The sequence below is a fragment of the Kineococcus lubricus genome, from assembly GCF_050871965.1.
Lineage (GTDB): Bacteria > Actinomycetota > Actinomycetes > Actinomycetales > Kineococcaceae > Kineococcus.
On sequence record NZ_JBJLSK010000005.1, the window covers coordinates 54,756 to 111,034 of the forward strand.

57 protein-coding genes and 2 pseudogenes (1 of these 59 only partly in view) are annotated in these 56,279 nt (G+C 73.5%); 29 read left to right on the top strand and 30 right to left on the bottom strand.

Annotated elements, in window-relative coordinates; genetic code table 11:
* Positions 1-181 precede the first annotated feature (181 nt).
* The 3 genes from ACRYRX_RS05060 (at position 182) to ACRYRX_RS05070 (ending at position 4,995) form a co-directional block, all read left to right on the top strand.
* Complete coding sequence (locus ACRYRX_RS05060; RefSeq protein ID WP_432510733.1) at positions 182-499, top strand: hypothetical protein; 318 nt, start codon at positions 182-184, stop codon at positions 497-499.
* 757 nt (positions 500-1,256) lie between these two features.
* Positions 1,257-2,360, top strand: coding sequence for a patatin-like phospholipase family protein (locus tag ACRYRX_RS05065; RefSeq protein ID WP_432510734.1), 1,104 nt, complete (start codon positions 1,257-1,259; stop codon positions 2,358-2,360).
* Positions 2,281-4,995: a protein kinase family protein gene (locus ACRYRX_RS05070; RefSeq protein ID WP_432510735.1), complete on the top strand. Its 2,715-nt coding sequence runs from the start codon at positions 2,281-2,283 to the stop codon at positions 4,993-4,995. Before ACRYRX_RS05065 ends, ACRYRX_RS05070 begins: the two co-directional genes overlap by 80 nt.
* Before the next feature lie 139 nt (positions 4,996-5,134).
* On the opposite strand, the gene ACRYRX_RS05075 is transcribed toward ACRYRX_RS05070, so the two are convergent.
* On the bottom strand, positions 5,135-5,428 hold the full coding sequence (locus tag ACRYRX_RS05075; RefSeq protein ID WP_432510736.1) for a hypothetical protein: 294 nt from the start codon (positions 5,426-5,428) through the stop codon (positions 5,135-5,137).
* An 83-nt stretch (positions 5,429-5,511) separates the two neighbouring features.
* Positions 5,512-6,336: an oxidoreductase gene (locus ACRYRX_RS05080; protein ID WP_432510737.1), complete on the bottom strand. Its 825-nt coding sequence runs from the start codon at positions 6,334-6,336 to the stop codon at positions 5,512-5,514.
* Between the two features lie 78 nt (positions 6,337-6,414).
* Here ACRYRX_RS05080 and ACRYRX_RS05085 point away from each other — a divergent pair, with 78 nt between their 5' ends.
* On the top strand, positions 6,415-7,662 hold the full coding sequence (locus ACRYRX_RS05085) for a VWA domain-containing protein (RefSeq protein WP_432510738.1): 1,248 nt from the start codon (positions 6,415-6,417) through the stop codon (positions 7,660-7,662).
* 12 nt (positions 7,663-7,674) lie between these two features.
* Here ACRYRX_RS05085 and ACRYRX_RS05090 read toward each other — a convergent pair whose 3' ends face one another.
* Positions 7,675-8,295 carry a TetR/AcrR family transcriptional regulator gene (locus ACRYRX_RS05090; protein ID WP_432510739.1) on the bottom strand — a complete coding sequence of 207 codons (621 nt, stop codon included), beginning with the start codon at positions 8,293-8,295 and terminating at the stop codon, positions 7,675-7,677.
* Positions 8,296-8,376: 81 nt separating this feature from the next.
* Here ACRYRX_RS05090 and ACRYRX_RS05095 point away from each other — a divergent pair, with 81 nt between their 5' ends.
* A complete protein-coding gene (locus ACRYRX_RS05095) occupies positions 8,377-9,888 on the top strand; it encodes an MDR family MFS transporter (RefSeq protein WP_432510740.1) in 1,512 nt (503 codons plus the stop codon).
* 85 nt (positions 9,889-9,973) lie between these two features.
* Here the strand turns inward: ACRYRX_RS05095 and ACRYRX_RS05100 are convergent, their stop codons facing one another.
* The 5 genes from ACRYRX_RS05100 to ACRYRX_RS05120 all read right to left on the bottom strand — a co-directional run bounded on the left by ACRYRX_RS05100 (position 9,974) and on the right by ACRYRX_RS05120 (position 15,099).
* Positions 9,974-11,389, bottom strand: a complete 1,416-nt coding sequence (locus ACRYRX_RS05100; RefSeq protein WP_432510741.1) for an FAD-binding oxidoreductase — start codon at positions 11,387-11,389, stop codon at positions 9,974-9,976.
* Between the two features lie 103 nt (positions 11,390-11,492).
* The gene (locus ACRYRX_RS05105) at positions 11,493-12,482 is read right to left on the bottom strand and encodes an NmrA/HSCARG family protein (protein ID WP_432510742.1); all 990 of its coding nucleotides are present in this window, start codon (positions 12,480-12,482) and stop codon (positions 11,493-11,495) included.
* Positions 12,483-12,593: 111 nt separating this feature from the next.
* Positions 12,594-13,526, bottom strand: a complete 933-nt coding sequence (locus tag ACRYRX_RS05110; RefSeq protein ID WP_432510744.1) for an NADP-dependent oxidoreductase — start codon at positions 13,524-13,526, stop codon at positions 12,594-12,596.
* Between the two features lie 67 nt (positions 13,527-13,593).
* Entirely contained in the window at positions 13,594-14,448 is an 855-nt protein-coding gene (locus ACRYRX_RS05115; RefSeq protein ID WP_432510745.1) for an MmyB family transcriptional regulator, read from the bottom strand.
* Positions 14,449-14,511: 63 nt separating this feature from the next.
* A complete protein-coding gene (locus tag ACRYRX_RS05120) occupies positions 14,512-15,099 on the bottom strand; it encodes a TetR/AcrR family transcriptional regulator (RefSeq protein ID WP_432510746.1) in 588 nt (195 codons plus the stop codon).
* 48 nt (positions 15,100-15,147) lie between these two features.
* Here ACRYRX_RS05120 and ACRYRX_RS05125 point away from each other — a divergent pair, with 48 nt between their 5' ends.
* Complete coding sequence (locus ACRYRX_RS05125) at positions 15,148-16,116, top strand: alpha/beta hydrolase family protein (protein ID WP_432510747.1); 969 nt, start codon at positions 15,148-15,150, stop codon at positions 16,114-16,116.
* Positions 16,117-17,120: 1,004 nt separating this feature from the next.
* Here the strand turns inward: ACRYRX_RS05125 and ACRYRX_RS05130 are convergent.
* Positions 17,121-17,378 (bottom strand): hypothetical protein, encoded by a 258-nt coding sequence (locus tag ACRYRX_RS05130; protein ID WP_432510748.1) that lies wholly within the window; start codon positions 17,376-17,378, stop codon positions 17,121-17,123.
* A gap of 271 nt (positions 17,379-17,649) precedes the next feature.
* Here ACRYRX_RS05130 and ACRYRX_RS05135 point away from each other — a divergent pair, with 271 nt between their 5' ends.
* Entirely contained in the window at positions 17,650-18,174 is a 525-nt protein-coding gene (locus ACRYRX_RS05135; RefSeq protein WP_432510749.1) for a DUF6584 family protein, read from the top strand.
* A gap of 131 nt (positions 18,175-18,305) precedes the next feature.
* Here the strand turns inward: ACRYRX_RS05135 and ACRYRX_RS05140 are convergent, their stop codons facing one another.
* From ACRYRX_RS05140 to ACRYRX_RS05170, 7 genes are all read right to left on the bottom strand, one after another.
* On the bottom strand, positions 18,306-19,559 hold the full coding sequence (locus ACRYRX_RS05140; RefSeq protein ID WP_432510750.1) for an SMI1/KNR4 family protein: 1,254 nt from the start codon (positions 19,557-19,559) through the stop codon (positions 18,306-18,308).
* A 100-nt stretch (positions 19,560-19,659) separates the two neighbouring features.
* Positions 19,660-20,019 (bottom strand): type II toxin-antitoxin system PemK/MazF family toxin, encoded by a 360-nt coding sequence (locus ACRYRX_RS05145; protein WP_432510873.1) that lies wholly within the window; start codon positions 20,017-20,019, stop codon positions 19,660-19,662.
* A complete protein-coding gene (locus tag ACRYRX_RS05150; RefSeq protein WP_432510751.1) occupies positions 20,016-20,234 on the bottom strand; it encodes a ribbon-helix-helix domain-containing protein in 219 nt (72 codons plus the stop codon). Before ACRYRX_RS05150 ends, ACRYRX_RS05145 begins: the two co-directional genes overlap by 4 nt.
* Positions 20,235-20,381: 147 nt before the next feature.
* Positions 20,382-20,768, bottom strand: coding sequence for an alpha/beta hydrolase (locus tag ACRYRX_RS05155; RefSeq protein ID WP_432510753.1), 387 nt, complete (start codon positions 20,766-20,768; stop codon positions 20,382-20,384).
* A 4-nt stretch (positions 20,769-20,772) separates the two neighbouring features.
* A complete protein-coding gene (locus tag ACRYRX_RS05160) occupies positions 20,773-21,162 on the bottom strand; it encodes an alpha/beta hydrolase (RefSeq protein WP_432510754.1) in 390 nt (129 codons plus the stop codon).
* Positions 21,163-21,326: 164 nt separating this feature from the next.
* A complete protein-coding gene (locus tag ACRYRX_RS05165; RefSeq protein WP_432510755.1) occupies positions 21,327-22,115 on the bottom strand; it encodes an SDR family oxidoreductase in 789 nt (262 codons plus the stop codon).
* Between the two features lie 42 nt (positions 22,116-22,157).
* Positions 22,158-22,529 (bottom strand): nuclear transport factor 2 family protein, encoded by a 372-nt coding sequence (locus ACRYRX_RS05170; protein ID WP_432510756.1) that lies wholly within the window; start codon positions 22,527-22,529, stop codon positions 22,158-22,160.
* A gap of 78 nt (positions 22,530-22,607) precedes the next feature.
* On the opposite strand from ACRYRX_RS05170, the gene ACRYRX_RS05175 reads away from it, so the two are divergent.
* On the top strand, positions 22,608-23,402 hold the full coding sequence (locus ACRYRX_RS05175) for a MerR family transcriptional regulator (RefSeq protein ID WP_432510757.1): 795 nt from the start codon (positions 22,608-22,610) through the stop codon (positions 23,400-23,402).
* 375 nt (positions 23,403-23,777) lie between these two features.
* On the opposite strand, the gene ACRYRX_RS05180 is transcribed toward ACRYRX_RS05175, so the two are convergent.
* The 3 genes and pseudogenes from ACRYRX_RS05180 to ACRYRX_RS05190 form a co-directional block, all read right to left on the bottom strand.
* Positions 23,778-24,419: a dihydrofolate reductase family protein gene (locus ACRYRX_RS05180; protein WP_432510758.1), complete on the bottom strand. Its 642-nt coding sequence runs from the start codon at positions 24,417-24,419 to the stop codon at positions 23,778-23,780.
* 31 nt (positions 24,420-24,450) lie between these two features.
* Positions 24,451-24,891 (bottom strand): annotated as a pseudogene (locus tag ACRYRX_RS05185) (SRPBCC domain-containing protein); the annotation flags it as partial.
* A 38-nt stretch (positions 24,892-24,929) separates the two neighbouring features.
* Positions 24,930-25,259 carry an ArsR/SmtB family transcription factor gene (locus ACRYRX_RS05190; RefSeq protein WP_432510759.1) on the bottom strand — a complete coding sequence of 110 codons (330 nt, stop codon included), beginning with the start codon at positions 25,257-25,259 and terminating at the stop codon, positions 24,930-24,932.
* A gap of 304 nt (positions 25,260-25,563) precedes the next feature.
* On the opposite strand from ACRYRX_RS05190, the gene ACRYRX_RS05195 reads away from it, so the two are divergent.
* Genes ACRYRX_RS05195 through ACRYRX_RS05205 form a run of 3 tightly spaced genes read left to right on the top strand, consistent with a single transcriptional unit; the run spans position 25,564 to position 28,143 of the window.
* Positions 25,564-25,899: a hypothetical protein gene (locus ACRYRX_RS05195; protein ID WP_432510760.1), complete on the top strand. Its 336-nt coding sequence runs from the start codon at positions 25,564-25,566 to the stop codon at positions 25,897-25,899.
* A 43-nt stretch (positions 25,900-25,942) separates the two neighbouring features.
* Positions 25,943-26,527, top strand: a complete 585-nt coding sequence (locus tag ACRYRX_RS05200) for a TetR/AcrR family transcriptional regulator (RefSeq protein WP_432510761.1) — start codon at positions 25,943-25,945, stop codon at positions 26,525-26,527.
* Positions 26,524-28,143 (top strand): MDR family MFS transporter, encoded by a 1,620-nt coding sequence (locus ACRYRX_RS05205; RefSeq protein WP_432510762.1) that lies wholly within the window; start codon positions 26,524-26,526, stop codon positions 28,141-28,143. Before ACRYRX_RS05200 ends, ACRYRX_RS05205 begins: the two co-directional genes overlap by 4 nt.
* Positions 28,144-28,524: 381 nt before the next feature.
* On the opposite strand, the gene ACRYRX_RS05210 is transcribed toward ACRYRX_RS05205, so the two are convergent.
* Positions 28,525-29,328, bottom strand: a complete 804-nt coding sequence (locus tag ACRYRX_RS05210) for a DeoR/GlpR family DNA-binding transcription regulator (protein WP_432510763.1) — start codon at positions 29,326-29,328, stop codon at positions 28,525-28,527.
* A 76-nt stretch (positions 29,329-29,404) separates the two neighbouring features.
* Here ACRYRX_RS05210 and melA point away from each other — a divergent pair, with 76 nt between their 5' ends.
* From melA to ACRYRX_RS05255, 9 genes are read left to right on the top strand one after another with little or no spacing between them, the layout of a single operon-like run.
* Complete coding sequence (melA, locus tag ACRYRX_RS05215; RefSeq protein WP_432510764.1) at positions 29,405-30,724, top strand: alpha-galactosidase; 1,320 nt, start codon at positions 29,405-29,407, stop codon at positions 30,722-30,724.
* Positions 30,725-30,749: 25 nt separating this feature from the next.
* Positions 30,750-32,051, top strand: coding sequence for an ABC transporter substrate-binding protein (locus tag ACRYRX_RS05220; RefSeq protein WP_432510765.1), 1,302 nt, complete (start codon positions 30,750-30,752; stop codon positions 32,049-32,051).
* An 8-nt stretch (positions 32,052-32,059) separates the two neighbouring features.
* Positions 32,060-32,995, top strand: coding sequence for a carbohydrate ABC transporter permease (locus tag ACRYRX_RS05225; RefSeq protein WP_432510766.1), 936 nt, complete (start codon positions 32,060-32,062; stop codon positions 32,993-32,995).
* Positions 32,992-33,837 carry a carbohydrate ABC transporter permease gene (locus ACRYRX_RS05230; RefSeq protein ID WP_432510767.1) on the top strand — a complete coding sequence of 282 codons (846 nt, stop codon included), beginning with the start codon at positions 32,992-32,994 and terminating at the stop codon, positions 33,835-33,837. The genes ACRYRX_RS05225 and ACRYRX_RS05230 overlap by 4 nt, the downstream gene beginning before the upstream one ends.
* 42 nt (positions 33,838-33,879) lie before the next feature.
* Positions 33,880-34,995: an SIS domain-containing protein gene (locus ACRYRX_RS05235; RefSeq protein ID WP_432510768.1), complete on the top strand. Its 1,116-nt coding sequence runs from the start codon at positions 33,880-33,882 to the stop codon at positions 34,993-34,995.
* Positions 34,992-35,915, top strand: a complete 924-nt coding sequence (locus ACRYRX_RS05240) for an N-acetylglucosamine kinase (protein WP_432510769.1) — start codon at positions 34,992-34,994, stop codon at positions 35,913-35,915. The genes ACRYRX_RS05235 and ACRYRX_RS05240 overlap by 4 nt, the downstream gene beginning before the upstream one ends.
* Positions 35,912-36,829 carry a 1-phosphofructokinase family hexose kinase gene (locus ACRYRX_RS05245; protein WP_432510770.1) on the top strand — a complete coding sequence of 306 codons (918 nt, stop codon included), beginning with the start codon at positions 35,912-35,914 and terminating at the stop codon, positions 36,827-36,829. Before ACRYRX_RS05240 ends, ACRYRX_RS05245 begins: the two co-directional genes overlap by 4 nt.
* The gene (locus ACRYRX_RS05250) at positions 36,826-37,665 is read left to right on the top strand and encodes a class II fructose-bisphosphate aldolase (protein ID WP_432510771.1); all 840 of its coding nucleotides are present in this window, start codon (positions 36,826-36,828) and stop codon (positions 37,663-37,665) included. Before ACRYRX_RS05245 ends, ACRYRX_RS05250 begins: the two co-directional genes overlap by 4 nt.
* Positions 37,662-38,831, top strand: a complete 1,170-nt coding sequence (locus ACRYRX_RS05255) for a Gfo/Idh/MocA family protein (protein ID WP_432510772.1) — start codon at positions 37,662-37,664, stop codon at positions 38,829-38,831. Before ACRYRX_RS05250 ends, ACRYRX_RS05255 begins: the two co-directional genes overlap by 4 nt.
* Before the next feature lie 18 nt (positions 38,832-38,849).
* Here the strand turns inward: ACRYRX_RS05255 and ACRYRX_RS05260 are convergent, their stop codons facing one another.
* From ACRYRX_RS05260 to ACRYRX_RS05270, 3 genes are all read right to left on the bottom strand, one after another.
* A complete protein-coding gene (locus tag ACRYRX_RS05260) occupies positions 38,850-39,866 on the bottom strand; it encodes a Gfo/Idh/MocA family oxidoreductase (protein ID WP_432510773.1) in 1,017 nt (338 codons plus the stop codon).
* 252 nt (positions 39,867-40,118) lie between these two features.
* Positions 40,119-40,805 carry a LuxR C-terminal-related transcriptional regulator gene (locus ACRYRX_RS05265; RefSeq protein WP_432510774.1) on the bottom strand — a complete coding sequence of 229 codons (687 nt, stop codon included), beginning with the start codon at positions 40,803-40,805 and terminating at the stop codon, positions 40,119-40,121.
* The gene (locus tag ACRYRX_RS05270) at positions 40,802-42,028 is read right to left on the bottom strand and encodes an ATP-binding protein (RefSeq protein ID WP_432510775.1); all 1,227 of its coding nucleotides are present in this window, start codon (positions 42,026-42,028) and stop codon (positions 40,802-40,804) included. The genes ACRYRX_RS05265 and ACRYRX_RS05270 overlap by 4 nt, the downstream gene beginning before the upstream one ends.
* Before the next feature lie 114 nt (positions 42,029-42,142).
* Between ACRYRX_RS05270 and ACRYRX_RS05275 the strand changes: the two genes are divergently transcribed.
* From ACRYRX_RS05275 to ACRYRX_RS05290, 4 genes are read left to right on the top strand one after another with little or no spacing between them, the layout of a single operon-like run.
* Positions 42,143-42,586, top strand: a complete 444-nt coding sequence (locus ACRYRX_RS05275; RefSeq protein WP_432510776.1) for a PspC domain-containing protein — start codon at positions 42,143-42,145, stop codon at positions 42,584-42,586.
* A 43-nt stretch (positions 42,587-42,629) separates the two neighbouring features.
* A complete protein-coding gene (locus tag ACRYRX_RS05280; RefSeq protein WP_432510777.1) occupies positions 42,630-44,060 on the top strand; it encodes a PspC domain-containing protein in 1,431 nt (476 codons plus the stop codon).
* Complete coding sequence (locus ACRYRX_RS05285; RefSeq protein ID WP_432510778.1) at positions 44,057-44,281, top strand: hypothetical protein; 225 nt, start codon at positions 44,057-44,059, stop codon at positions 44,279-44,281. Before ACRYRX_RS05280 ends, ACRYRX_RS05285 begins: the two co-directional genes overlap by 4 nt.
* A 10-nt stretch (positions 44,282-44,291) precedes the next feature.
* Positions 44,292-45,368 (top strand): aldose epimerase family protein, encoded by a 1,077-nt coding sequence (locus ACRYRX_RS05290; protein ID WP_432510779.1) that lies wholly within the window; start codon positions 44,292-44,294, stop codon positions 45,366-45,368.
* A 131-nt stretch (positions 45,369-45,499) separates the two neighbouring features.
* On the opposite strand, the gene ACRYRX_RS05295 is transcribed toward ACRYRX_RS05290, so the two are convergent.
* Positions 45,500-46,726, bottom strand: a complete 1,227-nt coding sequence (locus tag ACRYRX_RS05295) for a YibE/F family protein (RefSeq protein ID WP_432510780.1) — start codon at positions 46,724-46,726, stop codon at positions 45,500-45,502.
* 55 nt (positions 46,727-46,781) lie between these two features.
* Positions 46,782-48,050 carry a TolB family protein gene (locus tag ACRYRX_RS05300; protein ID WP_432510781.1) on the bottom strand — a complete coding sequence of 423 codons (1,269 nt, stop codon included), beginning with the start codon at positions 48,048-48,050 and terminating at the stop codon, positions 46,782-46,784.
* A 90-nt stretch (positions 48,051-48,140) separates the two neighbouring features.
* On the opposite strand from ACRYRX_RS05300, the gene ACRYRX_RS05305 reads away from it, so the two are divergent.
* The 5 genes from ACRYRX_RS05305 to ACRYRX_RS05325 all read left to right on the top strand — a co-directional run bounded on the left by ACRYRX_RS05305 (position 48,141) and on the right by ACRYRX_RS05325 (position 53,279).
* Positions 48,141-48,965, top strand: a complete 825-nt coding sequence (locus tag ACRYRX_RS05305) for a DNA-formamidopyrimidine glycosylase family protein (protein WP_432510782.1) — start codon at positions 48,141-48,143, stop codon at positions 48,963-48,965.
* 170 nt (positions 48,966-49,135) lie between these two features.
* The gene (locus tag ACRYRX_RS05310; RefSeq protein WP_432510783.1) at positions 49,136-50,056 is read left to right on the top strand and encodes a carbohydrate ABC transporter permease; all 921 of its coding nucleotides are present in this window, start codon (positions 49,136-49,138) and stop codon (positions 50,054-50,056) included.
* Positions 50,053-50,952: a carbohydrate ABC transporter permease gene (locus ACRYRX_RS05315; protein ID WP_432510784.1), complete on the top strand. Its 900-nt coding sequence runs from the start codon at positions 50,053-50,055 to the stop codon at positions 50,950-50,952. Before ACRYRX_RS05310 ends, ACRYRX_RS05315 begins: the two co-directional genes overlap by 4 nt.
* Positions 50,953-50,978: 26 nt before the next feature.
* Positions 50,979-52,334 (top strand): ABC transporter substrate-binding protein, encoded by a 1,356-nt coding sequence (locus tag ACRYRX_RS05320; RefSeq protein WP_432510785.1) that lies wholly within the window; start codon positions 50,979-50,981, stop codon positions 52,332-52,334.
* A gap of 18 nt (positions 52,335-52,352) precedes the next feature.
* The gene (locus ACRYRX_RS05325) at positions 52,353-53,279 is read left to right on the top strand and encodes a glycerophosphodiester phosphodiesterase (protein ID WP_432510786.1); all 927 of its coding nucleotides are present in this window, start codon (positions 52,353-52,355) and stop codon (positions 53,277-53,279) included.
* A 74-nt stretch (positions 53,280-53,353) separates the two neighbouring features.
* Here the strand turns inward: ACRYRX_RS05325 and ACRYRX_RS05330 are convergent, their stop codons facing one another.
* The 5 genes and pseudogenes from ACRYRX_RS05330 to hisS all read right to left on the bottom strand — a co-directional run.
* Positions 53,354-54,127 (bottom strand): ABC transporter permease, encoded by a 774-nt coding sequence (locus ACRYRX_RS05330; protein ID WP_432510787.1) that lies wholly within the window; start codon positions 54,125-54,127, stop codon positions 53,354-53,356.
* Positions 54,124-54,897 (bottom strand): ABC transporter ATP-binding protein, encoded by a 774-nt coding sequence (locus tag ACRYRX_RS05335; protein ID WP_432510788.1) that lies wholly within the window; start codon positions 54,895-54,897, stop codon positions 54,124-54,126. Before ACRYRX_RS05335 ends, ACRYRX_RS05330 begins: the two co-directional genes overlap by 4 nt.
* Complete coding sequence (locus ACRYRX_RS05340) at positions 54,894-55,265, bottom strand: DUF1048 domain-containing protein (protein WP_432510789.1); 372 nt, start codon at positions 55,263-55,265, stop codon at positions 54,894-54,896. Before ACRYRX_RS05340 ends, ACRYRX_RS05335 begins: the two co-directional genes overlap by 4 nt.
* An 8-nt stretch (positions 55,266-55,273) precedes the next feature.
* Positions 55,274-55,597: pseudogene (locus ACRYRX_RS05345) on the bottom strand (PadR family transcriptional regulator); the annotation flags it as partial.
* Between the two features lie 184 nt (positions 55,598-55,781).
* Positions 55,782-56,279: the final stretch of a histidine--tRNA ligase gene (hisS, locus tag ACRYRX_RS05350; RefSeq protein ID WP_432510790.1), read on the bottom strand. 771 nt of this gene lie beyond the right edge of the window; the window shows 498 of its 1,269 coding nt (coding positions 772-1,269); its start codon lies off the right edge, out of view — the gene reads right to left on this strand; it ends in the stop codon at positions 55,782-55,784.

Sequence of the window (56,279 nt, forward strand, 5' to 3'; positions counted from 1 at the left end):
GACGAGGTGCTCCACGAGTGTCGCGGTCGATCCAGTCGTACCAGTCGTGCCGCCGTGGCAGGAGGTGTGCGGTGGAGCTCGAAGACATACTCCCCAGCGTGATCCTGCAGCGCCCGGGCACTGGTACGACCTGAGGGAGCAGCTGGACGACTCCGGCCGGTCCTTCCGGTCGAACACCCAGGTGGGCGAGGCCCACCGCTCCCTGACCCACGGGATCAGCGATGAGGGCGCTCGATTTTTCGACCGACTTGAGGGCGACTGCCACTCGCCGTCGCGGCTCGAGGAGCTGAAGCTCCTCGCCCGGCTCGGTTTCTCCGGCTTCCTGGCGTCCACAGAGGCCCTAGCGCTGATGAAGACCGAACTACGGGTCCGCCGCGAGGAGGTCGGCTGCTACCGCTCCAGCGACCGCACGGCCCGAGGTCTTCCCGACGCGGTGCAGGACGGCTGCGGTCGCGGTGCTCAGCGGTTCGGGCGGGACGACCCGGAGCGCTCCTACTGAGGAGCTGCCGGTGAGTGCGGAGACGTGGCGGCTCCCTTCCGCGCCGACCTCGCGGTGGCTGAGCTCGTCGAGCCGGGACGCGAGAACGGCTGCCAGCTGAGCTGCGGGCCACCGAGGGCCCGCTCGCCGAGGACCTGGCCGTCGTGGCCCACCACTCTGTCCGCCCGCTCTGAGCATCCACTCCCAGAGGAGCGCACCCCCGCGACGAGAGCATCGAGTCTGCTCCAGCTGTCGAGTGCGACGGCCACACCGTCACTGACACCGGTGTGGACTGGTCGGTGACCGTCCTCGGTGACGGTGGTGGCTTCGGGGCGCGCGCCCGGCCGGAGCGTGGGTGTCGCCGATCCACCGATCGCGAGTCGGTGGTACTGCTCAGGCGTCGATCCCGCACGTCGGGCGACGTCGATCGTGCTGCTCTCACCGGACGCTCTCGTCGTCGCCCTGCGTCCGGCGCGCCGCGGCCCTGCCCAGGTGCCCACCCGACGGCAGCGTCCGTGGTCGCAGCGGTGGGTGGGGGAGCGGTCGAGGCCTCCGCTGGCCCTTGGCGACCACCGACTGCACTGCGATGACGTGGTGTCAGGCAAGTGCTACTCACCGCAAGGCACTGAGCGGTATCTTCCTGAAACATCGACAGTCAGGCGTTTGAAGGCGGGAGTCGGACGGAGCGTCAGAAGGTGGCAGGCGGTTCCACGACGCTGGCGTAGTCACAGCGACGTGGTGGCGCACTGCCGTGCGAGTCATCCACGGAGGGACTCCCTTGAGCGAAGACCGATCACGATGGCACCCGGTTCTGGATCTGATGCGTGCTCGGCGCGCCTCGGGCAGTAGACCCGGTGAGCGACGAGACGGTGTTCGACTGGCGCTGGCCGTCGAGGGCGGGGGCATGCGGGGGGCTGTCTCGGCGGCCATGCTCAATGCCTTGGACGATTACGGCTTCCGTGACGTGTTCGACGTCGTCTACGGTGTCTCTTCAGGTGCGGTGAACGCTGCGTACTTCATCGCGGGGAGCGTGTGGTACCCCCTGTCCATCTACTACGACGACCTGAGTTCACCGCGGTTCATCGACATCAGGAGAGCTTTGTCCAGGCGTTCCGTCCTGGATCTGGACTACGCGTTCAACACGGTCGTCGACATGGTCAAGCCTCTCGACTACTCAGCCGTCCTGAGATCACCCGTCCAACTCGTCGTCGGTATCTCGGACGTCGATCGACGATCGCCGCTCCTGGCCTGTGACTTCGCCTCTGAAGACGACCTGAGATCCGCTCTTCGAGCGAGTGCGTGGCTGCCGCTGGTCATTCGGGAGAGAGGCGAGTACCGCGGCCGGCGCGTCCTCGACGGCGGAGTCCTGGCGCCGCACCCGGGAAAGATGGCCCTAGACGCCGGAAACACTCACGTCCTGTCGCTCAGCACCAAACCCGCGAGTGCCGTCAGGGGTGGCGTGACGGCTCTGGACCGCCTGGCTGCCTGGCAGTTGGATCGGGAGGCGCCGGGGTTGGGTGAGAGCTTCTTGAGAACGGTAGCCGGAGCAGGTGAGGACCAGACGAGGATGCGTGGTCTGAGCACATCCCCCGCTGTCGACCCACCCCACCTGCTGAACATCGCACCCGCCGAGGGGAACAGCGAAGTCAAACGCCAAGAGATCCGCGCGACGGCCATTCTCAAGGCGTGCCGATCAGCCTACGCTGAGATGTTCTGCCATCTCGAGGGTCGGCCGGTGGCAGATGTTCGAGCAGGGCGGCTCGAGTGCATCCCGCGTCTGAGCCTCGTCGAAAAGGGAGCAGGTGGAAGAGTTGACCTTCACCTTCACAGCCGCGATGCAGGCGGTGTTGAAGTTCGCCCTTGGCGCTCCCGCCACCACTGATCCACGCAACCCTGTTCAGATCCTGCGGGCGAGGGCCGAGGGGCTGAGGGAGCTCAGTGCCTACTGTCGTCCAGCTTACGTCTCGAACGACTTCTCGGACTGGCGGCACATCTTCGCTCGGCTCCCGGTGTCGGCTGCGGACTACAAGGCCTCCTTCCCCTCCGCGCCGGATCCCAGGGCTGTTCGGACGAGTCTGAGGGCTTGGATGGAGCGGTACTCCTCGAGGCCCACTGGCTACCGGACGAAGTACGCCGACGTCCATGCCTTCATCGGTGTGTTGCTGATGACGTGGTACGGCCTCCGACATTCTGAACTCCTGCGTTCGGGCCTCGACGGCCGAGGGGTGTCCGATTCGTCCGTCACGCCCGAGGAGTGTGAGTCGGCCGCCGCCGAGCTTCTCGCTCGCCTCGGGGTTGCTGACGCGCTTCTGCAGGTGTACTCGGTTCGCGCGGACCGACCTCCTTCGCCCAGCAGTTCGCCCGGGGGCCAGTCGTGGGCCGACCTGGTGAGCGTCTGGAACTACAACGCGCGAGCCCGAGGGCTGTCGTTCCACAAGTACGGCACCACGTCGCTCATCGTGAAGAGGCAGGTGGGTGGCGAGTGGGTGGCCATCAAGCTCGTGCTGCTCCCGTACGCGGCCTTGCCGGCTGTCGCTCAGAGCACCCGGGACTACTTCGACGACTACACGTACCTGGCGGATGTGGCGTCTGGGCAGGGGAGTCGCGAGCACCTGGTCAAGGTCAAGGCCAGCTTCGACTGGTGGATCATCATGCGTTTCGTGAGGGGGCAGAACCTCAGTGAGCTGCTGGCCACACCTGAAGCGATCACGGCCAAGTTGCTGCACCCGGACCTCGGCTTCGTCAGCGCTCTCCGAGAGACGATCTTCCTGCACTCGCTCAAGCACTCCGGCCCCGGCCTCCTCCCGGTGCACCGTCACGTTCTGAGCGGCTGGACCTACGAGCAACTGGTCGCGGAGCTCCGGCGCCGGCTGGAGGTCTCCGGTGAGTCTGCCGCATCGTACTTGCGTGAAGCGGGAAGCGGTCACTCGTCCGACCTCGCGAGCTCCATCAGGCGGCTGCGCATCCTGGGGAAGCCCATCTTCTCGGCCCTCATGGAGTTGGAGAGCGCTGCGAGGGCTCGCGTGGGGAGCGTCGCGGCGAAGACAGCGCACGAGGACCTGACTCCCTCCAACATCATCGTCGACGTCGACAGCGACCAAGAGACTGTTGAAGTGACTTTGATCGACTTCGGCAAGAATCACCTGCACACCAGGCTCATCGCGGGCCGTCTGGGTCGTGACGCCTCTTACGTCGCTCCAGAGATCCTGGAGGATCGTCCCGTCCGCGGGCAGGGGTCCGCTGACCTGTACTCACTGGGGCAGTTGCTGATCTCCTGTGCCGGTCTGGAGGTGACCGAGGACGGGGCGGTTCCCGACCCCCTGTACTCCTCGACGCCTCTGATCGCCCGCTTCCTCGAAGACCTGGTGCAACGCAACCCGGTGGATCGGCTGAGGATATTCAGGCCGAGTCGGATGCCGGAGGCTGCGGGAGTCTACGACGGGCTGAAGAGGTACTTCGACAACGAGCTCGACGCCGTCGAGCGTGCACTCGGGAATGACGCGTTCTTCACCGCGGACCGGTTCCTCGAAGCAGTCAGCGACGACAAGACCCTGACTGCTGCGTCGAACGTCCTGCGACCTCTCAGCGGTGCGCCTCGGAGGCAGTGGCGACTGTGGAGGGAGACCGAGGCCCAGGTGCGGGCGCACCGCCGGCCGGGCGACGACGGGTCCCGCAAACTCGCTCTCTGGTCGGTCCTGAGCGCCGGCGCCAATGCCGTTGCGTTCTTCGTGCTCTCCGTCTATGTGCTGCGCGACGCGAACCAGGAGTGGGTCAGCCGCCCCCTGGGGTACCTCCAGCAGATCACGGGGTCCGACGAGGAGGAGCTGCCTCTCCTGGATTCCCTGAGGCAGCCGGGCTACCAGCTGGGTGATTGGCGCGCCAACGGACCCACGTGGTTGGTCTGCGCCAGCTACATCGTGCTCTGTGCTCGGTACTACCAGGCTCTGTACGCCGGCCTGACCCCAGCGCTGGGTGCTCGGGGGTGGAAGGATGTAGGCGCATGGGGGTGTGCCGCGGAGTTCTTCATGCGTGCTCACACGCTGATCGGACCTGTGCTCGCTCTGGTCATGGTCCTGGTCGATTCATCACTGTGGCCTGTCGCAACCTTCATCGGTCAAACCGCGGTGCTCTTCTGCAACGCATCGGTTGGTCACTTCATGAAGCACTCGTTCGAAGAAGCCCAGTACTACCGGAGAGCGAACGGTCACATGTCGACTGTTCCTCTGGATAAGACACGCATCACCGGGTACAGTCCCTACTTCGGTTGGTGGAAGTCCGGCATCTTCTACAGTGCGGTCATCCTCGCCATCACCTTCGGCTTGTCGGCCGGTTACCTGCACGACGAGTGGACCTACGCGCTCATGGTGGCCGGGATCAACGTGTTCTCCTTCTACCTGGTCAAGGTGGGCACCGACGCCCCAGAGGTGAGGATCGCCCTGGCCCGTGCCTGCCTCACCGCGGAGCGACTCCGGGTCATGCGCCGCGAGGGAGTCCTGCCGCTCAGGCGCGGACGGTGACGGCGTCAGTCACGTCCTGGGTGTGGCCGTCGGCACGACGGGGTCGCCCAGCGTCGCCCGGTCGGTGCCGCAGTGCCGGGAGGCGGCTACCGGTTCGATGGCGCACGGCTCGGCCGCACGTCTCAGCAGCGGGGCGCGGTCAGGCGGGGTGGAACTCGGCGCGCGGGGCCAGGGACGGGACCGGGGTCGGGGTGACGACGGACTCGGGCCCCAGCACCCCGGTGTCGCCCGCGGGCCCCGGGACGCCGGCCGGCGGCGCGGGCCGCAGCAGCGGGAGGACGAACTCCACCGACGGGTCCGCGCTCACCCGGGCCCCGGGCGCGACCGGGGTGGGTCCCGCCTCCGGGCCCGGGCCCGGGCCCGCGCACGCGGCGAGCGCGAGGAGGCAGGCCAGGGCGGTGACGGCGGCCGCGGCGTGGCGGGGGTTCGGCACGGTGCTCTCCTCTGCGCTGAACGGGTGGTGCCCCCATCGGCAGGTCCGCCCACCACCTTGAGCGGGCCGGGCCGCGGCCCGGCTCAGTAGTCGGTGCTGGTGCTCAGCTCCCGCCACACGTTGACCTCCGCGACGCGGGACTCCAGCACCCCCTCGATCGCGGCCAGCGCGTCCGAGCCCAGGAAGATCGACGACGGCGGGTTCTCCGCCTCGGCGAGGGCGATCATCGCCTCGGCCGCCTTCGCCGGGTCGCCGGGCTGGGTGCCGTGCGCGGTGTCGTTCTCGATGCGCCGCTTCCCGGCGGTGCCCGCGTAGTCGCCGATGGGTTCGGGCGACTGCGTCAGCGACCGGCCGGCGAAGTCGGTCCGGAAGCCGCCGGGGGCGACGATCGTCACGGAGATGCCCAGCGGGGCGAGCTCGGCGCGCAGCGACCGCGACAGCGCCTCCAGCGCGGCCTTCGCGGCCGCGTAGTAGCCCGACCCGGGCGGGCAGACGTGCGCGCCGATCGAGGACACGTTGAGGACGGTCCCGCTGCGCCGCGCCCGCATGCCGGGCAGCACGGCCTTCAGGACGGAGGCCGCGCCGAACACGTGGGTCGCGAACAGCCGTTCCACGTCCTCGTCGACGCCCTCCTCGACGGCCGCCCGGTACCCGTAGCCGGCGTTGTTCACGACGACGTCGATCCCCCCGAAGCGTTCCTCCGCGCGGCGCACGGCCTCGGTGACCTCGGCGGGGGAGGTGACGTCGAGGGACAGGGCGAGGGCGCGGTCGGGGTGGGCGGCCGCGATGTCCTCGACCCGCGCGGCGTCGCGGGCGGTCACGACGGCGCGGTGGCCGCGTTCGAGGACGGCGAGGGCGAGCGCACGGCCCAGGCCCGTCGAGCAACCGGTGATCAGCCAGGTGGACATGGCCCGACCCTGCCACCTGCCCGGGGCGGTCGCCAGGTACCGCTGCCGCGCGACCGCCCGCTGCGGTAGGACTGGGGGGTGACCACGCTCACCGAGGGCGGCAACGCGCCCCTGTCCGGGACGTCCCTGCGGGTGCGCGTCGAGGGGCCCGTCGACGTCACCGCGCTCGTCGTGAACCCCGACGGCAAGGTCGGCGGGGACGCCGACATGGTGTTCTTCAACCAGCCGTCCGCGCCGGGGGTCCGGCTGGAGGGCCGGGCGCTCGCCGTCGACCTCGCCGCGCTGCGGCCGGGGGCCGACAAGGTCGTGGTGGTGGCGAGCCCGGAGACCGAGGGCGCCACGTTCGCCGGGACGGGCGTGCGCCTGGCGCTGGACCACGGCGGGGAGGCCGTGGAGTTCTCCCCGGCGCGGCTGGGGTCGGAGACCGTCGTGGTGCTCGCCGAGATCTACCAGCGCGCCGGGGCGTGGAAGGTGCGGGCCGTCGGGCAGGGGTACGACAACGGCCTCGGCGGGCTCGCCACCGACTTCGGGGTCAGCGTCGACGAGGAACCCCCGTCGCCGTCGCCGTCGCCGTCGCCGGCGGCTCCGGCGACGCCCGCGGTGTCGTTCACCAAGGGCGAGGACAAGCTGCCCCCCGCCATGCGCGAGAAGCTGAACCTGCGCAAGCAGCAGGTCGCGCTGGTGCTGACCAAGCACGGGGCGCCGGGCCTGCGGTGCCGGGTGGTGCTGGTCCTCGACGTGTCCGGCAGCACCGGCGGGCTGTACCGCAAGGGGGTGTTCAGCCGCGCGGTCGAGCGGGTCGTCCCCGTCGCGGCGCAGGTCGACGACGGTGCCGAGATGCAGGCGTGGGCGATGGGGTCGCGGGCCGAGCGCCTGGACGACGTCACCGTCGGGGACCTGCCGCGGTGGCTGGAGCAGTACACGGCCCAGCGGTACTCCGGGGCCGGGGGCGCGAACAACGAGAAGGCCGTCATCGAGGACGTCGCCCGGTACGTCGAGCGCGAACCGCTGGACATCCCCACCCTCGTGCTGTTCTTCCACGACGGCGGGGTGACCGACAACCGGGGCACCGAGAAGGCGTTGCGCGCCGTGGAGGACCAGCCGGTGTTCTGGCAGTTCATCGGCATCGGCCGCAGCAACTACGGGATCCTGGAGAGGCTGGACACCCTCGACGGGCGCCGCTGCGACAACACGGGTTTCTTCGCGCTGGACGACCTGGACGCGGTCGGCGACGAGGACCTGTACGACCGGATCCTGCGGGAGTTCCCGCGCTGGATGCGGTCGTACTACCCGGCGGGGGCGCCCGCGCTGCGCGGTCTGGGCTGAGGTGCGGGCCGGTCAGCCCGCGGTGACGGCGCGCTGGATGGCGCACGTCTCGCGGTAGACCGCGACGACGTCGGCGTCCTGGCCGGCCTCGCGCCGCGCGGCCCAGTCGTCGAGGGCCGCGCGCAACCCCGCGCCGAGCGTCTCGGCGATGACGCGGGTCCGCAGGTCGACGTCGGCGGCGCCGGTGGCGGCGGCGATCCGGTGGAAGAACGCCCGGGACTGCTCGACGTCCAGGCGCAGCAGGGCGCTGCGCAGCCCGGCGTCCTCGATGACCAGGCACCGCACCCGCAGCATCCGGTCGATCGAGCCCAGTTCGGCGGCCATCTCGCCCAGGACGTCCGCGATGACGTCCTGGAGGTCGGCCAGGGAGGCGCCGCGGTCGACGAAGGACTCGAGGCGGGCGGCGACGGCGACGTCGAAGGCGCGGCAGGCACCGAGGGCGGCGTCCTCCTTCGTCGCGAAGTAGCGGAAGAACGTGCGGGGGGAGACCCCGGCGGCGGTGGCGATGTCGTCGACCGTGGTGCGCTCGGACCCGTTGCGCGCGAACAGTTCCAGCGCGACGTGCTCGATCTCGGCCTGCGTGGCGAGGCGGCGGCGCTCGCGCAGGTCCGGTCCGGGGGTCGCGGTGGTCACGGGAATGAGGATAACCAGTGTCGAGTTGGCAGTGACTGCCACTAGGGTCGTGACCGTCATCACCACGAGGAGTCCCCACGCATGTCAACGAACGAGGACGCGACCCTGGAACCCGTCGCGCCCGCCGCGTCCGTCGCCCCACCCACCACCCCGCCCGCCGACCGGGACCGGCTCGCGCCCGGTGACGCGACCGTCATCGGCCTGCTGCTCGTCTCCGCCTTCGTCGTCATCCTCAACGAGACGATCATGGGCGTGGCGCTGCCGCGCCTCATGGCCGACCTCGGCATCACGGCCGCCACCGGCCAGTGGCTGACGACGGGCTTCATGCTCACCATGGCCGTCGTCATCCCCGCCACCGGTTTCATCATGGAACGGTTCCGGTTGCGGCAGGTCTTCATCGCCGCGATGGGCCTGTTCAGCCTCGGCACCGCGATCGCCGCGGCCGCCCCCGGGTTCGAGCTGCTGCTCGTCGGCCGCGTCGTGCAGGCCAGCGGCACCGCCGTGATGATGCCGCTGCTCATGACGACGGCCCTGACCCTCGTCCCCGCCGCCAGCCGCGGCAAGACGATGGGCATGATCTCGGTCGTCATCTCCGTCGCCCCGGCCATCGGGCCGACGATCTCCGGGATCATCCTGAACTCGCTGTCCTGGCGGTGGATGTTCATCATCGTGCTGCCCATCGCGCTGATCGCCCTGGGCCTGGGGACGTGGAAGGTGCGCAACCTCACCACCCCCCGGAACGCGCGGCTCGACGTCTTCTCCCTGCTGCTGTCGGCCGTCGGTTTCGGCGGGCTGATCTACGGCCTGTCCAGCATCGGCGAGTCCGCCGGCGGGCACGCCCCCGTGGCGCCGTGGGTCCCGGTGACCGTCGGGGTGCTCTCGCTCGCCGCGTTCGTGCGGCGGCAGCTCCGGCTGACCGCGACGACCGGGCCGCTCATGGACCTGCGCGTCTTCGCGAACCGCTCCTTCACCGTGTCGACCATCGTCCTGGTGACGAGCTTCATGGGCCTGTTCGGCACCCTCATCACGCTGCCGATCTTCCTGCAGACGGTGCTGCAGCTCGGCTCGCTGGAGACCGGTCTGCTGCTGCTGCCCGGCGGTGCCGCGATGGGTGTGCTGTCGCCGGTCGTGGGCCGGTTGTTCGACCGGTTCGGTCCCCGGCCGCTGGTGATCCCCGGCGCGGTCGTCGTCAGCGGCGCGCTGTGGCTGCTGTCGACCCTGCACCCGGGCACCCCGACCGGGATGATCGTCCTGGTCCACACCCTGGTCAGCGTCGGCCTGGCGTTCATGTTCACGCCGCTGTTCACCTCCGCGCTCGGTTCGCTGCGCGCCGAGCTGTACCCGCACGGCTCGGCGACCGTCGGCACCGTGCAGCAGCTCGCCGGTGCGGCCGGCACCGCCCTGTTCGTCACGGTGCTGTCCACGACGTCGGCCGACCGGCTGGCCGAGGGGGCGTCCGCGCTGGACGCGGTCGCCGACGGCACGCAGCACGCGTTCGTGTGGGGCGGGATCATCTCCCTCGTCGCGCTGGCGCTGTCGCTGCTCGTGCGGCGCCCGCCGCTGGTCCCGGGGCCGCGCACCCCGGTGCACTGAGGTCCGCACCGACGTCACGGTCCTGGACGGCCGGTCCCCGCACGGGGGCCGGCCGTTCGGCGTTCCCGCCCTCCGCGGGCCGGGCTCAGCCGCGGACGGGCGCGACGTCCCCGGCGAAGAGGCCGTCCGGGTCGACCGCGAGCCGGACGCGCTCGACCCGGGCTCGGGTGGACGCGTCGTAGGTGCGTTGCGGCTGCCGGGAGGAGTCGACGAAGTTCGGCGACGTCCACCCGGTCAGGTGGGGCCGCAGGACCGAGCGGGCGGCCTGCAGGTCCGCGCTGGTCCGGGCCGCGGTGGCGGGGTCGCTCAGGCCGACGGCGTAGTAGTGCAGGGGGGCGCTGAAGTGGTCCAGCGCCCCGCCGCCGGGTGCGGGAGCGCCCAGGGCGCCCCCGAGCTGGCGCAGTTCGAGGGCCAGCAGGCTCGGCGCGGCAGCGGCCAGCGCGGCCCAGCCGGCCTCGTCCAGCTCGTGGACCAGTGCGCTGTCGGAGGAGAAGGCCACCGGCCGCGGCGGGTCCAGGTGCACGTGGGGCAGCGTCCCCGGTCCGGCCGGCGCCCAGGTGTCCAGGCGCGGTGCGGCGAGGGCGCGCAGCGGGGCGAGCAGTTCCCGGGCGGTGTCCCGGGCGGCGGGCACGTCGGCCTCGTCGGTGGCGGTGACCGCCCCGTCCAGGGCGAGCACCCGCCGGCCGGCCAGGGCCGGGGGCACGCCGGGCAGCGGGGGCAGGGACAGCAGGCGCAGGCTGGTGGTGATCTGCGGTGGGGCGGTGCGCGCCCAGGCCTGCCAGACGGGCGCCAGGCGTGCGGCGTCGGCGGCGTCCCAGACGGCCATGCCGGTGACGACGGCGTGCATGGGCACGAGGTCGATCTCGGCCTCGACGACGACGCCGAAACCGCCGCCGCCGCCGCGCAGGGCCCAGAACAGCTCGGGGCGCTCGGTGGCGCTGGCCACGACGACCTGCCCGTCGGCCAGGACGACGGTCAGCGAGCGCAGGGAGTTCGCGGCCAGGCCGAAGCGGCGGCCGTAGAAGCTGATGCCGCCGCCGAGCAGGTAGCCGATGACGCCGACGGTGGGGGAGGAGCCGTGCAGGGCGGTCAGCCCGTGGGGCAGCACCTCGGGCAGGACCTGGCCCCAGGTCGCGCCGGCCGGGACGCGGGCGGTGCGGTTCCGCGGGTCGACGCGCACGGGGGCGTCCAGGAGCGTGCGCAGCAGCAGTGAGCCGGCCAGCGGGCTGGTGGGCGGGCCGGTGCGTCCCACGGCGTGGCCGGTGGTGCTGACCCGCAGCGGCGTGCCGGCCCGGTGGGCCGCGGTGACGGCGCGGACGACGTCGTCGACCGTGCGGGCGGTGAACGCCCCGGCCGGCTCGACGGGTACGGCGAGCTGGTAGGTGGCGGTCGCCTCGGCGTACCCGGCGGTGCCCGGGGGGCCGAAGGGGGCGGGGGTCGCGACCGGGTCCGCGACCGGGTTGGTGGGAGGCGCGGGCGACGTGGTCGGGGTGCTCGTCATGGAAACTCCTGCGGAGGGGTTCGTGAGGTCCGCGCCGCGGGCCTCGCGGCGGCGGCGGCCGGGGAGCCGGCGCCGGACGCGCCGGTGGTCCGGGTGCGGCGTCTCAGGGTGCGAGCCGGTCGCGGTGGGCGGTGAGGAAACCGGTCAGGTCCGACCACCGGGGGTTCACCGCGTGCGCGAGTCCCAGGTCGCGGCGCCCGTTGTAGGAGTCGGGGAACTCGGCGTAGTACTGGAACATGTTGCCCAGCTCCTGCGCGCCGGGGAACCCGAACCCGCGGAACTGCTCGGGCGTCAGCGGCCGGTAGGCCACCGGCTCACCGAGCACGGCGGTGAACGCCGCGGCCATCTGCTCACCGGTCAGGACGTCGCTGACGACCGGGACGGTGGCGCCGATGGTCGTGCCGGGCTGCTGGAACACCCGCAGCGCCACCCGGCCGATGTCGTCGGAGGCGACGCCGGCGACGGGCGCCGTGCCCACGGGCAGGTGCAGGGCCAGGGTCCCGTCCTCGTCGCGCTGCGGTGCGAGGTCGCCGAGCAGCTGGTCCCAGTAGAAGGACATCAGCAGGTAGGTCACCGGCAGCCCGGAGGCGGCGAACAGGGCGTCGGCGGCGCCGCCCTTGACGTCGAAGTGGGGCACCCGGTACTCCTCGGCCCGACCACCGCCCTGCTCCCCGTCCGGTTCCCCGTCTGTCTCCTCGCGGAGGAACGGCATGCGCTCGTCGTCGGCGGGGATGACCTGGCGGGTGTCCTCCAGCGTGGACCACAGCACGTGCTGCAGCTGCGCGGACCGGGCGGCGCCGATGAGGTTCCGCACCTCGGCCAGTTCGCGGGCGGGGGAGCGGTGCTCCCAGAAGGGGGTGACCAGGAACGCGCCGTGCGCTCCGGCGAAGGCCGCGCGCAGGCTGTCCCGGTCGTCCAGGCGGGCCTCGACCACCTCGGCGCCGAGTTCGGTGAGGGCCTTCGCCCTGGGGGAGGTCGCGTCCCGGGTGACGGCGCGGACGGCGAACCCGCCGTCGGTCAGCAGGGCTCGGGTCACGGCGCCGCCCTGGGTGCCGGTGGCGCCGATGACGGTGACGAGTGGCTGGTCGGGCACGGGTGTTCTCCGTTCGGTGGGGCCGGCGCGGGGTTCCCGCGCCGGTGCGGCGGTGCGCTGGGCCGACGTGCCCGTCCGGTGCCGGGCACGTCGACGGAGGAGGTGCGGGTCTCACCCGACCAGGACGACGACCTTGCCCGGGATGCGTCCGGCGGCGGCTTCGGCGTGCAGGGCGGGGAGTTCGGTCAGCGGGATGCGGCGGGTCACCTCGACCCGCAGGTCGCCGTCGTCGACCAGGGACACCAGTTCGCCGAGGCGGTCGCGGTCGGGCCGGACGAACACGGTGGCGGCGGTGACGCCGCGGCTCTCGTCACTGGGGGTGGCCATGAACGCGGTGGTGCTGACGACCTTGCCGCCGTCGCGGACCAGGGCGACCAGGGCGGCGAACCGGTCGGGGTCGACGGGGGCGAGGTTGAGCAGCACGTCCACCGGTTCGTCGACGGCGGCGAGCAGGTCGGTGGCGGTGTGGTCGACGACCTCGTCGGCGCCGGCGGCGCGGACGTCGTCGATGCTGCGGGGGCTGGCGGTGGCCACGACGTGCACCCCGGCCCGGTGGGCCAGCGCGACGGCGTACTTGCCGACCACGCCCCCGGCGCCGTTGATCAGCACGCGCTGGTCCTTCTGCAGGTCGCCGTCGTCGAAGAGGGCCTGCCAGGCGGTCAGCGCCACCGACGGCAGGGCCGCGGCGTCGGGCAGGGGGATGCTCGTGGGGGCCGCGACCAGCGCTTCGGCCGGGGCGAGCACGAACTCGGCCGCACCGCCGTCGCGTTCCATCGGCAGGAACCCGATGACCGCGTCCCCGACCTGCAGACCGCTGACGCCGTCGCCGAGCGCGTCGACGGTGCCGGAGACGTCGTAGCCGGGGACGTGCGGCAGCACGACCGGGATGGGCAGGAACCCCGCGCGCATGCCGTTGTCGGCGGCGTTGAAGGCGGAGGCCGCCACCCGCACCCGCACCTGCCCGGCCGCCGGGGTGGGCACGTCGAGGTCCTCGTACCGCAGGACCTCGGGGCCGCCGACCTCGTGGAAACGCACTGCCTTCATGGCTGAACCTGCTCTCGTGGTGTGTCGTCGTCTGGGGACGTCACCAACGTCGCAGGTCCGGGCGCGTTCATCCTGGGCCGGATCGGCCCACCTTCACGACGGCCTGCTCGTCGGCGGCGCCGACCAGTTCCGCCAGCCGGTCCGCGTCGCGCGAGCCCGGCGCGGCGGTCATCATGACCGCGGCCAGGTCGTCACCGGGGATCGCGATGAGGTTGCCGACGAGGGTGACCGAGTCGCCGTCGGACTGGGTGATCGTCGCGCTGCTCTCGTAGGCCCCGACCGGCCGCGGCGCGCGCCACAGCGCGTCGAACCGGCCGCTGCGGCTGCGCAGGTCGTCCACCATCGCGGCCAGGGCGGAGTCGGCGGGGTAGCGCAGCAGGGAGCTCCGCAGCTGGGTCACGAGCACCGCCTCGTGGTCGTCGGCGTCGCCCGCGGACTGCTTGAAGGCCTCGAACGGGTCGCAGAAGGTGCGCCAGGCGACGTTCCACTCCCAGCGCCCCCCGGTGAGGGTCCAGTGCTCCAGGGCCGTGAACGCGCTGTTGACCGCGACGACGTTCATCGCCGCGTCGGTGACGATCATCGGGGTGTCGGAGAACCGTTCCAGCAGTCGCGTCGCGCCCGGGCCGAGGTCGGTGGGGACGTGTCCCTCCGCGGCCGCGTACCCGGCCAGCGCGCAGAGCCGCTCGTAGTCGGCCCGCTCGACCCGCAGGGCCCGGGCGATGGCGTTGACCACCGCGGCCGAGGGGTGGCTGCGGCCCTGCTCGAGCCGGCGGACGTAGTCCGCGGACATCCCTGCGAGCTCGCCGAGCTCCTCGCGCCGCAGTCCGCGCACCCGTCGCCGGCCCGCGGCCAGCCCGACGGTCGCGGGGGCCGTGCTCTCGCGCAGGTGGCGCACTGCCGAGCCGAACTCGTGGGGTTGCACGGCGCCAGTCTGCCCGGACGGCCCCCGGCCCGGAAGGCTCGGACGCCCGTCGCGGGCCGGGGCTCAGTCCCGCGGCGAGGGGCGGGCGGCCTGGCTGCGGCACCCGGCGAGGAGGCGGGCGACCATCTGCCGGGCCTCGTCCCCGCCGTAGCCCGGCCCGGGGATCGACAGGTTCCCCACGGCGCGCAGCAGCGTCAACGCGGTGACCTGCGGGTCGACCTCCCCGGCGTCCTGACCGGCCCGGAGCAGGGACGCGCAGGCCGGCACCAGCTCGTCCAGGACGAGGGCGTGCAGGTTCGCCAGGCCCGGGTCGTCCGAGAGCAGCGCTTCGCCGAGGCCGTGCTTGGTGACCAGGAAGTCCACGAAGGCCGCCACCCACCGCTCCAGCGCCTCGAACGCGGGGATCGGCTGCTCGCGCAACGACGCCGCCAGGTCGGTGCACTCGCGCACCTGGTGGCGGTACACGGCGGCGACCAGGTCGGCGCGGGTGGGGAAGTGGCGGTAGACCGTGCCCACCCCCACCCCGGCGCGTTCGGCGACGTCCCGCACCGGGGCCTGCACGCCGTGCTCGACGAACGCGGCGGCGGCGGCGGTCAGCAGCGCCTCACGGCTGCGCTGCGCGCCGGCCCGGCGTGCTCCGGTGGTGGGCACACGGACTCCCTTGCTCGCGGAACGATGTTCCGCTACTTTGGCGGAACGATGCTCCGCCAGTCTGGCAGAGCCGTCCCCCTCCTCGAAGGACACCCCGTGTCTGAAACCCCCGCCCGCCGGCTCCTCGCGGTCAAACCCATCACCGTCCCCACCGCCGGCCACCCCGTCGAGAGAGGCGTCGACCTGCAGGTCAAGGTCACCGCACCCGTCGACGGCCAGGACCTGCCCGTCATCGTCTTCTCCCACGGCAACGCCTGGTCCATGGACGGCTACGAACCCCTCGTGGACCGCTGGGCCGCCGCCGGGTTCGTCGTCGTCCAGCCCACCCACCTGGACTCCCGCCGCCACCGCATCGGCTTCGACGACCCCCGCTTCCCCACCGTCTGGCGGGTGCGCATCGCCGACCTGCACGCCGTCCTGGACCACCTCGGCGCCGTCCTCGACCACGTCCCCGGTCTGCCCGCCCGCGTCGACGCGGCACGCGTCGCCGTCGTCGGGCACTCCTGGGGAGGGCAGACCGCCGGAGCCCTCCTCGGGGCCCGCGTCCTGGACGCCGACGGCACCCCCGGCGAGGACTTCACCCACCCGGCGGTGCGGGCGGGCGCGCTCATCGCGACCACCGGCACCGGGGACTCCCTGACCCCGTTCGCGCGGGAGCACCTGCCCTTCATGCGCCCGGACTACTCCACCCTGACCACCCCCACCCTGGTCGTCGCCGGCGGCGAGGACCGGTCGGCGATGTCCACCCGCGGACCGGACTGGTTCACCGACGCCTACACCCTCAGCCCCGCCCCCCAGCGGCTGCTCACCATCACCGACGGCGAGCACACCCTCGGCGGCCTCGCCGGTGAAGCCGTGGCGGAGACCAGCGACGAGGACCCCGCCCGCGTCGCCCTCGTCGCCGACGCCGTGGCCGCCCACCTCCTCGACGTCCTCGACGGTGACGCCACCGCCTGGCGGGAACTGCAGGACCGGGCCGCGGCCGGTTCCGGGGCGTTCAGCGTCGAGAGCAAGTAGCCCCGACGCGGCCGGGCTCGGCTCTCCACGTCGAGCCCGGCCACGGGTCGTCGCCGGACGGTCACCGGTCGGACGCGGATCACCCGACCCGCCGGTCCGGGGGTGGCGCTTCCCCGTCGCCGGGTTCCACGTGAGCGGACGTGCCCGACGTCCCGGGGGCGCCGCCGACGTCGCGCTCATTCCGGTGTCGCGCCGTCCACGGAGGGGCGGTGTGCGGCGTTCCGACACCTCCCGAACCGCGCGAGGTGTGGGAACGCAACGCACCAGCCCTTGCGCGACGTTCTCACGAGCCGTCCTGCCGACCGCACGGTCATCCCGCTGGCCAGGACGTCGGCTCGGACCAGCAACCCCTGGTCAGTCCCGCCAGACGGTGAAGCGGCGGCCTCCCAGGAGCGACCTCGCGCGAGAGGTGACCTCCACCGCGCAGGCGACGCCACTCGGCGGCAGTCGCCACTGGGCCATCGCCGACGGGGCCGGGGGTATCCGTACCCGGTGGCTCTTCGGCGCTGGGATCGAGAAGAGGTGCTCGTCGTCCTGGTGCGGGAGTCGATCGCACGCGATGGGGGTCGCCTCGTCGATGTGCCAGCCGGGCAGGGGTGCCGAGCAGCGCGCCGACTCCCCTCGCCGTCTTCGCGGTCCCCAACCAGCCACCGGTCGACGGTGACAGCCCGGAGCCCACCAGCGGACGTGATGAACGCGGCGCACTGTCCTTCGACCTCGCGGTCACCCCGCGGTGCGAGCGCGACCACGGCCGGCAGCGGCCTCGCCGTTGCGCCGATGTCCAGGCGTCGCCTGAGTACGAGAACCACCTGCCTGACGTGGGGCGAGCAGGTGGCCGCTGCAGCGGCTGATCCGCTGAGGTGGGCAGCCCAGCCCGCGAGGAGGATCGGGGACGTCGATTCCCGCCTGCGCGTCGGAGCACGGATCACCACTGGGTCCGGACCTGCCGATGAGCGAGGTACCGGACGCGGTGGTGCCCCAGGCCGCAGCTGCTGACTTCGGTGTCAGCGGGATCTCGTCCCGTCAGCCAGCAGAGCCGCCAGCTCACGGACCGCTGCTTCCGGCTCCCACACGACGAACTCGACGACCTCGCCGTCAAGAGGGACCACGCCCATCCTGCGCTTCCACGTCCCGATGCGGCGCCGCCCCTCGACCAGCTCGGCACCGCGGAGCTGCGACCGGTCCCACGACTCAGCGCGCAGGCCGATCAGCGACTCCCCGCTGTTCGGCTGGAACAGCAGCCGACGGTCGGTGAGGTTCAACGTCCCACCCCGCGCGATACCGCGTCGCAGCCAGTTCGCGTGCCAGGTGCGCAGGACCCGCTCGCCAGGCCCCAACCTCGGGCGGAGGAGGAAGATCCGAGGGCGCACCCCTGCACCCTTCCACGCCCGCGCCTCGGACCATGACCTCGCGCACCAGCGCACGGTCATCCCGCGTCGTGCGCTGTCTCCGCGGCCCGCGGCGCAGGACGGGCACAGCCGAACGGGTCAGAACAAGCGGCGCGCACCGGGCAACGTCCGCGATCATCACCCCATGCCGGTGGACCAGACCCTGACCAAGGTCGCCGCCGACCTGGCCGCCGGCCGCACCACCCTGGCCCGCCAACGCCTGCGCGGCCTGGTCGCCTCCTTCCCCGACCGCCTGGACCTGCGCGAACAACTCGCCCACACCTACCGGCACGACGGGGACCTGGCCCAAGCCGGGCGCTGGTCCTACCTCAGCCCCGACCGTGACGAGCGTGAGGTGGCCGCCTTCGAGCGCACCTACCGCGGCCCCTTCGCGCAGATGAAAGCCCTGGCCTGGCGCACCGGCGAGGACAGCGCCGGCCCGCAGGCCGCCGCACGCCTGCGGGGGCTGCGCGAGCAGGCCGAGGAACTGGCCGGCGCTGCCGTCTCCTGGCAGCACCCGCACCCCCCACCGCCACCGGTGACGTGGGGCGGCCGCATCGCCGGCTGGGTCGGCGTGGTGCTGGTCGTGGTGCTGACCGGCCTGGTGCTGGCCGGGCTGGGCTGGCTGGCCGTCACCGGCGCCCGACTGGTGTGGGGACGGGTGAGCTGAACGCGCTCACCCGTTCCCAGCATCACCACAGCACAGGCTGCGGGCCAGGGGCATCCCGCGTCGTGCGCGCTGCCGCTGGCCGCCGACGACGTCGCGGTCCTGCCGAGAAGCGGATGGTCAGTCCACCTGGTTCAGCGTCCCTCAGACCACTCCGCGAAGCCCTGCGTGAACTGGCCGTCGCGGTAGCACTCCTGCCGCCAGCGCACCTGTCCGGCCACGAACTCAGCCGGTGACAGTTCCAGCAGCCGGCTCTGCCCGTAGCCCGGGTCCAGCAACGGCCCGCGCACAGCCTCAACCGCGGCGGCGGCGCCCCGGTCGGCCGGGCCGTACTCGTCGTCCTTGATCCCCAGGTGGTAGCTCGACAGGGCGTCCAGCTGCAGCAGCGCCTCCTCCGCCACCCCCCACCGGGCCAACACCCCCGCCAGGAACCCGCGGGGGCCGCCCATCGACACACCCCACAACGCGTCCAGGCGGGACACCGACACCTCGCCCAGACGGGCCGGCGCCGGGTACCGGTGCACGTCAGCCAGGACCGCCTCGCGTGAAGGCGGCACGGGCTCCCACCGCGGCGCCGGTTCTTCCTCCTCGTCCTCCTCCTGCACAGTGCCGCTGAAGTCACCGGCGACACCGACGACACCGGCGTCGCCGGCTCCGAGGTCCACGGCGGGATCGGTGTCATCGCCCTCGCCGGGTCGCCGGAGAGCAGCCTCCACCCAGCGCGCCACGTCCTCCTCGGACGGCTCGTCCTCCTCCGGGAACGACCCGTCGCGAGGTTCGCGTCCTGGACCGGGCATCAGCTGCCACTCCAGGCACCCCGACACGCTCACCGGCCTGAAGCAGTCGAGCAGGCCGCCGCGCTCCAAGACGCCGGCGGTCTCGGACAGCATCTCCTCGACGCTGTCCCACCACCGGCCGTCCTGGTCACCGAGCACGCTGATGCACCCCGACCAGGGACCGGGCCGGGTGTCGACGTAGAGGACACCGCCGTCGAGGTTCACCGCGATCGGGACGAAGGAGGGCAAGAACCCCGGCGGGACCATCCCCGCAGGCTGCGCCGCCGCTTCCTGCAGGTTCTGGGCGTCGTCGGGTTCGGCGTAGGGCGACCGCAGCGCGTGGACCTGCCTCTGCAGCAGGGCGCGGTGTTCTTGAGCCACGCCGTCCAGGGGCAGCGGCATCCAGGGCCCCAGCAGCAGGCTGTAGGGGTAGTCCTGGCAGCCGTCGTGCTGCTGGTACCAGCGCCGCAGCTGCTCTGGCCACACGCAGCCCGTGGCCGCCTCGGCCGCGGCCAGGGCCTCAGGTCCAGCAGGTGGACGCAGAGACCGGACAGCTTCAGGGGCGTGCTGCTGACACCAGGTGACGATCCGCGACCAGGACTCTGTGACCACCGCGGCAGCTTGCCAGTCGCTCAGCCCTCTGAGGGCACTCCAGGCACAGCCTCCAGCAACCGCGACCGCGCGGTCATCCCGCGGCTGAGGGGCACTCGCGTCATCGGCCTCGCAGGGCCAGGTGCAGCCGCAAGGCGTCGTCGAGGGCGTCCAACGCCTCGAACGACAACCGCCCCAGCGCCGGTCCCAGCCGGTCCACCGAGACGGCGCGGACCTGCTCGGCCTGGGCCTTGGAGTCGACGTGCAGGCCGGTGTCCTGGGCGGTGAGCAGGACCTGGAAGGGGAACACCCGGGCGGTGTTGCTGGTCACCGGGACCACGGTGACCACGCCCCGGCCCAGGCGTTCGGCGGCCGCGTTGGCCCGGTCGTTGCTGACCACGACCGCGGGCCGGCGCTTGTTCGCCTCACTGCCCCGGACGGGATCGAAGTCGACCAGGCGAACTTCCCCGCGTCGCATCAGCGCAGTCCGTCACCCGTGGCGTCTTCCCACACCTCACGCTCCCCGGAATCGTCCCAGTCCTTCCAGGCGGCGGCGTAGTCCTGCTCCAGCTGCTGGTGGGTCAGGGCTCGGATGGCTCGCTGCACCGCTGCGGACCGGGACGGCAGCCCGGCCTCGCGGACGTGTTCATCGAGGGCGGCGACGTCGGCCTCGGAGAGACTGATGCTGAGCTTCACACATCGATGCTACCCAGGTAGTACCGGTGTGCCACCATCCGGTCGTCCCGCGCTCAGTGCACGATCGAGGCCAGCCGCGTGAGGTGAGACCCGGCAGATGGAGCCAACGCCGGCACCAGACCCCCTGCGACGTCCGGACCTGCCGTCCTACCGGCCCAGCTGACGGCGCAACCACGCCGCGCGGGCAGCGACGGCGTCCCTCGAGATCGCCGCGGACGGTGCGACGACGTCGAAGCCGTGGGAACCGCCGGGCCAGACGTGCAGCTCCCCGCGGCCACCGGCCTGCCACAGCCGGCTGGCGTGGGCGACGTCCTCGTCCCGGAACGTCTCGGCCGAGCCGACGTCGATGAAGGTCGGTGGCAGGCCGGACAGGTCTTCGGCGCGGGCCGGCGCGGCGCACGGCGACACGTCCGGTCCCCCGCGCACACCCTCGCCGAGGAGGACGTTCCAGCCGGTCTGGTTGGAGCGGTCGTCCCAGGTGCCGAGGCCGCGCACGTGGCGCGCGGAAGGTGAGTCGTCGCGGTCGTCGAGCACGGGGCTAGTTGTCCCGCGATCGCCGGGCCCCACGGTCACGGGCCAGCAGGGCGGTGCCTGCGGCCAGTCCACCGCCGGCGCTCATGCCGGCGACGACGGTGCGCCCGGGGTCGACGCCCAGCTCGCCGGCCTGCTGCGACAGCCGGAGCAGGCCGGCGCAGCTGTCCTCGAGGGGACCCGGGTGAGGGGTTTCGGGCGCGAGCCGGTACTGCACGGAGACCACCGCCACGCCCAGCGGCGCGGCCAGGTCCAGCACCTCCGGCAGGCCGAACCGGTTGTCGCCGACGATCACCCCGCCGCCGTGGATGAAGTAGACCGCCGGGGCCGGCGTGCACGTGGCCCGCGGGAGGCAGAGGAGCAGGGAGACGTCCGGCTCCCCGGTCGGACCGGGCACGGTCCTCTCCTGCGCGCGGTGGACGGTTCGGTGACGTTCCTGGTCACGGGTTCCTCGTCGTCGGTGTGTTCGTGAGATGTTCGGCGGGACTTCCGGGCGGCGTGTTCGGGCGGGGCGGCGACGGTGGTCTCCGCGCCGCCCCGCCGTCGGCTCAGACGGTCGGCTCAGACGGTCGGGACCGTGCCGCCGTCGATGACGTACTCCGCCCCCACGATCGCCGAGGCGCGGTCGGAGACCAGGAACCCGGCCAGGTCGGCGATCTCCTCGGGCTGCGCGAACCGCCCCAGCGGAACTCCGCCGAGGGAGTCGTGGATGCTCTGCTCGGCGGCCTGCCGGGTGAGTCCGTTGCCCTCGGCGATCCGGTCCACGAACCGTTCGTAGGCCTCGGTCTGGATCCCGCCGGGGCTGATCGCGTTGACCCGCACTCCGCGGGGGGCGAGTTCGTTGGCCAGTCCCTTGCTGTAGGTGCGCAGCGCCGCCTTGGCCGCCGCGTACGCCAGCGACGCCTCGTACAGGGGCTGCTCGCGCTGGATCGAGGTGAAGTGCAGCACCACGCCCGACCCGGACTCGATCATCGCCGGGAGGAGAGCCCGGTCCAGGCGCACCGCACCCAGGACGTTCAGGTTCAACTCGGTCAGCCACTGCTCCTCGGTGATGACCGCGAACCCACCCGGGGGTGTCGAGGCGCCCCCGACGACGTGCACGAGCACGTCGAGCGCACCGACCTCCTCGGTGATGCGGTCCGCCACGAGCTGCGACCCCTCGACGGTCGAGGTGTCGGCTGCGATGAACCGGTCGGGGCGGTCGTACCCCTCGGGCACCGTCCGCGCCGTGGTCCACACGTCCGCACCCATCTCCCGCAGGCGGGCCACGACGGCCTTGCCCGCCCCCTTCGAGCCGCCCGTGACGAGCGCGCGGCGACCGTCGAGGCGGTCGCGTTCCTTGCTGGACAACTGTTCCTCTTCCCTCTGGTGATCTGCCGTGCCGTGCCCGGCTCAGGCCTGGTGGTCGGCGATGACGAGTTCGGTGATCAGGCCTCCGCGCAGCGTGAACCGGTGGTCCAGTTCGGCGACGCCGCCGGGGAAGGTGCCCTCCAGGCGCAGGGTCACCACCCAGTGGTCGTCGTCGACGCGGCGGGCGCCGACCTGCTCGGTCGTGTACTCGAACTCGGCCCCGGCCTCGCGCACGAACGCGTGCACCTGCTCGCGGCCCCGGAAGGTCTCGCCCTGGTCGACGACCACGACGTCCTCGGCGAGGAACGCCGAGGACGTGTCGGCGTCGTGGACGGTGCTGGCGGCGAGGAAGTCGCGGACGGTGCCCGGCAGGGCGTCGGAACGGAGGTCGGAACGGGGGTCGGTGTGCGTCATGCCGCCACCGTGCGGCCTCGCGGCGCGGGAGGGTCAAGCGCTGGACCCTCCCCCCGGGGGAGACCCCACACTGGCGGGGTGCTGACCATCGGGGAGTTCTCACGCCTGACCCACCTGAGCGTGCGCACCCTGCGCCGCTACCACGAGGGCGCCCTGCTGGAGCCGGCCGTGGTGGACGGGGACACCGGCTACCGGTACTACTCCGTCGAGCAGATCCCGACCGCCCAGGTCATCACCCGCCTGCGCGAGCTCGACGTCCCCCTGAGCGACGTGCAGCGCATCCTGCGCACGCCGGACCCCGGGCTCCGGTCCGCCCTGGTCGCGGAGCACCTGCAGCGGCTGGAGGAGCAGCTGGACCGCACCCGGGCCGCGGTCACCTCGCTGCGCCGCCTCCTCGCGCCCGATCCCGCGCCGATCGAGGTCGAGCTGCGCGCGGAGCCCGCCCGCACGGTGGCGGCGGTGGAGGCCGTGATCGCCGACCGCGAGGTCGAGGCGTGGTTCGCCGGCGCGATGGCCGAGCTGGAGGCGGCCGTGGGCGACGGGGTGAGCGGACCGCCGGGGGGCACCTACGACAACGCGCTGTTCGAGGAGGGTCGGGGCCGGGTGCTGGTCTACCTGCCGACCCCCTCCCCGCCGCGCACCGGACGGGTGCACGCCGTGACGCTGCCCGCCGCGGAACTCGCGGTGACCACCCACGTCGGCGAGCACGACGGTGTGGAGGTCACCTACGGCGAGCTCGGTACCTGGGTCGTGCAGAACGCGATGTCGGTGGCGGGACCGGTGCGGGAGGTCTACCGCGTCGGGCCCCGGGACGCGAGTGATCCGGCCGCGTGGCGCACCGAGATCGGGTGGCCGGTCTTCCGCGTGACGTGAGGGCGGTGGACGGCGGACCGCCGGATCCCGGCGACGTCCCGCTCGGGGCCGTGCGGCTGTCGGGCCTGCCGCGGGCCGGGGACCTCGTCGAGCCCGGCGCCGGTGCCGTGCTCGTGGTGCCGTGCCCACGGTGCCGCCGGCTGCTCCTACCGGTCCAGGCCGTCGGCGAGCGTCGAGGCGTCCACCAGCGTCAACCGCCGATCCGCGCGGCCCGCCACCCTGATCGGCGTGATGCGCCCCGCGGACGTGCCCACGTCCAGGTGGTGCTCCCAGCCCGAGCCGCCAGGCGGGCGGGGGTCCTCGCGGCCTCAGCGGCCTTCGCGCTCTGCCGGAGGGCAGGCTCCACCACCCGGCGTCACCGGTGCACCCGCCCGCTCAGGTGGTGGAGGTGCTCCGGGTGATGGCCTCGACGCCGGTGTAGTCCGCCACGGGGGCCTGTCCGGTGGTGGCGTACTCCAGCAGCAGCACCCCAGCCGGCGTGACGTCGTGCGCCGTCAGTCGCAGGCCGGTGGCGGCGCCGGGGTGGGTGAGCAGCCGTCGCCCGTCACCGATCACGGTGGGAGCCACGGCGAGGCGCAGGGTGTCCACGAGCCCGGCGCCGAGGAGCGCGGCGGCCAGGCGGGCACTGCCGTGGATCTGCACCTCCCGCCCCGGTCGCGCCCTGAGGGTCTCGACGGCTTCGAGGGGGTCGCCGGACAGGATCGTCGTGGGGTTCCAGGTGCCGTGGGTGAGGGTGTTGCTGACCACGTGCTTCGGCAGCGAGTTCATGCGCGCGGTGAAGGGGTCCGGGTCGGCGATCTGGGGCCAGTCGCGGGCGAAGGCCTCGTAGGTGCGGCGTCCCAGCAGCAGGCCGTCGGCGAGGTCGAGCCAGCGCGAGGCCTGCTGGAGGAAGGCCTCGTCCATGTGCGGCACCAGCCAGCCGCCGCGCGTGAAACCCCCGGTGGGGTCCTCCTGCGCGGAGCCGGGGCCTTGGCTGACCCCGTCGACGGTGACGAACTCGGTGATCACGATCTTCATCGGGTGACCTGCCTCTCGGCCAGTCGGGTGAGGCGTCGGTGACCGAGCCCCAGCCGTCGAGGAAGCCCAGCTCGTGGTGGTGAGCGCGGTCGGCGGGGGTGCCGTGCCGGACGAGGACGAGGTACTCGGTGCCCTCGGGGTGATCGCGCAGAGTGACCTGCGCCGTCATCGGCACCGGTGCCGGCGCGGCGGGGCGCCAGGTGCTGTCGATGGCGTTGGTGAAGACGAGCCTGCTGCCCTCGTCCACGGCGATGAAGACGGCGTCGGTGTGGGGTGTGAAGTCTCGACCGTCCTCGCTCATCGAGGTCACGAACCCTCCGCCGGGCCTCGCGTCGAGCACGTCGACGCGGGTGCGCGTCGGTGCGGGCGTCCACCACTGCGCGAGCAGGGCCGGGTCGGTCCACGCCTCCCAGATGCTCGTGCGCGGTGCCCGGATGAGGCGTTCGAGGGTGAGGTCCAGCTCCGGGTCCACGGTCGGTTCGGGGTTCGAAGTCGGGTCGAGGTCCACGGTCAGGCTCCCTGGTGGTCGGTGAGGAGGGCTTCGAGTCGATCGGTGCGGTCGCGCCAGAGGTCGCGCTGGGCGGCGAGCCAGTCCGCGACGGGCTCGAGTTCCTCGGGTCGCAAGGTGCAGGTGCGCACCCGGCCCGACTTGGTGGTGCGGATCAGTCCACTGGCCTCGAGCACGCGGACGTGCTTCAGGAAGGACGGGAGCGTGATGGCGAAGGGCTCCGCGAGCTCGCTGACGGTGGCAGGACCTCGCCCCAGGCGTTGGATGACAGCGCGCCGCGTCGGGTCCGAGAGGGCGGTGAACACGCCGTCGAGCACCGCATTGTTAGCCATGAATCAAAGTGTGGCCCGGCGAGAACACTTAGCGCAAGGGAAAACCTTCGCACCGTCACGACCGCCCCGGCTCTCGCGGGCACGATCGCCGCTGGAGGGGGGACCACGCTGCGAACGACGTCGTGCTCGAGGGCGTGTACCACCTGGGCTGGAGGGACTTCTCGGACCTCGGTGTTCCGGGAGGGGTCCTGGGCTCGCTCTCGGTGGAGGTGACCGACTCGACTCCGTGATCGGCTGGCACGGGCGCGCACGGCCGCAGCGGCACCGGCGTGCGGCCGTCCCGCCCGCCCGACACGATCGGGACGTGGCGCCCCTCATCACCCCCGACGGCCGGTACCTCGTGGTGCGGGGGCGGCTGTGGCGGTGCTCGGACCCGTCGCTGCCGGAGGAGCGTCGCCAGGAGCTCGTGCGCGAGCTCATGGCGGCGCGGCGGCAGAAGCGGGACGCGGCCGGGGACGCCGAGCGCGAGGAGGCGCGGCAGCGCGTGGACCGGGCCAAGCGGGCGCTGGGGGAGCGCGGCCCGGTGTGGTGGGACGACGGCGCGCCCGACCTGACCCGGCACCTGGCCCGCACCACCGGGTACGCGGACTGGTTCGCCGCGCAGGAATCACCGGCGCAGGAGCCACCGCTGGACGAGTGAGCTGCACTTGACGCAAAGTCTGCACTCAGTGCAATCTGAGGGGGTGACCGAACCCTCCCTGCGCGAACGCCGCCGCGCCCAGACCACGGAGCAGATCGCGGACGCGGCGGTCGACCTGGCGCTGGAGAACGGCTGGGCCGCGGTGACGGTCGACGACATCGCCGCCCGTGCCGGGATCTCCCGCCGCACGTTCTTCAACTACTTCGCCACCAAGGACGAAGCGCTGTTCCACAACGCGATGGCCTGGCGGCCCGAGGTGCTGCAGGAGTTCCACGACTCCCCGCTGCCGCTGGCCGACGCGCTCGAAACCCTCTTCGTCCGGCAGGTCGAGGGCGAGGAGCACGACCGCGACCGCGCGCTGCAGCTCATGGGCCTGGTCGAGACCTCCCCCGAACTGCTGCCCGGCCTCCTCGTGCGGATGGCCGCCGTCGAGGACGCGCTGGCGCGCGCGATCACCGCGCGCGGTGCCGACGAGTTCACCGCCCGCACCGTCGCCGCCGTCGCCGGGGCGCTCGTCCGGGTCAGCGGCAGCAACTGGCTCTCCGGCCTGCAGCCGGACCTCCTGACCTCCACGCGGGCGGCCTGGACCGCCCTGCGCACCCTCCTCGACCACCGGAGCGACGTGTGACCACCACCGCCACCACCCAGGAGAAACCCCGCATCGGGTGGATCTTCACCAGCCTGATGCTCGTCATGCTGCTGGCCTCCCTCGACCAGACGATCGTCGGGACGGCCCTGCCGACCATCGTCGGTGAGCTGAACGGCCTGGAGCACATGAGCTGGACCATCACGGCCTACACGCTCGCGCTGACCGTCGCGATGCCCGTCTACGGGAAGCTGGGCGACCTCGTCGGCCGCAAGAACCTGTTCCTCGTCGCCATCGCGCTGTTCCTCGCCGGGTCGGCGCTGTGCGGGCTGTCGCAGGACATGCTGTGGCTCATCCTGTCCCGCGGCGTCCAGGGCCTCGGCGGCGCCGGCCTGATGATCATGTCGCAGACGATCATCGCCGACGTCGTCCCGGCCAAGGACCGCGCGAAGTACATGGCCCCCATCGGCGCCGTGTTCGGCGTCTCCTCCGTCGCCGGGCCGCTGCTCGGGGGCTGGCTGACGGACTCCGCGCACTGGCGCTGGGTGTTCTGGATCAACCTGCCGCTGGGGATCGTGGCGCTCGTCGTCGCGGCCGTCACCATCAAGCTCCCGGTGCGCAGGAACACCGCGCGGATCGACTACGCCGGCATGGTGCTGCTCGCCCTCGCCATCACCGGTCTCGTCCTGGTCACCAGCTGGGGCGGCAGCCAGTACGACTGGACCTCCGGCACGATCCTCGGCCTCGCCGCCGGGACGCTCGTCGCCGCCGTCGCGTTCGTCCTCGTCGAACGCGCCGTGTCCGAACCGATCCTGCCGATGCGGTTGTTCCGCAACCGCACCTTCGTCGTCACCACGCTGCTCGGCCTCGTCGTCGGCGCCGGGATGATGGGGGCGCTGGCCTACCTGCCGACGTACCTGCAGATGTCCTACGGCGTCGACGCCACCGAGTCCGGCCTGCTGCTCATCCCGATGGTCGTCGCCCTGCTGGTCACCAGCATCGGTTCCGGCGCGGTCGTCACGAGGACCGGGCGCTACAAGTTCCTGCCGATCGTGGGCACCGTCATCGCCGCCGCGGGCATGTACGCCATGTCGACCATGACGCTGGACACCCCGCTGTGGCAGTTGTGCGCCTACGTCGCCCTGCTGGGCGCGGGGCTGGGCCTGTTCATGCAGATCATCGTGCTGGCCGTCCAGAACGCCGTGTCCCCGCAGGAGATCGGGACCGCGACCTCGGCCAACAACCTGTTCCGCGAGTTCGGCGTCACCGTCGGCATCGCGGTCCTGGGGACGCTGTTCTCCAGCCGCCTCACCGAGCGCCTCGGCGGCGCCCTCGGCGGGGACGTCGCCGCCGGCGGCCACGGCGGCGCGAGCTCCCTGACGCCCGCGGCGCTGGAGCAGCTGCCGCCGCAGGTCGCCGACCTCGTCGTGAACGCCTACGCCACGGCGCTGGTCCCGATGTTCGCCTGGATGGTCCCGATGTTCCTCCTCGGCACCGTCATCGCGTTCTTCCTGCCCGAGATCCCGCTGTCCAGCACGACGGCGATGAGCGAGGGCGAGGCCGAGCACGCCGAGCACGCCGAGCACGCCGCGGGCGGCGGGTCCGACGCCGCGATCCCCACCCAGCCCGGGGAACCCACCCCGCTCGTCAAGGAGTGACCCGGCCGCCGGGTCGTCCGTCCCCCCGACGGCCCGGCCCCCGGCGATCAAGGAGAACGCCTGTGCGGAACAGGCGTTCTCCTTGATCGGCGGGGTTTGGAGGTGGGGTGAGGGAAGGCTGAGCCCGCCGCCCGGGTCGCCGTCCTGGGCGTCACCGACGCCGACGCCCTCCTGGCCCTGGGCGGGCAGCCCCTGACGGACACCGGGTCCACGTCCCACCCCGAGACCGGCCTCGGGCCCTGGGCCGCCGGCCGGCCCACCGGCGAACTCGTGGAGCTCGGCCCCGGCACCGGGGCCGGCGTCGAGCGGATCGCCGCGGTCGAACCCGACCTCGTCCTCGCGCTCGTCCCGGAGACCGCCGCCGCGCTCGCCCGAGGAACCTCACACCGCGACCACGTGCACCCGGGGCCCGCACGCCCGGATCCGCTCCAGCTCGTGGTCGGGCGCCCCGGAGTCGGTGACGACGTCGTGGACCCCGGCGAGGTCGGCCACCCGGGCCAGGGTGACCCGTCCGATCTTGGAGGAGTCGGCCACCACCACCGTCCGCTGGGCGTTCCGGACCATCGCCGCGTTCGTCCTCGCCTCGGTCTCGTCGTGGGTGGTGACCCCGCCGGCGGCGCTGAGCCCGTCGGCCCCCAGGAACGCGGTGCCGACGTTGAGGGCCGAGAACGTGTTCTCCGCCAGGACCCCCACGAGCTCGAAGGAGTTCGGGCGCACGACCCCGCCCGTCACCAGGACGCGCAGGTTCGGGCGGGACCCGATCTCCCCGGCCGTCGTCAGCGAGTTCGTGACGATCGTCAGCTCGGTCCGGAACACCAGGGCCCGGGCGACCTCCGCGGCCGTCGTCCCACCCCCGATCGCGACGGCGTACGGCCCCTCGGGCAGGAACGTCGCCGCGCGCCGCGCGATGAGCTGCTTCGTCCGGTGCGAGGTCCCGGCCCGCAGGCGCACGGGGACCTCCACGGCCGAGGGCGCGATCCGGGCGCCGCCGTGGGTCCGGGTCAGCAGGCCCTGGCCCTCCAGGTCGGCCAGGTCGCGGCGGGCCGTGGCGACCGAGACGGCGAGCTCGTCGACGATCCGGTGCAGGCTGACCGTCTCCCCCTCCGAGAGGAGGTCCAGGAGGGCGACCAGCCGGCGCGAACGCTTGCCCGAGCCGGCCCGGGGGAGGGGGAGTGCCGTCGTCACAGGGGATCCGATCAGTAGTTCTGAGCGTTTCGCTCAGATCGTTGCGGACACCGCTCACCCGAATCAACATCGGGCCATGACTCGAGTCACCTTCGTCGGGGCCGGCAGCGTCGTCTTCACCCGGCAGCTCGTCGCCGACCTCCTCGGCTTCGACGACCTCGGCCCGCTGGACCTGACGCTCTTCGACGTCGACGAACGCCGGCTCGCCGTCGCCGAGGGCACCGCCCACCAGGTCGGCGAACGCCTGGGACGGGTCGCGAGCACGGTCACCGCCACCACCGACCGCCGCCGGGCCCTGGCCGACGCGGACTTCGTCGTCGACATGGTCCAGATCGGCGGCATCGACGCCACCCGGCACGACCTGGAGATCCCCGCCCGCTACGGGCTGAAGCAGACCATCGGCGACACCACCGGCGTCGGCGGGGTGTTCCGCGCCCTGCGGACCTTCCCCTTCCTCACCGGGCTCACCGCCGACCTGCGCGAGGTCGCACCGGACGCGGTGTTCCTGAACTACACCAACCCGATGGCCATGAACATCTGGTGGACCAGCGTCGTGGCCCCCGAGCTCACCGCCCTGGGCCTGTGCCACAGCGTCTACTGGACCGCCCACGACCTCGCCGCGCTGCTCGGCCTGGACGTCGAGGACACCCGGTTCCGCGCCGCCGGGGTGAACCACCAGGCCTGGCTGCTGGAGTGGACCCACGGTGGCCGCGACCTCTACCCCCTGCTGCGCGAGCGCATCGCCCGCGACCCCGAGCTCGAACGTCGCGTCCGCGTCGAGATCTTCCGCCGCATCGGCTACTACCCGACCGAGACCAGCGAGCACTCCGCCGAGTACCTGCCCTGGTTCCTGCGCTCGGCCGAGCAGATCGACAGGTTCCGGCTCGAACCGTCGGAGTACCTGCGGATCTCCCAGGAGAACGTCGACGAGTTCCACGCGGCCGAGAAGGCCCTCGCGGCCGGCGACGACCTGCCGCTGGAGCAGGGTGCGACCGAGTACGCGCCGCAGGTCGTCCACTCCCTCGTCACGGGCACCGAGCGCGAGATCCACGCCAACGTCGTGAACCGCGGCCTCATCGACAACCTCCCGGACGGCTGCGTCGTCGAGGTCCCCACCCTGGTGGGGGCCGACGGCATCCGCCCGGTGCCCGTGGGGGCGCTGCCGGTCCAGGCCGCGGCCGTGAACCGGCCCTACGTCTCGGTCGCCGAGCTCACCGTCGAGGCGGCCCGCACCGGTGACCCCCGGCTCCTGCGGCAGGCGGTGCTCGTGGACCCCAACGCCGGCTCCACGCTGACCCCGGAACAGGTCTGGGCGATGTGCAACGACCTCGTGGCCGCCCACGGGGACCTCCTGCCCGAGGCCCTGCGCGAGCCCCTGTCCCCGAACGCGCTCTGACCACCCCACGACCGGAGGAGTTCTGGTGCCCGTACCCCGACGGACCGCCCTGGCCGCCACCGGCCTCCTCGCCCTGTCGCTGGCCACCGGCTGCGGCAAGGAGGAGATCACCGTCCTCGACACCTCCGCCGACGTCCACCTCACGTTCTGGTCCGGCCAGAGCGACGAGGCCGCGGGCTTCCTCCAGGAACTCGTCGACGAGTTCGAGGAACTGCACCCCAACGTCACCATCGAGATGTCCCCCGGGGCGTCCTCCACCGAGGAGCTGCTGCAGAAGCTCGCCGCGTCCTTCGCCGCGGACGACTCCCCGGACATCTCCTACACGTTCGGCTCCTGGGCCAGCCAGCTCGAACGCTCCGGCCGGACCCTCGACATCACCCGCGAGGTCGCCGGGCCCGACGTGGCGTGGGACGAGTTCACCGAGGCCGCCCGCCAGACGGCCCGGCCCACCGGCCGGCGCACCATCGGGGTGCCCGCCGTGGTGGACAACATCGCCCTGTTCTACAACGAGACGGTCTTCGACCGGGCCGGAGTGGACCACCCGACGGACGACTGGACCTGGGAGGACTTCCGGGAGGCGGCGAAGCAGCTGACCGACCCCGCCGCCCACACCTACGGGTACGCCTACTCGGTGTCCGGCAGCGAGGAGACGACCTGGCAGCTGTGGCCGCACCTGTGGCAGAACGGCGGGGCCATCCTGGACCCGTCGGGCACGAGGTCGGCGTTCGCCTCCCCCGAGGGTGTGCGGGCGCTGGAGTTCCTGCGGGCCATGGCCGTGGACGACCGCAGCGTCTACCTCGACCAGACCGACACGAAGTTCGCCCAGCTGTTCGCCAGCGACCGGGTGGCGATGATGACGTCCGGCCCGTGGGAGCTGTCGGCGCTCAAGACGGCGGGCACCTCCTACGGCGTCGTGCAGCTGCCCGGCACCGGCGGGAACCACGAGACGGTCTCCGGTCCGGACCTGTGGACGCTGTTCGACAACGACGACGTCAACCGGGCCCACTGGGCGACGCGGTTCGCGCTGTGGCTGACCTCCGCCGAGCAGGACGCGCGGTTCAACCTCGCCGTCGGGAACCTGCCGCTGCGCTCCAGCGAGGCCACCGGCGAGGCGTTCCTCGCCCAGGCGCGTGAACTGCCCGGACTGGACGTCATGCAGGCCAACGCGGCCAACGCCCGGCAGTCGCGTCCCACCGTCCCCGGCTACAACGGGCTGTCCGAAGCCGTGGGGAACGCGGTCGCGCACGTCCTGCAGGGGCAGGGCGATCCCGAGGACGCCCTCCGGGAAGCCGCCACCGCCGCCGACAAAGCCCTCCGGCAGAGCTAGGAGACCCCGTGACCGTCACCGGAACACGCACCGAGCGGCGACCGGCCGCGATCGATCGCCCACCCCGCCGCCGTCGCGTCACGGGGGAGGCGTGGGCCGGGTGGGGCTTCGTCGCCCCGGCCCTGATCGTCGTCGGCGGGCTCACGATCTTCCCCGGCGTCTGGGCCCTCATCCTCTCCTTCCGCAAGTGGGACGGTTTCAGCCCGCAGGCCGCGGTGGGGACGCAGAACTACCGGGACCTGCTGACCGACGCCGAACTGGGTTCGGCCGTCCTGCACACCGGGCTCTACACCGTCCTGTTCGTCCCGGCCTCGCTGCTGCTGGGCGTCGGCCTGGCCGTCGCGCTCAACCGGCGCATCCGGTTCGTCGGGCTCTACCGCACCGCCGTCTTCGTGCCGTTCGTCGCCTCGGCCGCCGCCACCGGCATCCTCACCACGTACCTGTTCAGCCCCCAGTTCGGGCTCGTGAACAACGTGCTGCGCGTCCTGCACCTGCCGCAGCAGGGGTGGCTGGAGGACAGCGGCCAGGCCGTGGTGGTCATCACGGTCATGTCGCTGTGGGGCCAGGCGGCCTTCACCACCGTCATCTACCTCGCCGCCCTGCAGGACGTCCCGGCCGAGACGGTCGAAGCCGCGCGCATCGACGGCGCGAGCTCCCCGCAGGTCTTCTGGCGGGTCGTCTGGCCCCAGCTGCGGCCGGTCACCTCGTTCGTGGCCGTCTACCAGACGCTGCAGGCGGTCCAGCTCTTCGACCTCGTCTACGCCACCACCCGCGGCGGTCCGCTCGGCGCGACCGAGACCGTCGTCTACCGGGTGTGGACGACCGCCTTCCAGCACCTGCAGTTCGGGTACGGCTCGGCCATCGCCTACGCCCTGTTCCTCGTGACCCTCGTCGTGACCCTCGCCGTCACCCTCACCCAACGCCGCGCCGGGAGGACCCCGTGAGCACGACCGCACCGCCGCGCCCACGACGCGGACTGCCGTTCAGCCCGTGGCACCTCCTGCTGCTGCCGGTGTCGCTGCTGTTCCTGCTGCCGTTCGTCGAGATGCTCCTCACCTCGCTGACGCCCGCGTCGGACATCAACAGGTTCCCGCCCGCGTTCCTCCCCTCGCACCTGACGCTGAGCGGGTACGAGAAGCTGTTCGAGCAGTCGTCGATCCTGCGCTGGCTGCTCAACACCGCCGTGGTGTCGGCGGCCGCCATCGTCTCCCACCTCGTCCTGTGCTCGCTGGCCGGTTACGGCTTCGCGCGGTTGCGGTTCCCGGGCCGCTCACCGGGGTTCCTCGCCGTCCTGGCCACCATCATGATCCCCTCCCAGCTGCTGATGATCCCGACGTACGTGATGTTCGCCCGGCTCGGCCTGGTGAACAACCTCGGTGCGGCGATCGTGCCCTGGCTCGCCTCGGCGTTCGGGATCTTCCTCATGCGGCAGTTCTTCCTGTCCCTGCCCACCGAGCTGGAGGAAGCCGGCCGCATCGACGGGTGCAGCCGCTGGGGGGTCTTCTTCCGCATCGTGCTGCCGCTGGCCCGGCCGGCGCTGGCGACGCTGGCGATCTTCACGTTGCTGGGTTCCTGGAACGACCTCGTCTGGCCGCTGGTCGCCATCAACGACGAGAGCTCCTTCACGCTGCAACTGGGGCTGACCAACTTCCAGGGCACGCGGCGCACCGACTGGTCGCTGCTCATGGCCGGGAACGTCGTCGCGACCCTGCCCCTCGTGCTGCTCTTCCTCGTCGCGCAGAAGCAGTTCGTCGCGACCATGGCCTCCGCCGGCCTGAAGGGCTGACCGCCCGTGCCCACCCCCACGCCCCGAACCGCAGGAGCACCCGTGCCCCACCCGACCACGTCCCCCGACGCGAGCGCCACCAGCGCGACGCACCGCGAGATCCGGCAGCAGCCGGCCGCCTGGCGCGACCTGCGCGACCTCCTCGCCCGGCAGGGGCCCGCGCTCCAGGGGTTCCTGGCCCCGCTGCTCGCCCGCGAGGACCTGCGCATCGTCCTCACCGGCGCCGGCACCTCCGCGTTCGTCGGCGACATCGCGAGCGAGGCGCTGCGCCGGACGCTGCGCCGCCGCGTCGAGTCCCTCGCCACCACCGACCTCGTCGCCGACCCCCTCGGCGTCCTCGCCGAACCCCTGCCCGTGCTGCTCGTCTCGTTCGGCCGGTCCGGCAACAGCCCGGAGAGCTCCGCGGCGACCCGTCTCGCCGAGCAGGTCGCACCGGAGGTCCACCACCTCGTCATCACCTGCAACGCCGAGGGACGGCTGGCCCGCGAGCACACCACCGCGCCGCGGTCGTTCGTCCTGCTGCTGCCCGAGCAGACCAACGACACCGGTTTCGCCATGACGTCGAGCTTCTCCACGATGCTGCTGGCCGTCCTGCTCGCCTTCGAGCCCGGACGCGCGGCGGCCGTCGACGCCCTCGCGGCGGCCGCGACGTCCCTCCTGGACCGCGCACCGCAGATCGACGCGCTGCTGGACGCCGAACCCCGGCGTGTCGTGTACCTCGGCAGCGGGCCGCTGCGGGGGCTCGCGCAGGAGTCCGCGCTGAAGCTGCTGGAACTGACCGCCGGCCGGATCCCGGCGTTCCACGACAGCCCGCTGGGTTTCCGGCACGGCCCGAAGTCGATCGTCGACGACCGCACGCTCGTCGTCGTCCACGGCTCCCGCGACCCGTACACGGCGCGGTACGACGCCGACATCGTCGCCGAGCTGCGGCAGGAGCACCCCCGCCGCGTCGTCCACCTGGGTGCGGAGGACTTCCCCGTCCCCGGGCTCGACGGCCTCGACGACGGCCTGCGGGCCGTCGCCCTGGCGTCGTTCGCGCAACTGCTCGCCCTCGGCGCGTCGGTGCGCCTGGGCTGCACGCCCGACAACCCCTTCCCCGACGGCTCGGTGAACCGCGTCGTCCAGGGCGTGCGCATCCACGAGCTGCCCCTGCGATGACCTACTACCTGGGCATGGACGGCGGCGGCACGAAGACCGCCTTCGTCCTGGTGGACGCCGACGGCGCGGTCGTCGCGCAGGACCTGCAGCCGTCCTGCTACTACTTCGGGCAGGGCGGGCTCGCCCCGGTGGAACGGGTCGTCGCCGACGGGGTGGCCGCGGTCACGGCCGGGGTCGCCGCCGACGAGATCGGCTTCGCGTTCTTCGCCTTCCCCGGCTACGGCGAGTTCAGCGCGGACGTCCCCGCCCTGGACGCCCTGCCGGAGAAGGTCCTCGGCCACCGGCGGTACGCCTGCGGCAACGACATGGTCAGCGGCTGGGCCGGGTCCCTCGGCGGCCGGGACGGGATCAACGTGGTCGCCGGGACCGGGTCCATCGCCTACGGCGAGCGCGAGGGGGCCGCGCACCGGGCCGGGGGCTGGGGGGAACTGTTCGGCGACGAGGGGTCGGCCCACTGGGTCGCCGTCCGCGGCCTGAGCGCCTTCTCCCGCATGGCCGACGGCCGCGAGCCGAGGACGGCCCTGTACGACGCCGTCCGCGCCGGTCTCGGCATCACCGCCGACCTCGACGCGATCAGCGTCGTCCTGGACCGCTGGCAGGGCCGTCGCGCCGAGGTCGCCTCGCTGGCCCGCACCGTCACCGCCGCCGCGGCGGCCGGTGACCCGACGGCGCTGGGCATCGTCCGGGCCGCCGTGGCGGAACTGCTCCTCCTCGTCGAGACCACGGCCGCCGCCCTCGGGTACCGGGCCGGGCAGGGCGTCCCCGTGTCCTACTCCGGTGGCCTGTTCCAGGCGCCCGTCGTGCGGGAGACGTTCGCGACCGCCCTGGCCGCCAGCCCGCTGCGACCGACGCTGGTGGAACCCCGGTACGACCCCGGGCACGGCAGCGCCCTGTACGCCCTGCGGCGGGGGACGTCGTGATCGTCGTCGTGACCCCGAACCCGGCGGTCGACGTGACGTACCGCGTCGACGAGCAGCGCGTCGGCCGGACGCAGCGGGTCCTCGACGTCGCGCGCCGCCCCGGGGGCAAGGGGGTCAACGTCGCCCGGGTCCTGCACGCCGCGGGGGTGCCGTCCCGGTGCGTGCTGCCGCTGGGGGGAGCCCCCGGGGCGTGGCTCGCCGCGGCGCTGGACGTGCCGGCGACCACGGTCGCGCTGTCCGGCGAGACGAGGACCACGGTCACGGTCGTCGACGACGTCGCCCACCCCACGATGTTCGGCGAACCCGGCCCGCGGGTCACGGCCGCGGAGTGGGACGCGCTGGTCGCGGCCGTCGCCGCGGACGCCGCGGACGCCGACGCCCTCGTCGTGTCCGGGTCCCTGCCGCGGGACGCCGACCCGGCGGGCGTGGGACGGCTGATCGGCGCCGCCACCGGCCTGACGGTCGCCGACGTCTCCGGCCCGGCCCTCCTGGCGGCCGCCGACGCCGGCGCGGACGTCTGCAAACCCAACCGGGAGGAACTCCTCGCGGCCACCGGGGCCGCCGGCGAGGCGGACGGGGCCGCCGACCTGCTCGCCCGCGGCGCCGGGACCGTCGTCGTCTCCCGGGGGGTGGACGGGCTGGCCGCCCACACCCGCGACGCCGTCCTGACCGTGCCCGCGGTCCCCGGGGTGCGCGGCAACGCCACCGGCGCCGGGGACGCCGCCACGGCGGGGCTGGTGCTCGCGCTCACCCGGGGCCTGACCCTGCGGGCCGCGCTGGGCTGCGCCGCGGCCTTCGGCGCGGCCGCCGTCCTGCGCCCCACGGCCGGTGAGGTGGACCACCGCGCCCTCACCGGCTTCCTGACCGACCTCCCCCTCGAACTCCCCCTCGACCCGACCAGGAGCCCGGCATGAGTTCCCCGTTCACGACGCTCCTCGGCGACGCCCGCGACGCCGGCCGCGGGGTCGGCGCGTTCAACGTCGTCCTCCTCGAGCACGCCGAGGCCATCGCCGCCGGCGCCGCCGGCGCGGGACTGCCCGTCGTGCTGCAGATCAGCGAGAACTGCGCCACGTACCACCGGGGACTGGTCCCCATCACCGTCGCCACGCAGGCCGTCGCCCGGGCCGCGGACGTCCAGGTGCTCGTCCACCTCGACCACGTCAAGGACCTCGACCTCGTCGCCACCGGGATCGAGCTCGGCGTCGACTCGATCATGTTCGACGGCTCCGAACTGCCCTACGAGGAGAACCTCGCCGCCACCCGCGACGTGGCGCGGCGCTGCCACGACGCGGGGATCGGGGTCGAGGCCGAACTCGGTGAGGTGGGGGGCAAGGACGGCGTGCACGTCCCGGGGGCCCGCACCGACCCCGGGGACGCGGCCGAGTTCGTCGCGGCGACGGGCGTCGACGCGCTGGCCGTCGCCGTGGGGACCTCGCACGCCATGCGGAGCCGCGTGGCCAGCGCCGACCGCGAGCTGATCCGCGAACTGGCCCGCAGCGTCCCGGTCCCGCTCGTCCTGCACGGTTCCTCGGGGTTGTCCGACGCCGAGCTGCGCGGGGCCGTCGGGGCGGGGATGACGAAGGTCAACGTCGCCACGCACCTCAACGGCCTGTTCACCGGGGCCCTGCGCGAGGTGCTGACCAGCCAGCCCGACCTCACCGACCCCCGCCGGTACGTCAGCGCCGGACGCACCGCCGTCCAGGAGGAGACCGCCCGCCTCCTGCAGGTCCTGGCCGAGGGCGCGTCGTGAGCCCGGGTCTGCCGGTCGCGGTCATCGGGGCGGGGACCCGCGCCGAGCTCGGGACCCACGTCCCGCGGGCGTGGCCGTCGGCGCGCGTCACCGCCGTCGCCGACACGAGCGGGGCGGGCCGCGAGCGCGCCGCGTCCCTCTTCCCCGGGGCCGACGTCTTCGGCGACCACCGCACCCTCCTCGCCGGGTCCGGCGTGCGGGCCGCGCTGGTCACCACCCCCGACGACACCCACGCCGACATCGCCGTCGACCTGCTGCGCGCCGGGGTCGCCGTGTACCTGGAGAAACCCCTCGCGACGACGCTGGCGGACGCCGACCGGGTCCTGACCGCGGCGGCCGCGACCGGGACCCCCCTGTACGTGGGGCACAACCTGCGGCACGCGGCCGTCGTGCGCACCATGAAGGGGGTCGTCGACCGCGGCGAGATCGGCGAGGTCCGCGCGGTCTGGGTGCGGCACTTCGTCGGCCACGGCGGGGACTACTACTTCAAGGACTGGCACGCCGACCGCCGCCGCACGGGAACCCTCCTGCTGCAGAAGGCCAGCCACGACCTCGACGTCGTCCACCACCTCGCCGGGGGGTACACCCGCCGGGTCGTCGGCATGGGCGGCCTGCTGGTGTACGGCGCCGTCACCGACCGCCGCGAACGCCCCGGCGAGACCATGCCGGACTGGTTCTCGATGGACAACTGGCCGCCCGCGGCGCAGACCGGGCTGAACCCCGTCGTCGACGTCGAGGACCTCTCCATGGTGCTCATGGGCCTGGACAACGGGGTGCAGGCCAGCTACCAGCAGTGCCACTTCACCCCCGACTACTGGCGCAACTACACCGTCATCGGGACCGAGGGGCGGCTGGAGAACTTCGGCGACACCGCCGGCGGGGTCGTCCGCGTGTGGGACCGGCGGCACGAGTGGTCCGCCACCGGCGACCGCGAGCACCCGGTCGGGGGCGGCGCCGGCGGCCACGAGGACGCCGACCTGGCGACCCTGGCGGAGTTCTTCGCCCACCTCGTCGAGGGTTCCCCCACCCTGGTGTCCCCGGTGGCGGCCCGTGAAGCGGTCGCCACCGGGGCCCTGGCGGCGCAGTCCCTGCGGTCGGGTTCGGTGCCGCTGACGATCCCGGACCTCCCCGACGACGTGGTCCGGCACTTCACCCGCGCCGCCTAGCGGTGCCGTCCCGCCCCGTCAGGTCAGGTCGACCGCGACCGTGCGCCCCTCCCGGGCCGACACCTCCGCGGCGTCGGCCAGCAGCAGCGCGGCGCGGCCGTCCTCGAAACCCGGGCTCGGGTTCGCGGACGTGTCCTCGCCGCGGACCGTGGCGATGAACGCGGCCAGTTCCAGCTCGTAGGCGTCCCGGTAGCGTTCCAGGAAGAACCGGCGGTACGGCTCGCCGGAGGCCGTCGCCGCCGCCGACGTCGCCCGCACCAGCGTCGGCGTCACGTTCCCGACCTCCAGCAGCCCGTCGGCGCCGAACGCCTCGATCCGCTGGTCGTAGCCGTAGGCGGCGTGCCGGGAGTTCGTGATCGTCACCGATTCCCCGCCGGCGCCGACCAGGGTCGTGACGGCGGCGTCGAAGTCGCCCGCCGCGGCGATCCCCGCGCTGAACTGCCGCAGGCCGACCGCCGTCACGGACACGATGTCGGGGACGAACGAGCGGGCCGTGTCGAAGTCGTGGATCGTCATGTCCCGGAAGATGCCGCCGGAGACCGCCACGTACTCCGACGGCGGTTCCTCCGGGTCGCGGCTGGTGATGGCCAGGTGCTCCAGGCGGCCGATCTCCCCGGCCCGCACCCGGCGGCGCAGCTCGGTGAAGTGCGGGTCGAAGCGCCGGTTGAAACCGAGGACGACCGGGGTCGGCGCCGACCGCGCCCGGTCGCGGACCGCGTCGACGCGCGCGATGTCCAGGTCGATCGGCTTCTCGCACAGCACCGGTTTCCCGGCGTCGAGGGCGGCGGTGATGAGGTCGACGTGGGTGGGGGTGGGGGAGGCGACGACGACCGCGTCGACGTCGTCGGCCGCGATCGCCTCCAGCGCGTCGGACGTGGCGCGGCCGCCGTACCGGGCGACCGTCCGCTCGGCGCCGGCGAGGACCGCGTCGGCGGCGACGGTGATCACGGCGTCCTCGCTGCGGTGCAGGGACGCGGCGTGGACCTGGCCGATGCGGCCGGTGCCGATGAGCGCGAAGCGGACGGGCTGGGACATCGGTGTCCTTTCGGGGGCGCGGGTGGACCGGTCCACAGGCTAGTGCCGCCCCCTCCTCCACGGCGATCAAGGACACCGCCACGGTGATCAAGGACACCGCCACGGCGATCAAGGACACCGCCACGGCGATCAAGGACACCCGGGCGGTGGACCACACCGGGTGTCCTTGATCGCCGCGCAGTAGTCCTTGATCGCCGAGGGAGGGTGGGGGCGGGGCGGGCGGGGCGGGCGGGGCAGGGACGAGTGCCGGGGTCAGAGCAGGCGGCGGGCCGCGGCCCAGCGCGTCAGCTCGTTGCGGTTCGACAGCTGGAGCTTGCGCAGCACCGCCGAGACGTGCGTCTCCACCGTCTTCACGGAGATGAACAGCTCCTTCGCCACCTCCTTGTACGCGTAGCCGCGCGCGATGAGCCGCATCACCTCCCGCTCCCGGGCCGAGAGCCGGTCCAGCTCGTCGTCGGCCGCGGCGACCTCCCCGGTGCCCGCGCCGAACGCGTCGAGGACGAAACCCGCCAGCCGGGGCGAGAACACCGCGTCGCCGTCGGCGACCCTGCGCACCGCGGCGGCCAGCTCGTCGCCGCTGATCGTCTTCGTCACGTACCCGCGGGCGCCGCGCCGGATGACGGCGATCACGTCGTCGGCGGCATCGGACACCGACAGGGCCAGGAACCGGACCGGCGGCGCGGAGGCCAGCAGGTCGGCGCAGCGGGCCAGGACCTGCGCCCCGCCCGAGCCCGCCCCCGGCGCGGGGTTCTCGTCCGGACCCGCGGGCAGGTGCACGTCGAGCAGCACGACGTCGGGCCGCAGCGCCGTCACGGCGGCGACGGCCCCCTCGACGTCCGCGGCCTCGCCGACGACCTCCAGGTCGTCGGCGGACGACAGTTCCGCCCGCACCCCCGACCGCACCATCCGGTGGTCGTCCACGACGAGGACCCTGATCACGAAACCCCTCCCGGCAGCCGCAACGTCACTTCGGTCCCGCCGTCGGCGGGACGGCGGATCGAGGCCGAACCCCCGGCGCGCTGCATGCGCCCGACGATGGACTCGCGCACGCCCAGCCGGTCCTCGGGGATCGCGTCGAGGTCGAAACCCCCGCCGCGGTCCCGGACGAACACCTCGACGCCGGCGCCCACCGGTTCGGCGTACACCGACACCGTCCCACCCGCGTGCCGGCCCGCGTTCAGCAGGGCCTCGCGCGCGGCCTGGGCCAGCGCCGACAACCCGCGGTCGAGCTCGCGGTTGTCCAGGTCGCCCACGAGGACCACCTCCACGACCGCGCCCGACACGTCCTCGACCTCGCTGGCCGCGGCCCGCAGCGCCGCGCCGAGCGTCCCGGCGGTCGTCCCGTGGTCGCCGTACAACCACTGCCGCAGTTCACGTTCCTGGCGCCGGGCCAGCCGCGCGACCTCCCCGGGGTCGCCCGCGCGCTTCTGGATGAGGGCCAGCGTCTGCAGCACCGAGTCGTGGACGTGCGCGGCGAACTCGGCCCGCTGCTGCTCCTTCGCCAGCGCCGCCCGTTCCGCGCCGAGGTCCTGCCACAGCCGCACCACCCACGGCGCGACGACGAGCCCGACCCCGCCCAGGACGACGACCCCGGCGAGCGCCGACCGCCAGAACTGCCCCACGTCGCCCACGACGACGAAGAACAACCCGGCGCCCAGGACGACCAGCGACGCCCCGACGAGGACCCGCGCGACGGCGCCGCGGCCGTCGGTGGACTCCTCCACGAACCGGCGCCGCCGGGTCGCGTCGAGCTGGCTCCACGCCAGCACGACCCCGGCGCCGGCGACCAGCACGGGGACCACGAACCGGGACGAGCCGCGCACGAGGTTCATCGCGGGCACGAGCCCGACCCCGACGACGAGGGCGACGCCGACGAGGGCGTTGCGGTGCGCGAGGACCCACCCGGCGGGGTCGGCGCGCTGGGCGGGGTCGAGGGCGAGCTGGCGCTCGTCGGGCAGCAGCAGCGCCAGCACGGCGTACAGCACGACCCCGAAACCGCCGAGGAACGCGGCGGCCGCGAACACGGTGCGGACGCGGGCCAGCGGGATCCCCGTGTGCACGGAGATCCCGGCCGCGACGCCGGCCACCCGCCGGTGCTCCACGGCCCGCACCAGCGGGGGTCTGGTCACCGTGCCGGGGGGTGCTGCCGCCTGCGTGCTCACGTCCCGATCGTGGCACGCGCCCGGCGACCCCGGGGACCCCCGCAGCGGGGTTTCAGGGTCGACTCAGGGTCGTCCCCGATGTGCCCGGGGGCCGGTGCGGGCCAGTCTCGAGGCATGACCTCGACCGACCACCTCGACTTCGGCAAGACCCCCTCCGACACCCCTTCCGACGCAGCGCAGGAGCCCACGATGAGCCAGCCCGTGACCGACCCCGCCCGCCCGACCGCCGCCGACCGCTTCTTCGGCGCGGTCCGCCGCACCCGCCTCGTCCGCAGCCGCGACCGCTGGGTCGCCGGGGTCGCCGGCGGCGTCGCCGAGCGCACCGGCGTCAACGTCAACGTGGTCCGGATCGGCTTCGTCGTGCTGGCGCTGTTCGGCGGTGTCGGGCTGGGCCTGTACGGCCTGGCCTGGGCGCTGCTGCCCGACGTGACCGGCCGCATCGAGGCGCAGGTCGCGCAGCGCGGCGACGTGTCGGGGGCGCTGGTCCTGGCGATCGGGCTGGTCGTGCTCGACCTCGTCCTCGGCAACGGCCTGCTGGGCCTGGGCTGGATCCTCTGAGCCGGCGCCCGGGCCCAGCTGGAACCGGTGGGAGAGTCGGACCGTGAGCACCCCGACCCGTCAGGGCGCGAAGTTCTTCGCGGCCCTCCGTTCCTCCGGTGTGGAGCGCTCGCCGGACCGCTGGTTCGCGGGCGTGTGCGGCGGGATCGCCGCCCGGCTGGGCGTCGACCCCCTGCTGGTCCGCGGCGTCCTCGTCGCGCTGACCGTGGTGGGGGGCCTGGGGTTGGCCTTCTACGGCGCCTGCTGGCTGCTGCTGCCCGACGGCCGCGAGGAGGGCGCCGGGCGCATCGAGGCCGAGGCGGTCCTGCGCGGTGAGCTGTCCGGGGCGGCCTGGTTGTCGGCGGCGCTGGTCGTCGCCGACCTGGTCCTGCCGCGCGCCCTGCTGGGGGTGCTGAACGGCGGGCTCAGCGGCCCCGGTGCGGGTTTCCTCATCACCGGGCTCGTGGCGCTCCTGGGCTGGTGGCTGCTGCGCGACTTCACGCTGCCGCCGTGCGCGCGGCGCGAACCCGTCGCCGCACCCGAACCGGAACCCGGACCCGGGCCCGAGGCGGTCACCCGGCCGGTCTCGCTGGTCAAGGACGTCCCCGCGGCGAGCCCGGTGGAGGACCCCGGCCCGCAGGCGGGTTTCGGGTCCCCGACCGAACGGCGCGCCGCCGCCCGCGAACTGGCCCGCGAGAAGGGGCGGACCGCCGCGGAGGCCGCGGCCCGCCGCGCCGCCGAACGCGCCCGGCAGAAGGCCGCCCAGCGCCCGGGGTCCCCGCTGCTGACCACCGCGACCCTGGGGCTGGCGCTGCTGGCCGCGGGCGCCGTGGTCGCCGCCGGGCTCCTGACGACCCTCGACGCGCGCGTGCTGACCCTCGCGCTGGCCGCGGCCGTCGTCGTCGCCGGTCTGGGCGCCGTGGTCGCCGGGTTGCGCGGGCGCCGCACCGCGCTGATCGGGCTGGCCTGGCCCGCGGCGTTCGCCGCCGTCGCCACCGCCCTGCTGCCGCCGTCGACGAACTGGACGTGGGAGGTCGACCGGACCTGGCGCCCCACGACGCAGGACGGTCTCAGCTCCGCGGTCGGTCTCCTGACCGTCGACCCGGCCGGGCTGGACGCCGGCCCCGCCTCGGCCACGATCGCCGCGGGCCGGCTCGCCGTGGAGGTCCCGCGGGACGCCACCGTCCTGCTGGACGCCAGCGCCCTCGCCGGGACCGTCCGGTGGCGGCCCGCCGAAGACGTCGTGGAGGTCGGGGCGCCGCGCGGGACCGAACCGTCGCAGGACGGCGGCGACGAGGTCGCCGGCGGGCTGGACGTCCGGCGGGTCCTGGCGATCGGCCCCGACGCCGCCGCCCTCGCCGCCGCCGTGCAGGTCCGCGGCGACGACCCCGACGACTGGACCGTGCCGTCGGGCACCCCGCGGCTGCGGGCGGCGAGCTGGACCGGTGAGGTCCGGGTCGGCGCCCCCGGCTCGACCACCCTGGAGGGGGAATGAGCGAGATCACGCCCCGGCGGGGGCCGAACCCCGGAGCCGTCCTGGGCGGGCTGGTGCTCGTCGCGCTCGGCGCGGCCGTCGCCGTCCACGAGCTGTTCGGGCTCAGCTGGGACTGGAAGTACTGGGCGGCCGGGATCCTGCTGCTCGGCGGTGCGGCCGTCGCGACGGGGTCGGTGGTCTCCGCGGCGCTCCGCGGCGCCGACCGCGAGCGGCCCCGGTAGCGTCGTCCCGGTGGACGACTCCGTGGGTTCGGTGACGGTCGAGACCGGGTGGGGCGCGCTGGAGGACGGGACGCCCGTCGCGCGCTGGGTCCTGGACGACGGGACGGTGCGGGTGGGGCTCGTCGAGCACGGCGCGCGCCTGCAGTCGGTGCTGGCCCCCGACCGGGGCGGCGCGCTCGCCGACGTGGTCCTGGGGTTCGCCGCCCTGGAGCCGTACACCGGCAAGGGGCGCTCGTTCGGGGCCACGGTGGGGCGGGTCGCGAACCGCATCGCCGGCGGCCGGTTCGAGCTCGACGGGCAGCGGGTCGTGGTCCCGGCGACCGACCGGGGGAACGCCATCCACGGTGGGCCGCACCCGTTCTCCGAACTGCTGTGGACGGCCCACCCGGTCGAGGGCGCGTGCGGGGTCCGGTTCTCGCTGCTCAGCCCCGACGGGGACAACGGGTTCCCCGGGGCGCTGTCGGTGCACGTGACGTACCTCCTGCACGAGGGGGCGCTGACCGTGGAGTACGCCGCGACGACCGACGCGACGACGGTCGTGAACCTCACCAACCACGCCTACTTCAACCTCGCCGGGGACGGTTCGGGGACGGTCGACGCGCACCTCGTGCAGGTCCTCGCCGACCGCTACCTGCCCGTCGACGAGAACGGGCTGCCGACGGGGGAGCTGCACCCCGTGGAGGGGACCCCGTTCGACCTGCGCGAGCCGGTGCCGGTGGGGTACCGCGTCGGGGCCGACGACGAGCAGCTGCACCGGGGCAAGGGTTTCGACCACTGCTTCGTCCTGGCCGACGTCCCGGCCGGGGCGCGCGGGGCCGCGCTCGCGGCGGTCGTGGAGGAACCGGTGTCCGGTCGCCGCCTGGAGGTGCGCACCGACCAGCCCGGGGTCCAGTTCTTCACCGGCGGGTCGCTGGCGGGGACGCTGGTCGGCAAGGCCGGCGCCCCGTACGGGCCGCGCACCGGGCTGGCGCTGGAGACGCAGGGTTTCCCCGACGCGCCGAACCGCCCGGGGTTCCCCACGACGGTGCTGCTCGTGGGGGAGGAGTTCCACAGCGTGACGGAGTACCGGTTCACGGTGGCCCCGTGATGCGCGGGTCCCCGCCCCGTGTGGTGCAATGAGAACCGATCTCACTGGAGGAACCGTGCTGCCCATCGCCGCGCCCCTCGGGCGCCTCGTCCTGACCGCCGCGCACAACGCCTCGTCGGTGTTCGAGGCCGTCAACTCGGCCCGGCTGATCCGCTACCGGATCCCCGCGGGGAGCGCAGCACGAGCGCCGCGGCGAGCGCCGTCGTCAACGGGACGGTGAGCGCGAGGGCGGTGCCGCCGACGGCGGAGCGGACGAGTTCCTCGGCGATGGCCGCCGAGCTCACGAGCTGCCCCAGCGGCTGGTCGTACAGCTCCACCAGCAGCAGCGACGGCATCGCCGCCCCGGCGTAGGCGAAGGTCACGGTGTACACGGTGGACGCCAGGTGGTCCCGCCCCACCCGCATGCCCGCCGCGAACAGTTCCCGGAAACCGGCGCCGGGTTTGGCCGCGCGCACCTCCCACACCGACGCGGCCTGGGTGATGGTGACGTCGTTCAGCAGGCCCAGCGCCGCCACCAGCGTCCCGGCCAGCACGACCCCGCGCAGGTCCACCGCCCCGGTCAGGACCGTGACGGTGTAGGCGTTCTCGTCGCTCAGGCCCGTCAGGTGCGCCGAGTCCACGGCCAGGACGGCCGCGGCGGCCGTGACCAGCAGGCCCGCGACGGTCCCCAGGTACGCCACCGTGGTCCGCATCGAGAAACCGTGCGTGAGGTAGATGACGACGCCCATGACGGCCGTCGCCGCGCTCAGCCCCACGACGACGGCGTCCTCCTGCGCCAGCAGGGCCGGGACGACGTGGAACGCGATGGCCGCCCCGCCCAGGGCCAGACCGGCCAGCGCCGCGAGCCCGCGGCGGCGGCCCACCGCGACGGTCAGGACCACGAACACCGCCACCACCACCGCCAGCGGGACGCGGCGGTCCACGTCGTCCCACACGTAGGTGTCCTGCCCGCCGGGCTCGGCGGGGTAGCGGGTCAGGACGACGCGGGTGCCCGGGCCCAGGCCGCCGTGGTAGGCGGCGGCGGGGACCGGGACGGTCACCTCGGTGCCGCCGTCGACGCGGACGGTCGCCTCGGGGCACTCGACGGTCTCCGGCAGCGTCCCGTCGGGCAGCCGCTCCTCGGCCAGCTCGCCCCGGCAGGTGAGCATCGTCGTGGACACGACGTCGCCGCGCACCGCCTCCGCCCCCACGTACCCCACCGACGCGCTCGGGACGTCCCGCGGCCAGGTGGCGGCCATCCCCGCCACGGCCGCGAGGACCACCGCGACGACGACGAGGGTCAGGACCCGCCGCGTGCGCCGCCCCAGCGGCGCCGGCGGGGAGCCGTCGTGGACGTGGGCGTGCGGGTGCGGTTCCACCGTTCCATCCCACCACGACCGGGGGGACCCCCGACGTGATCGGACCGGGCCGGGGTCAGCCGCGGCTGGGGTCGCGGGCCCAGTCCGGGACCGCCGTCAGCGCGTGCAGCTCCCGCACCCGGCGGCGCAGGCCCACGGTCGCCGGGACCGCCAGCAGCGCCGCGCCGAGCACCACCCCCACCCGCAGCTCCAGCGGCCACGGGCCGCGGTCGACCGCGACACCGGGGACGGTGAGGGCCTCCGGCAGCAGCGCCGTCGCCAGCGACACCTCACCCACGGCGAACTCCCCACCGGTGGTCGGCACCCGGAAGAACGGCGACGTCACCCCGGTCCGCAGGTCGCTGCGCACCACCCGGAAGTCCCCACCCGCCCCGTCCTCGCCCTCGGCCACCGCCGGGTGCACGACGACCTCCGGCGACGTCCAGCCCAGCACCCCGCCGCTGCCGGGCACGGGCGCCGGGACCTGCCCACCCGGCGCCGTCGGCACGAACCGCAGGCGCTGCCCGCCCTCGGACACCGCGATGAGCCGCCCGTCGGGCGACCACGCCGGCCCGTCGACCAGCGTCGTGCCCGCCGGGACGGGCAGCTCCGTCGCGGCGCCGGTGGCGAGCTCCACGACCCGCAGGACCTGCGCGCCGGGGGCCTGGAACGCGAGCCGGGAACCGTCGGGGCTGAACGCCGCGGCCACGACGCGCTCGCCGCCGGCGACCGCCGCCGCCCTGCGGGCCGCGACGTCGAACACGTACAGCTGCCCCGGGGCGCTGGTGAACGGGGTCGTCGGCTCCTCCGTGCCGAGGTAGGCGACCTTCGCGCCGTCGGGGCTCCACGCCACCGGCACGACGCCCGGCACGCGCGGCACCACGTGGACGCGGGCCGCGCCCGTGGCGAGGTCCACGAGCGCGAGGTCCGAACTGCCCGCGGTCGCGGACCCCGGGACCGGGCCGGAGGACCAGTCGCCCAGGACGACCGTCCGGCCGTCCGGCGACAGCAGCATCGGCGCCGGGTCGCCCTGCGTGTCGGCGGCGCCGCGGTCCAGGGCCAGGGTGAGCCGCCGCGCGCTGCCGCCGTCGGCGCCGACCAGCAGCGCCTGCGGGACGTCGGCGAGCTCCACGCCCAGCCCCTGCCGGTACAGCGCCAGCGCGGCGCCCACCGGGTTCGTCGCCAGGTCGGCCGTCAGGTGGCTGTACCCGGGCAGCTCCGCCGGCACCACCGCCCGCGCCGGGACCCGGCGGTGCCCGGGCAGGGCCGCCACGGCCAGCACGGCCGCGACCCCGACGAGCAGGACGCAGAACGCCACGAGCAGGGGCAGCCGACGCGAGCTCATGCCTCAGCTTCACCCCACCGCCCGTCAGCAGCCAGTCATCCCGCGTGAACACACCGTGCGGATCGGCGGGACGTCGGGCACGGTGGCCGGGTGCCCGAAGGAGACACCGTGTTCCTGCTCGCGCGCCGGCTCCACGCGCGGCTGGCCGGGCGCCCCGTGCTCGGCAGCGACCTGCGCGTCCCGCAGCTCGCGACGGCCGACCTCAGCGGAGCACGCATCCTCGGGACCGCCTCGCGGGGCAAGCACCTGCTGACCCGGTTCGACCCGGCCGACAGCGCGCTGACCGGACCGGTGACCCTGCACACCCACCTGCGGATGGACGGGGAGTGGACGGTGCTCGCCCCCGGCAAGCGGCTGCCGGCGCGGCTGTGGCCGGACGTCCGCGTCCTGCTCACCACCGACGGGCCCACCGCCGCCGCGCTGCGGATGCCGGTCGTGGAGCTGCTGCCCACCGCCGAGGAGGACCGCGTCGTCGGCCACCTCGGCCCCGACCTGCTCGACGCCGCCACCCCCGCCGAGGACCGGGTGGCCGCCGCCGTCGCGAACCTCGCCCGCCGCCCCGAGCGCGGGATCAAGGCGGCGCTGCTCGACCAGCGCAACCTCGCCGGCCTGGGGAACCTGTGGGCCGACGAGCTGTGCTTCCTGCGCGGGCACTCGCCGTGGACCCCGGTCGCCGACGTCGACCTGCCCCCGCTGGTCCGGCTCGCCGTGAAGATGCTCACGTTCTCGGTGGGGCCGTCCCGGGCGCCGCAGGTGACGACGGGCGACACCCGCCCCGGCCGGCAGCACTGGGTGTCCGGGCGGGCCGGGAAACCCTGCCTGCGGTGCGGGACGACCGTGCAGGTCCGCGCGGAGGTCCCCGGCGACCCCGAGCAGCGCCGCACCTGGTGGTGCCCGCACTGCCAGCCCGGCTGACGGAGGGCCCGCGCGGTGAACGCCCGATGACGCGGACGGCGCGCGAGCCCACCGCAGGTGAACACTCGATGACCGTTCCCCGGGACGGCGCGGGAGCGGCCAGGACCCCCGGGGACCGCGAACTACTGTTCACGACGTCCAGCCCGCCCCCGTCCTGGGAGGAGGTCGCGTTGACGACCCTCCACCAGGTTCCCGCAGCACGCACCCGGAGAACTCCGTGGAAGTCGTGGGGAACCTTCCTGCTCCTCGCGGGGCCCAACGTCGCGCTCCTCGTCCTGTTCGTCTACAAACCCCTCGTGCAGAACGTGCAGTACTCGCTGCTGCACTGGAACCTCGGGTCCGACACGGCGACCTTCGTCGGCCTGCAGAACTACGTGAACTACTTCGGCGACCCGAAGACGCCGACGGTCCTGCTGACCACGCTGGTCTTCGCGGTCGTCACCGTCGGCGGCTGCATGGGCCTGGGCCTGGCGCTGGCCCGGCTGCTCGACCGGGACCTGCGGGGCCGCACCGTCGTGCGGGCCGTCGTCTTCGCCCCGTACGTGCTGTCCGGGGTCGCCGTCGGCATCTGCTGGCTGTTCGTGTTCGACCCGCAGTACGGCCTGGTCTCCGGCCTGCTGCGCGCGGTCGGCATCGGCTCGCCGAACTGGTACAACGACCCCGACTGGGCCCTGGCCATGGTCTGCGTCGTGTACCTGTGGAAGTACGTCGGCTACGTCGCGATCATCTACCTGGCCGCGTTGCAGTCCGTCCCCGCCGACATCCTCGAGGCCGCGCAGATCGACGGCGCCTCCGGCGCCCGCACGTTCTGGTCGATCGTGTTCCCGCTGCTGTCGCCCACGACGTTCTTCCTGGGCGTCACGGTCTTCATCGAGTCCAACGCCGGCGGGTCGTTCGACATCATCCGCGCCATGACCAAGGGCGGACCGCTGGAGGGGACGACCACGATGGTCTACCAGGTGTACCAGGAGGCGTTCGTCGACGGTTCCGCCGGGTACGCCTCGGCCATCGCCACGCTGCTGTTCCTCGCCCTGCTGGTCGTGACGATCGTCCAGATGGTCGTCGTCGAGCGGAAGGTGCACTACCGGTGAGCGTCGAGGAGAGGACCACCTCCGGGGCCGGGCGCGTCCCCGCCCCCCGGTCCGGTGGGCAGGCGCTGCGGCAGCCGGGGCGCCGGGTCGACGTGCTCGGGTACGCCGGGCTCGTCGTGGCCGCGCTCGTCATGGTCGTGCCGCTGCTGTGGATGCTGCTGGCGTCCTTCAAGGACCGCAGCGAGATCTACACCATCCCGCCCCGGTGGCTGCCGGGCGCGCTGGACTGGCAGAACTACGCCGACGTGTTCGCGACCGTGCCGTTCGGGCACTTCCTGCTGAACAGCGTCCTCACGACGGTGCTCGGCGCGGGCCTGAAGGTCGTGCTCGGCCTCATGTGCGCGTACGCGCTGGTGTTCGTGGAGTTCCCCGGCCGGCGGGTCGTGTTCCTCGTGGTGCTCGCCGCGCTCATGGTCCCGCCGCAGGTCACGCTCATCCCCAACTACACGCTCGTCGCGCAGATCGGCTGGCTGAACTCCTACCAGGGGATCGTCGTCCCCGGCATGGCGAGCGCGCTCGGGACGTTCCTGTTCCGGCAGCACTTCCAGACGCTGCCGGTCTCGGTCCTGGAGGCCGCCACCCTCGACGGCGCCGGGCACTGGCGGCGGCTGTGGCGGTTCGTCGTGCCGCTGTCGGCGCCGACCGTCTCCGCCGTGGCGCTCGTCTCGGTCGTCACCGAGTGGAACCAGTACCTGTGGCCGCTGCTCGTCACCGACCGCTCGACGATGATGACCCTGCCGGTGGGTCTCACCCTCCTGCAGAACAACGACGGCATCACCAACTGGGGTGTCCTCATGGCCGGCACCGTGCTGGTGATGCTCCCGATCCTGCTCGTCTTCCTCTTCTTCCAGCGCCGACTCGTGGCGGGCCTCGCCGCGGGTGCGCTCGCGAACTGAACCCTCGAAACCCTGGAGCGACAACCGTGAACGACTTCCTGCTGCCCCGCCGCGGTGCCCTCGGCCTCATGGGCGCGGGCGTGGGCGCCCTCGGGCTGGCCGCCTGCTCGGGCCCCTCGACCGCGTCCTCCGGCGGAGGCACCGCCTCGGCCGAGAAGACCGACTGGAGCGCGATCACCCCGGCCGACCGCGTGACGATCTGGACGAACCACCCCGGCTCGTCCCAGCCCGTCGAGGCGGAGTTCCTGACCCGCTGGGCGAAGGAGAACGCGGACATCGAGGTCGAGTTCGTCACCGCCGGTTCGAACTACGACGAGATCTCGCAGAAGTTCCAGGCCGCGCTGACCGGTTCGGACCTGCCGGACCTGGTGCTGCTGAGCGACGTGTGGTGGTTCCGGTACGCGATCAACGGCCAGCTCGCCCCGCTGCAGGACCTGCTGCCGGCGGCCGGGGTGGACGTGGACAACTACCAGGACGGCCTGTACGCCGACTACCAGTACGACGGCTCGCAGTGGGCGGTCCCGTACTGCCGCTCCACCCCGGTCTTCTACTACAACAAGGCGCACTGGTCGGCGGCCGGGCTGCCCGACCGCGGGCCGCAGACCTGGGCCGAGTTCGAGCAGTGGCTGCCGAAGCTCGCCGCCGCCGGCACCGGCGCCCAGGCCCCGTACGGCCTGGGCAAGGGCACCGGCAACGCGACCTGGATCCACCAGAACCTCATCTGGGGCACGGGCGGTGCGCTGAGCGACGAGTGGACGATGACCGTCGACAGCGAGCAGGTGCTCGCGGCCAGCGACTACCTGCGGGGCTACATCACGAAGGGGTGGGCGGCGGTCTCCTCCTCCGACCAGGCCTCCGACTTCGGTGCCGGGCTGTACTCCTCGGTGATCGGCTCGACCGGTTCGCTGTCGGGGATCCTGGAGGCGGCGACCTTCGAGGTCGGCAACGCGTTCCTGCCCGGCGGGGAGGCGGGGCAGTTCGTCCCGACCGGTGGCGCCGGGTTCGCCGTCCCGGCCAAGCGTTCCCCGGAGCAGCAGCTCGCCGCGGCCACCTTCCTGAAGTTCCTCGCCGAGGACGACAACACCGCCTACTTCTCGCAGAACACCGGCTACATGCCCGTCACCACGGGTGCGGTGAACTCCGCCCCGATGCAGGAGGTGTACGCGCGGACGCCGCTGTTCAAGACGGCCGTCGACCAGCTCGCGAACACCCGCACGCAGGACTACGCGCGCGTGTTCGTGCCCGGCGGCGACCAGTCCACCGTCACCGCCTGGGAGAAGGTGATGCTCCAGGGTGCCGCGTCGAAGGACGCCTGGGGCACCGCCCAGAGCGAGATCCAGCAGTCCTACGCGGCGGACGTGGAGCCGTTGCTGAAGTCCTGACCCTGGAGGCCCGTCGACATGACCCGACCGCTCGTGATCGCGCACCGCGGCTACTCCGCGGTGGCGCCGGAGAACACCCTGGCCGCGTTCGAGGCGGCCCTGCGCGCCGGGGCCGACCTGCTGGAGATCGACGTGCGGCTGGACGCCGACGGCGTCCCGGTCGTGCTGCACGACGCGAGGCTGGACCGGACGTCGGACACCACCGGCGACGTCGAGGACCGCGCCGGTGAGGAGGTCCGCGCCGCGGACGCCGGGGCGTGGTTCGCCCCGGCGTTCGCCGGGCAGCGCGTCCCCACGCTGCGGGAGGTCGTCGGGGTGGTGGCCCGGTTCCCGGCGGCCGGGCTGCTCGTGGAGTTCAAGGGCGCCTGGACGGCGGGCACCGCCGCCGGGGCGGTGGCGGAGCTGCGCGCGGCCGGGGTGGCCGGGCGCAGCATCGTCCAGAGCTTCGAGCGCAGCACGGTGCAGGCCCTGCGCGACGTCGCCCCCGACGTCCGGCGGGCCCTGCTCGTGCTGCACCCGGGGAACCCGGTCGCCTGGGAGGAGCTGGAGCAGTCCTTCCGGGAGGTCGCCCAGGACCCGTTCACCGCGTTGTCGACCCCCACGGGCGTCGCCCGCGCCCGGGCCGAGCGGGACGTCGCCGAGCTCGGCGTCGTCGCGGTGAACCCGTACGTCGCGGGGCTGGTCGCCAGCCCGCACGTCGTCGCGGAGTACCACGCGGCGGGTGTGGCGACGTACCCCTACACGGTGGACGAGCCCCGGGTGTGGGCCGATCTGCTCCGGAACCGCGTCGACGGGATCATCACGAACGACCCCGGCCGGCTGCGCGGTTTCCTCGACGCGCGCGAGGTCCGCTCATCGCAGGACGAGGCCCTCGAGGACCGGCAGCAGCTGACCGTGGCCGCGACCCGGCAGGGTCGCCCCGCGCCCCGGCTCGCCCCGGTGTGAGGCCGCCGCCCGGACCCGCCGCCCGGCCCCGCCGCCCGGCCCTGCCGGGGTGGGCGGCGGGTCCGGGCGGGGGTTCAGCCGAGCTTGCGCCGGTAGGCCAGCACCGCGGCCGCGTGCGCGAGCAGGAGGATCGCCCCGCACCACCCCAGCGCCGGCCAGACGGCGTTCCCCACCGGCTGCTGGGTGAGCAGGGCGCGGATCGTGTCCACGATCGACGTCACCGGCTGGTGCTCGGCGAACCACCGCACCGGGCCGGGCATGGAGCCGGTGGGGACGAACGCGGAACTGAGGAACGGCAGGAAGATCAACGGGTAGCTGAAGGCGCTCGCCCCCTCGACCGAGGTGGCCGTCAGGCCCGGGTTCACGGCCAGCCAGGTCATCGCGAGCGTGAACAGCAGGAGGATGCCGGCGACCGCGAGCCAGCTCCCGATCCCGGCGCCGGTGCGGAAACCGATCGCGAGCGCCACCGCCACGACCACCGCCATCGAGATCAGGTTCGCGACCACCGAGGTGAGCACGTGCGCCCACAGCACCGCCGAGCGGGCGATGGGCAGGGACCGGAAGCGCTCGACGAACCCGCTCTGCACGTCCAGGAACAGCCGGTGCGCCGTGTAGGCGACCCCGGAGGCCACCGTGATGAGCAGGATGCCCGGCAGCAGGTACCCGGTGTAGTCGCCTTCCCCCGTGCCGGCGCCGGTGTCGATGGCGCCGCCGAGCACGAAGACGAACAGCAGCAGGAAGGCGACGGGCATGACCGCGGTGGTGATGATCGTGTCGGGGCTGCGCAGCACGTGCCGCAGCGAACGACCGGTCAGCAGGGCGGTGTCGCGCAGGGGCCCTCCGCTCACGTCGTCACCCGACCCTCGCCGGCCGCGCCGGTGACGGCGAGGAAGACCTCCTCCAGGCCGGGGCGCCTCGGGACGAGTTCGACGGGGGCCGCCGGCAGCAGCGCCTCCAGCTCGGCCGGGGTGCCGTCGGCGATGATCCGGCCCCGGTGCAGGATGGCGATGCGGTCGGCGAGCCGTTCGGCCTCCTCCAGGTGCTGGGTCGTCAGCAGCACGGTGGTGCCGTGGGCGGCCAGTCCCGCCACGGTCCGCCAGACCTGGTGGCGCGCCTGCGGGTCCAGGCCGGTGGTCGGTTCGTCGAGGAAGACGACCGCCGGGTCGCCGATGAGGCTCATTGCGATGTCCAGGCGCCGGCGCATGCCGCCGGAGTACGTCGCGGGCTCGCGGTCGGCGGCGTCGGTGAGCTCGAAGCGGGCGAGGAGGTCGTCGGCGACGGCGCGCGGTCGCGGCTGGCGGCGCAGGCGGGCGATGAGCAGGAGGTTCTCCCGGCCGCTGAGCCGGTCGTCCACGGCGGCGAACTGCCCGGTGAGGCTGATCGCGGCGCGGACGGCGCCGGCGTCGGTCACGACGTCGTGCCCGGCGACGGTGGCGGTCCCCGCGTCGGGCCGGGTCAGGGTGGCGAGGATCCGCACCAGGGTGGTCTTGCCCGCTCCGTTGGAGCCGAGCAGGGCCAGGACGCTGCCGCGGTCCACGTCCAGGTCGACGCCGCGCAGGACGTGCACCGGCCCGTAGGACTTCTCCAGGCCGCGGACCCGGACCGCGGCCGGGGTCACGGTTCCTCCCCGTCGGCGGTGCCGTCGACCGCGCGCCGCAGGCGGCGGCGTTCCCCGGCGTTCCAGCCGCCGTCGGAGTAGGTGCGGGCGAAGGTGTCGGCGAACTCGACGGGGTCGTCGCCCACGACGTCGCGCACGGGTGTGCCGTCGGCCGCGGCCTGCTCGAACAGGTCGACCAGGCCCTCGTACATGGTCGCGGCCGCGTCGCCGCTCGTCGGGCTGTCGGCGGACCGCATGAGGTAGCGCTCGACGGCCTCGGCCGTGGTGCGGTGCTCCTCGGGCAGGGCCTTCAGGCGGCGCCGGTAGGCCCGCCAGCGCTGCTTGTCCTCGAAGGCGCCGGTGAGGACTTCGACGAAGTTCCTGGGCATGGTTGCGGACCGTCCTTTCGGAGCTGTTCCAGTTGCCGGGAGAGGAAGGTCCACGTCCGCCAGAACTCCTCGAGGTGCTCACGCCCGGTGGCGTTCAGGGAGTAGGTCTTGCGGGGTGGTCCCTTCTGGGAGGGGGTGCGCTGGACGTCGACCAGGGCGCGTCGTTCCAGGCGCACGAGGAGCGCGTAGATCGTCCCCTCGGCGATGTCCTCGAACCCCTGGTCGCGCAGGGAGGCGGTGATGTCGTACCCGTGGGCGGGGCGGACGGCCAGGGTCGCCAGGACGATGCCCTCCAGGGTGCCCTTGAGCATCTCGGTGATCTGTCCGGCCACGACGTCCGTCCCGCTCGCCTCGTTGGTACTCAGTGTCGCTGACTACCAGTACATAGTAACGCTGACTACCGAGAGCGCAAGGGTCCCCGGGAGGGGGATCGGGGGAGGCGGCCCCTCACCGCGGTCGAGGACTCCGGTGTCCTCGACCGCGGCGGACCGGGCGGTGGGGTGGGGTGGGGTGGGGTCAGGAGGCGGTGAGGGGAGCGGGGTCGGTGAAGCCCAGGACGCCCTGGTCGTCCACCCGCGCCCGCACGACCTGCGTGTACCCCTCGGCCACGAGCGCGTCGAACAGCGGCTGCATCCGCTTGGCCTGCTTGACCAGCGCGACCCGCGCCCCCGTCGCCCGCAGCTCCTGCTGCTTGCGCAGCAGCGCGCCCGCGTCGGCCCCGGCCGGGTGCACCAGCGCGATCGCCCCGGCGGCGTCGGTGGGCAGCGCGATCTCGTCGACGATCCGCTCGAAACCGATCGAGAAGCCCGCCGCGGGCAGGTCCCGGCCGGAGAACCGGCCGACCATGTTGTCGTAGCGGCCGCCGCCGGCGATCGAGGAACCCCCGCTCGCGAAACCCATCTCGAAGATCGGGCCGGTGTAGTAGCCCATCCCGCGCACCAGCGTCACGTCGAACTGGACGTCGAGGTCGGGGGCCGACACCGCCAGCGCCGCGGCGATCTCCTGCAGCCGGCC

Coding starts and splice junctions, on each gene's coding strand:
- ACRYRX_RS05190 (WP_432510759.1), bottom strand. CDS start 25,259: ATGGCTAACAATGCGGTGCTCGACGGCGTGTTCACCGCCCTCTCGGAC.
- ACRYRX_RS05340 (WP_432510789.1), bottom strand. CDS start 55,265: ATGCCCAGGAACTTCGTCGAAGTCCTCACCGGCGCCTTCGAGGACAAG.
- ACRYRX_RS05180 (WP_432510758.1), bottom strand. CDS start 24,419: ATGAAGATCGTGATCACCGAGTTCGTCACCGTCGACGGGGTCAGCCAA.
- ACRYRX_RS05250 (WP_432510771.1), top strand. CDS start 36,826: ATGAGTTCCCCGTTCACGACGCTCCTCGGCGACGCCCGCGACGCCGGC.
- ACRYRX_RS05095 (WP_432510740.1), top strand. CDS start 8,377: ATGTCAACGAACGAGGACGCGACCCTGGAACCCGTCGCGCCCGCCGCG.
- ACRYRX_RS05135 (WP_432510749.1), top strand. CDS start 17,650: ATGCCGGTGGACCAGACCCTGACCAAGGTCGCCGCCGACCTGGCCGCC.
- ACRYRX_RS05325 (WP_432510786.1), top strand. CDS start 52,353: ATGACCCGACCGCTCGTGATCGCGCACCGCGGCTACTCCGCGGTGGCG.
- ACRYRX_RS05100 (WP_432510741.1), bottom strand. CDS start 11,389: ATGACGAGCACCCCGACCACGTCGCCCGCGCCTCCCACCAACCCGGTC.
- melA (WP_432510764.1), top strand. CDS start 29,405: ATGACTCGAGTCACCTTCGTCGGGGCCGGCAGCGTCGTCTTCACCCGG.
- ACRYRX_RS05285 (WP_432510778.1), top strand. CDS start 44,057: ATGAGCGAGATCACGCCCCGGCGGGGGCCGAACCCCGGAGCCGTCCTG.
- ACRYRX_RS05275 (WP_432510776.1), top strand. CDS start 42,143: ATGACCTCGACCGACCACCTCGACTTCGGCAAGACCCCCTCCGACACC.
- ACRYRX_RS05170 (WP_432510756.1), bottom strand. CDS start 22,529: ATGACGCACACCGACCCCCGTTCCGACCTCCGTTCCGACGCCCTGCCG.
- ACRYRX_RS05080 (WP_432510737.1), bottom strand. CDS start 6,336: ATGTCCACCTGGCTGATCACCGGTTGCTCGACGGGCCTGGGCCGTGCG.
- ACRYRX_RS05125 (WP_432510747.1), top strand. CDS start 15,148: ATGCTCCGCCAGTCTGGCAGAGCCGTCCCCCTCCTCGAAGGACACCCC.
- ACRYRX_RS05240 (WP_432510769.1), top strand. CDS start 34,992: ATGACCTACTACCTGGGCATGGACGGCGGCGGCACGAAGACCGCCTTC.
- ACRYRX_RS05110 (WP_432510744.1), bottom strand. CDS start 13,526: ATGAAGGCAGTGCGTTTCCACGAGGTCGGCGGCCCCGAGGTCCTGCGG.
- ACRYRX_RS05300 (WP_432510781.1), bottom strand. CDS start 48,050: ATGAGCTCGCGTCGGCTGCCCCTGCTCGTGGCGTTCTGCGTCCTGCTC.
- ACRYRX_RS05260 (WP_432510773.1), bottom strand. CDS start 39,866: ATGTCCCAGCCCGTCCGCTTCGCGCTCATCGGCACCGGCCGCATCGGC.